Source organism: Collinsella aerofaciens (assembly GCF_015670745.1).
Classification (GTDB): Bacteria; Actinomycetota; Coriobacteriia; order Coriobacteriales; family Coriobacteriaceae; genus Collinsella; species Collinsella aerofaciens_T.
In genome coordinates this window covers 172,218-219,087 of the sequence record NZ_JADPCH010000001.1, presented here as the reverse complement: position 1 = coordinate 219,087, position 46,870 = coordinate 172,218, and the positions used below count along the sequence as shown (strand labels likewise).

General features: G+C 61.0%; 45 protein-coding genes and 1 pseudogene (1 of these 46 running past the window's edge). 40 read left to right on the top strand and 6 right to left on the bottom strand.

The genetic code is table 11. The annotated features are described in order from the left end of the window. Window positions 1-310: 310 nt before the first annotated feature. From rpsL to rpsJ, 4 genes are all read left to right on the top strand, one after another. Window positions 311-688: a 30S ribosomal protein S12 gene (gene rpsL, locus I4W07_RS00935; RefSeq protein WP_006235012.1), complete on the top strand. Its 378-nt coding sequence runs from the start codon at window positions 311-313 to the stop codon at window positions 686-688. A gap of 73 nt (window positions 689-761) precedes the next feature. Continuing rightward, a complete protein-coding gene (gene rpsG, locus I4W07_RS00930; protein WP_006235013.1) occupies window positions 762-1,235 on the top strand; it encodes a 30S ribosomal protein S7 in 474 nt (157 codons plus the stop codon). A gap of 19 nt (window positions 1,236-1,254) precedes the next feature. Then, window positions 1,255-3,354 (top strand): elongation factor G, encoded by a 2,100-nt coding sequence (gene fusA / locus I4W07_RS00925; RefSeq protein ID WP_022094183.1) that lies wholly within the window; start codon window positions 1,255-1,257, stop codon window positions 3,352-3,354. Between the two features lie 61 nt (window positions 3,355-3,415). Then, the gene (gene rpsJ / locus I4W07_RS00920) at window positions 3,416-3,724 is read left to right on the top strand and encodes a 30S ribosomal protein S10 (protein ID WP_022094184.1); all 309 of its coding nucleotides are present in this window, start codon (window positions 3,416-3,418) and stop codon (window positions 3,722-3,724) included. A 116-nt stretch (window positions 3,725-3,840) separates the two neighbouring features. Here the strand turns inward: rpsJ and I4W07_RS00915 are convergent, their stop codons facing one another. Then, window positions 3,841-4,617, bottom strand: a complete 777-nt coding sequence (locus I4W07_RS00915; protein ID WP_196025297.1) for a biotin--[acetyl-CoA-carboxylase] ligase — start codon at window positions 4,615-4,617, stop codon at window positions 3,841-3,843. A 176-nt stretch (window positions 4,618-4,793) separates the two neighbouring features. Here I4W07_RS00915 and I4W07_RS00910 point away from each other — a divergent pair, with 176 nt between their 5' ends. The 27 genes and pseudogenes from I4W07_RS00910 (at window position 4,794) to I4W07_RS00780 (ending at window position 25,783) form a co-directional block, all read left to right on the top strand. Then, window positions 4,794-5,753: a 3-oxoacyl-ACP synthase III family protein gene (locus I4W07_RS00910; protein ID WP_196025296.1), complete on the top strand. Its 960-nt coding sequence runs from the start codon at window positions 4,794-4,796 to the stop codon at window positions 5,751-5,753. Window positions 5,754-5,804: 51 nt separating this feature from the next. Beyond that, on the top strand, window positions 5,805-6,041 hold the full coding sequence (locus I4W07_RS00905) for an acyl carrier protein (protein ID WP_006235019.1): 237 nt from the start codon (window positions 5,805-5,807) through the stop codon (window positions 6,039-6,041). A gap of 2 nt (window positions 6,042-6,043) precedes the next feature. Next, window positions 6,044-6,988 carry an enoyl-[acyl-carrier-protein] reductase FabK gene (fabK, locus tag I4W07_RS00900; protein WP_195520903.1) on the top strand — a complete coding sequence of 315 codons (945 nt, stop codon included), beginning with the start codon at window positions 6,044-6,046 and terminating at the stop codon, window positions 6,986-6,988. Beyond that, on the top strand, window positions 6,976-7,902 hold the full coding sequence (locus I4W07_RS00895) for an ACP S-malonyltransferase (RefSeq protein WP_195520902.1): 927 nt from the start codon (window positions 6,976-6,978) through the stop codon (window positions 7,900-7,902). The genes fabK and I4W07_RS00895 overlap by 13 nt, the downstream gene beginning before the upstream one ends. 30 nt (window positions 7,903-7,932) lie before the next feature. Then, window positions 7,933-8,706, top strand: coding sequence for a 3-oxoacyl-[acyl-carrier-protein] reductase (gene fabG / locus I4W07_RS00890; RefSeq protein ID WP_196025295.1), 774 nt, complete (start codon window positions 7,933-7,935; stop codon window positions 8,704-8,706). Window positions 8,707-8,745: 39 nt separating this feature from the next. Then, window positions 8,746-9,993, top strand: a complete 1,248-nt coding sequence (gene fabF, locus I4W07_RS00885) for a beta-ketoacyl-ACP synthase II (RefSeq protein WP_196025294.1) — start codon at window positions 8,746-8,748, stop codon at window positions 9,991-9,993. Between the two features lie 3 nt (window positions 9,994-9,996). Continuing rightward, window positions 9,997-10,470 carry an acetyl-CoA carboxylase biotin carboxyl carrier protein gene (accB, locus tag I4W07_RS00880; protein WP_196025293.1) on the top strand — a complete coding sequence of 158 codons (474 nt, stop codon included), beginning with the start codon at window positions 9,997-9,999 and terminating at the stop codon, window positions 10,468-10,470. Between the two features lie 9 nt (window positions 10,471-10,479). Beyond that, window positions 10,480-10,902, top strand: a complete 423-nt coding sequence (gene fabZ / locus I4W07_RS00875) for a 3-hydroxyacyl-ACP dehydratase FabZ (RefSeq protein WP_099432064.1) — start codon at window positions 10,480-10,482, stop codon at window positions 10,900-10,902. Between the two features lie 10 nt (window positions 10,903-10,912). Beyond that, the gene (locus I4W07_RS00870) at window positions 10,913-12,256 is read left to right on the top strand and encodes an acetyl-CoA carboxylase biotin carboxylase subunit (RefSeq protein ID WP_196025292.1); all 1,344 of its coding nucleotides are present in this window, start codon (window positions 10,913-10,915) and stop codon (window positions 12,254-12,256) included. Continuing rightward, a complete protein-coding gene (accD, locus tag I4W07_RS00865; protein ID WP_196025291.1) occupies window positions 12,243-13,967 on the top strand; it encodes an acetyl-CoA carboxylase, carboxyltransferase subunit beta in 1,725 nt (574 codons plus the stop codon). Before I4W07_RS00870 ends, accD begins: the two co-directional genes overlap by 14 nt. Before the next feature lie 40 nt (window positions 13,968-14,007). Further along, a complete protein-coding gene (locus I4W07_RS00860) occupies window positions 14,008-15,222 on the top strand; it encodes a PTS transporter subunit EIIC (RefSeq protein WP_196025290.1) in 1,215 nt (404 codons plus the stop codon). A gap of 146 nt (window positions 15,223-15,368) precedes the next feature. Beyond that, window positions 15,369-16,529 (top strand): cation diffusion facilitator family transporter, encoded by a 1,161-nt coding sequence (locus tag I4W07_RS00855; protein ID WP_196025289.1) that lies wholly within the window; start codon window positions 15,369-15,371, stop codon window positions 16,527-16,529. Between the two features lie 39 nt (window positions 16,530-16,568). After that, window positions 16,569-17,195, top strand: a complete 627-nt coding sequence (locus I4W07_RS00850) for a histidine phosphatase family protein (protein WP_196025288.1) — start codon at window positions 16,569-16,571, stop codon at window positions 17,193-17,195. A 459-nt stretch (window positions 17,196-17,654) separates the two neighbouring features. Then, the gene (gene rplC / locus I4W07_RS00845) at window positions 17,655-18,275 is read left to right on the top strand and encodes a 50S ribosomal protein L3 (RefSeq protein WP_035137484.1); all 621 of its coding nucleotides are present in this window, start codon (window positions 17,655-17,657) and stop codon (window positions 18,273-18,275) included. Window positions 18,276-18,321: 46 nt separating this feature from the next. Continuing rightward, on the top strand, window positions 18,322-18,948 hold the full coding sequence (gene rplD, locus I4W07_RS00840) for a 50S ribosomal protein L4 (protein WP_006235032.1): 627 nt from the start codon (window positions 18,322-18,324) through the stop codon (window positions 18,946-18,948). Continuing rightward, window positions 18,949-19,236, top strand: coding sequence for a 50S ribosomal protein L23 (gene rplW / locus I4W07_RS00835; RefSeq protein WP_022094197.1), 288 nt, complete (start codon window positions 18,949-18,951; stop codon window positions 19,234-19,236). Between the two features lie 179 nt (window positions 19,237-19,415). Continuing rightward, window positions 19,416-20,246: a 50S ribosomal protein L2 gene (gene rplB, locus I4W07_RS00830; protein ID WP_022094198.1), complete on the top strand. Its 831-nt coding sequence runs from the start codon at window positions 19,416-19,418 to the stop codon at window positions 20,244-20,246. A 32-nt stretch (window positions 20,247-20,278) separates the two neighbouring features. Beyond that, window positions 20,279-20,539: a 30S ribosomal protein S19 gene (rpsS, locus tag I4W07_RS00825; RefSeq protein ID WP_006235035.1), complete on the top strand. Its 261-nt coding sequence runs from the start codon at window positions 20,279-20,281 to the stop codon at window positions 20,537-20,539. A 14-nt stretch (window positions 20,540-20,553) separates the two neighbouring features. Beyond that, on the top strand, window positions 20,554-20,925 hold the full coding sequence (gene rplV / locus I4W07_RS00820) for a 50S ribosomal protein L22 (protein WP_006235036.1): 372 nt from the start codon (window positions 20,554-20,556) through the stop codon (window positions 20,923-20,925). A 6-nt stretch (window positions 20,926-20,931) separates the two neighbouring features. After that, window positions 20,932-21,642, top strand: coding sequence for a 30S ribosomal protein S3 (gene rpsC, locus I4W07_RS00815; RefSeq protein WP_006235037.1), 711 nt, complete (start codon window positions 20,932-20,934; stop codon window positions 21,640-21,642). Next, window positions 21,642-22,058: pseudogene (gene rplP, locus I4W07_RS00810) on the top strand (50S ribosomal protein L16); the annotation flags it as partial. The gene rpsC and the pseudogene rplP, both read left to right, overlap by 1 nt. 86 nt (window positions 22,059-22,144) lie before the next feature. Next, complete coding sequence (rpmC, locus tag I4W07_RS00805; protein WP_006235039.1) at window positions 22,145-22,360, top strand: 50S ribosomal protein L29; 216 nt, start codon at window positions 22,145-22,147, stop codon at window positions 22,358-22,360. Window positions 22,361-22,376: 16 nt separating this feature from the next. Further along, the gene (gene rpsQ, locus I4W07_RS00800; RefSeq protein WP_006235040.1) at window positions 22,377-22,637 is read left to right on the top strand and encodes a 30S ribosomal protein S17; all 261 of its coding nucleotides are present in this window, start codon (window positions 22,377-22,379) and stop codon (window positions 22,635-22,637) included. Window positions 22,638-22,755: 118 nt separating this feature from the next. Then, window positions 22,756-23,124: a 50S ribosomal protein L14 gene (gene rplN, locus I4W07_RS00795; protein WP_006235041.1), complete on the top strand. Its 369-nt coding sequence runs from the start codon at window positions 22,756-22,758 to the stop codon at window positions 23,122-23,124. 13 nt (window positions 23,125-23,137) lie between these two features. After that, complete coding sequence (gene rplX / locus I4W07_RS00790) at window positions 23,138-23,443, top strand: 50S ribosomal protein L24 (RefSeq protein WP_099432059.1); 306 nt, start codon at window positions 23,138-23,140, stop codon at window positions 23,441-23,443. A gap of 510 nt (window positions 23,444-23,953) precedes the next feature. Next, window positions 23,954-25,033 carry a Gfo/Idh/MocA family protein gene (locus I4W07_RS00785; RefSeq protein ID WP_196025287.1) on the top strand — a complete coding sequence of 360 codons (1,080 nt, stop codon included), beginning with the start codon at window positions 23,954-23,956 and terminating at the stop codon, window positions 25,031-25,033. 3 nt (window positions 25,034-25,036) lie between these two features. Next, entirely contained in the window at window positions 25,037-25,783 is a 747-nt protein-coding gene (locus I4W07_RS00780; protein ID WP_196022160.1) for a DeoR/GlpR family DNA-binding transcription regulator, read from the top strand. Window positions 25,784-26,213: 430 nt separating this feature from the next. Here I4W07_RS00780 and I4W07_RS00775 read toward each other — a convergent pair whose 3' ends face one another. Beyond that, window positions 26,214-26,873: an RluA family pseudouridine synthase gene (locus tag I4W07_RS00775; protein WP_271739719.1), complete on the bottom strand. Its 660-nt coding sequence runs from the start codon at window positions 26,871-26,873 to the stop codon at window positions 26,214-26,216. A 15-nt stretch (window positions 26,874-26,888) separates the two neighbouring features. Then, window positions 26,889-29,381 (bottom strand): U32 family peptidase, encoded by a 2,493-nt coding sequence (locus tag I4W07_RS00770; protein WP_196025286.1) that lies wholly within the window; start codon window positions 29,379-29,381, stop codon window positions 26,889-26,891. Between the two features lie 300 nt (window positions 29,382-29,681). Here I4W07_RS00770 and I4W07_RS00765 point away from each other — a divergent pair, with 300 nt between their 5' ends. Continuing rightward, complete coding sequence (locus tag I4W07_RS00765) at window positions 29,682-30,059, top strand: Rid family detoxifying hydrolase (protein WP_196025285.1); 378 nt, start codon at window positions 29,682-29,684, stop codon at window positions 30,057-30,059. A gap of 112 nt (window positions 30,060-30,171) precedes the next feature. Here the strand turns inward: I4W07_RS00765 and I4W07_RS00760 are convergent, their stop codons facing one another. Next, window positions 30,172-30,828 (bottom strand): helix-turn-helix transcriptional regulator, encoded by a 657-nt coding sequence (locus I4W07_RS00760; RefSeq protein ID WP_233506175.1) that lies wholly within the window; start codon window positions 30,826-30,828, stop codon window positions 30,172-30,174. Window positions 30,829-31,180: 352 nt separating this feature from the next. On the opposite strand from I4W07_RS00760, the gene I4W07_RS00755 reads away from it, so the two are divergent. The 5 genes from I4W07_RS00755 (at window position 31,181) to xdh (ending at window position 40,556) form a co-directional block, all read left to right on the top strand. Further along, on the top strand, window positions 31,181-32,575 hold the full coding sequence (locus I4W07_RS00755; RefSeq protein ID WP_055285183.1) for a uracil-xanthine permease family protein: 1,395 nt from the start codon (window positions 31,181-31,183) through the stop codon (window positions 32,573-32,575). A gap of 195 nt (window positions 32,576-32,770) precedes the next feature. Further along, window positions 32,771-34,126 carry a putative aminohydrolase SsnA gene (gene ssnA / locus I4W07_RS00750; protein ID WP_196025284.1) on the top strand — a complete coding sequence of 452 codons (1,356 nt, stop codon included), beginning with the start codon at window positions 32,771-32,773 and terminating at the stop codon, window positions 34,124-34,126. A 149-nt stretch (window positions 34,127-34,275) separates the two neighbouring features. Continuing rightward, window positions 34,276-37,275, top strand: coding sequence for a putative selenate reductase subunit YgfK (gene ygfK / locus I4W07_RS00745; RefSeq protein WP_196025283.1), 3,000 nt, complete (start codon window positions 34,276-34,278; stop codon window positions 37,273-37,275). An 11-nt stretch (window positions 37,276-37,286) separates the two neighbouring features. Next, window positions 37,287-37,766 (top strand): 4Fe-4S binding protein, encoded by a 480-nt coding sequence (locus I4W07_RS00740; RefSeq protein ID WP_195364342.1) that lies wholly within the window; start codon window positions 37,287-37,289, stop codon window positions 37,764-37,766. A gap of 12 nt (window positions 37,767-37,778) precedes the next feature. After that, a complete protein-coding gene (xdh, locus tag I4W07_RS00735; RefSeq protein ID WP_196025282.1) occupies window positions 37,779-40,556 on the top strand; it encodes a selenium-dependent xanthine dehydrogenase in 2,778 nt (925 codons plus the stop codon). Window positions 40,557-41,043: 487 nt separating this feature from the next. On the opposite strand, the gene I4W07_RS00730 is transcribed toward xdh, so the two are convergent. Then, window positions 41,044-42,042: a hypothetical protein gene (locus tag I4W07_RS00730; RefSeq protein ID WP_196025281.1), complete on the bottom strand. Its 999-nt coding sequence runs from the start codon at window positions 42,040-42,042 to the stop codon at window positions 41,044-41,046. 530 nt (window positions 42,043-42,572) lie between these two features. On the opposite strand from I4W07_RS00730, the gene I4W07_RS00725 reads away from it, so the two are divergent. The 3 genes from I4W07_RS00725 (at window position 42,573) to I4W07_RS00715 (ending at window position 46,639) form a co-directional block, all read left to right on the top strand. Then, window positions 42,573-43,964: an ATP-binding protein gene (locus I4W07_RS00725; RefSeq protein ID WP_196025280.1), complete on the top strand. Its 1,392-nt coding sequence runs from the start codon at window positions 42,573-42,575 to the stop codon at window positions 43,962-43,964. A 275-nt stretch (window positions 43,965-44,239) separates the two neighbouring features. Continuing rightward, window positions 44,240-45,445 (top strand): ATP-binding protein, encoded by a 1,206-nt coding sequence (locus tag I4W07_RS00720; RefSeq protein WP_239057662.1) that lies wholly within the window; start codon window positions 44,240-44,242, stop codon window positions 45,443-45,445. 459 nt (window positions 45,446-45,904) lie between these two features. Beyond that, window positions 45,905-46,639 (top strand): 3'-5' exonuclease, encoded by a 735-nt coding sequence (locus I4W07_RS00715; RefSeq protein ID WP_196025279.1) that lies wholly within the window; start codon window positions 45,905-45,907, stop codon window positions 46,637-46,639. Between the two features lie 41 nt (window positions 46,640-46,680). On the opposite strand, the gene I4W07_RS00710 is transcribed toward I4W07_RS00715, so the two are convergent. After that, window positions 46,681-46,870: the end of a hypothetical protein gene (locus I4W07_RS00710; protein WP_196025278.1), read on the bottom strand. 1,046 nt of this gene lie beyond the right edge of the window; only the last 190 of its 1,236 coding nucleotides appear in the window; its start codon lies off the right edge, out of view; the stop codon is at window positions 46,681-46,683.

Below are 46,870 nucleotides of genomic sequence, written 5' to 3'. Positions count from 1 at the left end.
GTCGCGAGTTCCGCACGCAAAGGAAAGCACTTAATGTGCTTTCCGTCTTGCGCAGGACTGTAGAGCAGCAAACTTAAACAGCGGGCCGCCCGGACCGGGAATCCGCCCCCGCGCACAGAAGGGGATTCCTTTTGTGTAGGCTTTGCGGAAATATGCTCATTTTGGGATACGCCCGGCGGCGTGGTCTGTTGACGGCACAGCTAACGCCACGTATCCTATCGAACTGCGTGTTTCGTAGGGGGATGCTGACCCCTCGATTCAAGCCGTTGCACTTTACAGAAAGCTGGAATCATTCGAGAAGGAGTACGCTTTGCCTACTATTAACCAGCTGGTTCGCCAGGGCCGTCGTTCCGTGCCCAAGAAGTCCAAGAACGCTGCTCTGCAGCACAACTCCCAGAAGCGCGGCGTGTGCACCCGCGTCTTCACCACGAGCCCCAAGAAGCCGAACTCGGCTCTTCGTAAGGTTGCCCGTGTTCGCCTCGTCAACGGCATCGAAGTTACTGCTTACATCCCGGGTGAGGGCCACAACCTGCAGGAGCACTCCATCGTGCTCGTCCGCGGCGGTCGTGTCCGTGACCTCCCTGGTGTCCGTTATCACGTCATCCGTGGCGCCTACGACGCTGCTCCGGTCCAGAACCGTATGCAGGCCCGTTCCAAGTACGGTGCTAAGCGCCCCAAGGCTAAATAAGCCAGATAACGTTTTGATACTTTCGCCGTGTGCCGCCTAAGGGCCGCACGGTAGACACTTAAGGAGATTTCACATGCCGCGTCGTGCAGCAGCTAATCGTCGTGAGGTTCAGCCTGACGCCGTTTACAACAACCGCCTGGTGACTCAGCTCATCAACAAGGTCCTTCTTGACGGCAAGAAGGCCACCGCTGAGCGCATCGTTTATACCGCTTTCGAGATCGTTGCCGAGAAGTCCGAGGGTGGCGACGCTCTCGCTACCTTCAAGAAGGCTATGGACAACGTCAAGCCCACGCTCGAGGTTAAGCCCAAGCGTGTCGGTGGCGCTACCTATCAGGTCCCGATGGAGGTCAACTCCCGTCGTTCCACCGCTCTGGGCATCCGCTGGATCGTCAACTTCTCCCGCGCTCGCAAGGAGAAGACCATGGCCGAGCGTCTCGCCAACGAGATCCTCGACGCTTCCAACGGCCTGGGCGCTTCCGTCAAGAAGCGTGAGGACGTCTTCAAGATGGCCGAGGCCAACCGCGCGTTCTCTCACTATCGTTGGTAAGTTAAGGTAAGGAACTAACATGGCTAAGCCTAAGTACAAGCTTTCCGATACCCGTAACATCGGCATCATGGCTCACATCGATGCCGGTAAGACCACCACGACCGAGCGTATTCTTTACTACACCGGTAAGACCCACAAGATCGGTGAGGTCCATGAGGGCGCTGCCACCATGGACTGGATGGTTCAGGAGCAGGAGCGCGGCGTAACCATCACCTCCGCTGCTACCACCTGCTTCTGGAACAAGGACGGTAAGGACTACCGCATCCAGATCATCGACACCCCGGGCCACGTTGACTTCACCGCCGAGGTCGAGCGCTGCCTGCGCGTCCTCGATGGCGCTGTCGCCGTCTTCGACGCTGTTGCCGGCGTTCAGCCCCAGTCTGAGACCGTTTGGCGTCAGGCTTCTACCTTCAACGTCCCCCGCATCGCCTTCATCAACAAGTATGACCGCGTGGGCGCCGACTTCTTCAACGCTATCGAGACCATGAAGGATCGTCTCGACGCCAACGCCGTGGCCGCTCAGGTCCCGATGGGCGCCGAGGACAACTTCTGGGGCGTCATCGACCTGGTCACCATGACTGCATGGGACTTCAAGGCCGACGAGAAGGGTATGACCTACCCCGAGCCGATGGACGAGATCCCGGCTGAGTTTGCCGACATCGCTGCCACCAAGCGCGAGGAGCTCCTCGACGCTGCTGCCAGCTTTGACGACGAGCTCATGGAGAAGATCCTCATGGAGGAGGACTTCACCGTCGAGGAGCTCAAGGCTGCTCTGCGCAAGGGTGTTCTGGCCAACGAGCTCAACCTCGTCTTCGTGGGCTCCGCCTACAAGAACAAGGGCGTTCAGGAGCTGCTCGACGCTGTCGTCGACTACCTGCCCAGCCCGCTCGACGTCGAGGCCGTCACCGGTACCGATCCGGACACCGGCGAGGAGATTCAGCGTCATCCTTCCTTCGACGAGCCCTTCTCCGGCCTGGTCTTTAAGATCATGACCGACCCGTTCGTCGGTAAGCTCACCTATGTCCGCGTTTACTCCGGCCGCGCTGAGTCCGGCTCCTACGTGGTCAACGCTTCCAACGGTCAGCGCGAGCGTCTCGGCCGCATCCTCGAGATGAACGCCGCCGAGCGTATCGACCGTGACGACGCTGCCGCCGGCGACATCGTCGCTTGCGTCGGCTTCAAGAACTCCACCACCGGTGACACCCTGTGCGCCGAGGGCAAGGAGATCGTCCTCGAGAAGATCGAGTTCGCTAAGCCCGTTATCGACGTTGCCATCGAGCCCAAGACCAAGGCCGAGCAGGACAAGATGTCCCTGGCTCTGACCAAGCTCGCCGAGGAGGACCCGACCTTCCAGGTGTCCACCAACCACGAGACCGGCCAGACCATCATCGCCGGCATGGGCGAGCTGCACCTCGAGATCATCGTCGACCGTCTGCTCCGCGAGTTCAAGGTTGACGCTAACGTTGGTAAGCCCCAGGTTGCCTACCGCGAGACCGCTGGTCACGACGTCGAGAAGGCTGAGGGCAAGTTCGTCCGCCAGTCCGGCGGTCGCGGTCAGTACGGCCACGCCGTCATCAAGCTCGAGAAGATGGAGGAGGGCTTCGGCTACGAGTTCGTCAACGCTATCGTCGGCGGCGTCGTGCCCAAGGAGTACATCCCGTCCATCGACAAGGGCATCCAGGAGGCCCTGAACACCGGTGTTATCGCCGGCTTCCCGGTCCTCGACGTTAAGGTCACCCTGTTCGACGGTTCTTACCACGAGGTCGACTCCTCCGAGGCCGCCTTCAAGATCGCCGGTTCCATGGCTATCAAGGACGCCCTCAAGAAGTCCGATCCGCAGCTGCTCGAGCCGATCATGGCTGTCGAGGTCGAGACCCCCGAGCAGTACATGGGCGACGTTATGGGCAACCTCTCCGGTCGCCGCGGCAAGATCGAGGGTATGGAGGATCGCAAGAACAGCAAGCTCATCCGTGCCAAGGTGCCGCTGGGCGAGATGTTCGGTTACGCTACCGACCTTCGCTCCCAGACCCAGGGCCGTGCATCCTACACGATGCAGTTCGACTCTTATGAGCCCGCGCCCAAGTCCATCGTGGACGAGGTCATGAGCAAGAACGCCTAAGTTCGAGCTCCCTGTTACGTAATCCTGCGAGAACATCTCTCGCACTCTTTGGAGGTTTAAGTTGGCTACCCAGAAGATCCGCATTCGCCTCAAGGGCTATGATCACGAGGTCGTCGATCAGTCCGCGAAGCTCATCGTCGAGACCGCTCAGAAGACCGGCGCTCGCGTTTCCGGTCCTGTCCCCCTGCCCACCGAGCGCAACCTGTACACGGTTATCCGCTCGCCGCACGTGAACAAGGACTCCCGTGAGCAGTTCGAGATGCGCACCCACAAGCGCCTCATCGACATCCTCGACCCCACCTCGGGCACCGTTGATTCGCTCATGCGTCTCGACCTCCCCGCTGGCGTCGACATCGACATCAAGCTCTAAGCGATATCGCTCATAGCTTAAAGGGCCCCGCTGCCGTTACGGTAGCGGGGCCCTTTTGTTTTGAGTTTAGATTTTGGGATAGCGAATTCGTCTGCCGAGCCGGCGGCTGCGGCGCCCTATTCGCTCAGGGGGCGCAAGGATGCTTCTTCGAAGTGGAAGACGCACAAGCCGCTCTCGGTCTCAATGCATGCGCGGCCGCAATCGTCGACCGTTCTAAATATGCCTCGTGCCAGCTCGTCTCCAGCGGGGGAGCGGGCGATAACGTGCTCCCCGATCCAATTGAGGTGAGCGACATATTCGCCGTGGACGGGCGCGAGCGGTCCGGTGTTTTCTTCCATGGAGTTGAGGCGTTCTGTCCAGGCATCTACAGCGTCTATAACGGCGTGATAGACCTCATCGAGGAGCATGTCGACGGCAGGAACGTTTTCGTTAAGGTCCGAGAGACCGATTGCTGGCAGGCCGCCATCGGGAACCTCCGCGGGCACATAGTTCACGTTAACGCCGATGCCACAGACCGCAAAAGGGTTGCCTTCGTTATCGCGTGCGGCCTCGACCAGAATGCCGCCGAGTTTGCGTCCACGCGCGACCAGGTCGTTGGGCCATTTGAGGCCAATCTCGTTTGCAAGACCCTGTTTTTCGAGTGCCTCGAGCACCGCTAGGCCGCTGACGGCGGCAAGACCAGAGAACTTTGCAGGATTAACGCATGGGCGCAGGACAATCGAAAGCAATAGGTTGCCGGCGGTTGAATCCCACTTGTGGCCGCGCCGGCCGCGTCCTGCCGTCTGAGCCCGGGCGGCAAGTCCTGTGCCGTGCGGCGCACCCTGTTTTCCTGCCTCGAGCAGGTCATCGTTGGTCGATCCGGTTACGTCGGCAATCGTTAATTGGGCATCCATAGCGGCTGCTACCTCCTTATTGAATAAGTGAATGATGCAATGGTGTCGAGAGATAGACACAATGTGAAGCCTTTGTCGCATTTGGACAATATAATGTTAACACGTCAACAAAGACTGAAATGCGTTATCCTCTCTTGGTCGATGTAAACACGTCAACAACTCAAAGGAGGTTAGTGATGGGTTTCACGATTCTGGGAACAGGCTCGGCGCTTCCTAAGCGCAGTGTTTCCAATGACGAACTGTCTGAGTTCCTCGATACCTCGGATGAGTGGATTTTTACCCGCACAGGCATCAAGAGCCGCCGCGTCTGCACCACCGAGTCACTCGACGACCTTGCCGTAGCGGCGAGCGAGCAGGCACTCCAGGTGTCCGGAATCGACGCGAGCAAGCTGGATCTAATCGTCTGCTCGACGACAACGGGTGACCATCTTGTTCCCGCCGAGGCGTGTGCCGTAGCCGAGCGTCTGGGCGCGACGTGTCCTGCCTTCGATGTCTCGGCGGCCTGCGCCGGCTTCGTATTTGCGCTCGATGTCGCCGAGGGCTATATCGCCCGAGGACGAGCCGAGCATGCGCTTGTCGTTGCGGCCGAGCAGATGACGCGCGCGCTTGACTGGACAGACCGCGCCACCTGCGTGCTCTTTGGCGATGGGGCAGGCGCCGCTGTGATAGAGGCTGGGGGAGACAACCCCCTTGCCGTTGAGCTTTCGACGGCGCCCGACGTCGTGACGTTGCGCGTTCCCGGTCTGGTCGGTACGTCGCCGTTTAAGGCCTCCGCAGATAGCGCGAGTGTGCTGTCCATGAATGGCCGCCGCGTGTTCAAGTTCGGCGTCAACGCCATCTGCGACACGGTCCATAAGCTTGCGATCGATGCGGGCATTTCGGTCGAAGACATCGATCATTTTGTATTCCATCAGGCTAACGAACGAATCCTGAGCCAGGCGGTCAAGCGCCTGGGCGTGCCGGACGAGCGCGTGGTTCGCACGTTGCGCGAGACCGGCAACATTTCGAGCGCATGCATTCCGCTTGCCCTCGACCGGCTGGCAAACGCCGGTGCACTTCACACAGGCGACACCATCGCCTTGGTTGGATTTGGCGCCGGTCTGGATATAGGTGGCTATCTGCTTCGTTGGAAGTAGTCGCACATAGGAAATAAAAACGCCCTAGGGCACAACCAAAGGAGAACTACCATGGCAGATCAGAAGACCTTCGAGCGCGTTTGCGACGTTATCCGCGAGACCGCTGGTCTTGACGACGTTGAGATGAAGCCCGAGTCCACGCTCGAGGAGATTGGTCTCGACAGCCTGGGCACCGTCGAGATCCTCGTCGCCGTCGAGGACGAGTTTGGCATCCAGCTCGATACCGAGGAGAACCCCAAGACGGTCGGCGAGTTCGCCGATACGGTCGAGGCGGCATTGGAGAAGTAGAGATGCTCAAGACTCCTCTCTGCGATCTGCTCGGCATCGAAAAGCCCGTGTTCCAGGGCGGTATGGCCTGGATTGCCGATGCCTCGCTGGCGTCCGCAGTATCCGAGGCGGGTGGCTTAGGCATCATTGCGGCCATGAACGCCGACGCCAACTGGCTGCGCGACCAGATTCACGAGCTGCGCGCCAGGACGGATAAGCCCTTTGGCGTCAACGTCATGCTCATGAGCCCGTTCGCCGACGAGGTTGCACAGGTTGTGATTGACGAGCGAGTGCCGGTCGTCGTGACGGGCGCCGGCAATCCCGCCAAGTACATGAAGGCGTGGAACGAGGCGGGCATCAAGGTCATCCCGGTCGTTGCCTCGGTGGCGCTGGCGCGCCTCGTGGCACGTCGTGGAGCCACGGCGGTTGTTGCCGAGGGTACCGAATCGGGCGGCCATATTGGCGAGACCTCGACGATGGCACTGGTGCCGCAGGTCGTCGATGCGGTTGACATTCCCGTCGTGGCCGCCGGCGGTATTGCCGACGGCCGCGGCGTGGCGGCCGCCTTTATGCTGGGCGCCGAAGGCGTGCAAGTGGGTACGCGCTTTCTGGTCGCAGACGAGTGCACCGTCTCGGAGCAGTACAAAGAGATGGTCCTGAAGGCCAACGACACTTCAACGCGTGCGACCGGTCGCTCGACGGGACATCCAGTGCGCGCCCTCAAGAGCCCCTTCACCAACGCCTATGCCAAGAGCGAGGGTTCCGGCGCGAGTGCCGAGGAGCTCGGTGCTATGGGAACCGGTGCGCTGCGTAAGGCCGCCAAGGACGGCAACTACGAAGAGGGTTCGTTTTTGTGTGGACAGATTGCCGGCATGGTTAGCGAGCGCCAGAGCGCACGCGAAATCGTTGACGATCTGGTCGATGGCGCCGAGCGCGTCCTGAAGGGTGCGTCCGCATGGGTAGCGTAGCGTTTCTGTTTGCCGGCCAGGGTGCCCAACACCCCGCGATGGGCGTCGACCTGATCGAGACATCGCCGGCGGCCGCCGAGGTGTTCACCATTGCCGACGAGGTGCGCCCGGGGACGAGCGAGCAGTGCCGGAGCGCCTCCAAGGAGGAGCTCTCGCAGACCGAGAACACGCAGCCTTGCGTGTTCGTGCACGACTTGGCTGTCGCCGTCGCCCTGCGCGAGCGCGGCGTGGTGCCTGCCGCCTGTGCGGGATTCTCGCTGGGCGAGGTCGCTGCACTCAGCTTTGCGGGGGCATTCGATACGCGAGCGGGTTTTGAGCTCGTGTGTGAGCGCGCGGCATTGATGGCCACGGCGGCCGAGCGTCACCCTGGCGGCATGCGCGCCGTCATCAAACTTGATGCTGCGCAAGTCGAGAACCTGGCTGCGCAGGCCGGCGAGGACTGCTGGCCGGTCAACTACAACAGTCCCCAGCAGACGGTTGTGGCCGGAGCGCCCGATGCGCTGCAGACCCTCGACGTCCTAGTAAAAGAGGCTGGCGGCCGCGCCATGAAGGTCGCGGTGTCGGGTGCATTTCATAGCCCCTATATGGCCGAGGCGACCTGTGGCCTTGCCGCATATATTGAGGCCGGTCACGCGCCGTCCCCGTTGCTCATTCCTGTTTTGGCAAATATGACAGCGGCGCCCTATCCGGCGGACCCCCAGACGGCATCGGATGTCTTGGCCAATCAGGTGAGCAATGCCGTGCGCTGGGTCGATACGCTGCATGCTCTGCAGGATCAAGGCATCGACACATTTATTGAGGTCGGCCCCGGCAAAACGCTGTCTGGCCTGATCAAGCGTACGTTGAGCGACGTTCGTGTGTATTCGTGCGAGACGGCCGAGCAGGTCGCAGCTATTGCCGACGAGCTCGCATAGTCCACAGGGCTGTAACCCGAAAGGAATGACATGGGCAACTTGAACAATGGCGCGCTCGAGCGCAACGACTCACGTCGCGTGGCACTGGTCACGGGCGGCTCGCGGGGTATCGGCCGCGCCTGCGCTATCGGTCTGGCGGAGGATGGCTACGATATCGCCGTCGTCTATGCCGGCAGCGTCGATGCGGCGCGCGAGACGTGCGACGCCTGCGAGGCGGCTGGCGCCACGGCGCGCTCATATCAATGTGACGTGGCCGACCCCGCTGCCGTCAACGCGTGCGTGGAAGCGGTCCTCAACGACTTTGGCTCCATTTGGGCACTCGTCAACAACGCTGGCATCACCCGCGATGGCCTGCTCATGCGCATGGGCGATGACGCCTTCGATCGCGTGCTCGATGTCAATCTTAAAGGAACGTTTAACACGACGCGTGCGCTCACCAAGACCTTTATGCGCCAGCGCGGCGGCTGCGTCGTCAACATGAGCTCGGTTGTGGGCCTGATGGGCAATGCCGGGCAGGCCAACTACGCTGCCTCCAAGGCGGGCGTGATCGGCCTGACCAAGGCGGTGGCGCGCGAGCTTGCGCCCCGCGGTGTACGAGTGAACGCGGTCGCCCCCGGGTTTGTCGAGACAGATATGACGGCAAAGCTCTCGGAGAAGGTGTGTACGGTAACCGAGGAGCAGATTCCCCTTAAGCGTATGGCGCGCCCCGAGGAAGTGGCCGGCGTGGTGCGCTTTTTGGCGAGCGATGCGGCTGCCTACATTACGGGCGAGGTCGTGCGCGTCGACGGCGGAATGGCGATGTAGAAACCAGGGCCGAAGAACGGCTTGGATGAGGAGACCATGATGGAACAGAGAGTTGCAATCACCGGCATAGGTGCCGTATCGCCGCTCGGCAACACCGCGCTTGCCACCTGGGCGGCAATGTGCGCTGGCACGTGCGGCATCGGCCCGATTACGCACTTCGATACCGATGCGTTTGCCGTCAAGGTAGCGGCCGAGGTCAAGGGCTTTGACGGCAACGAGTACTTTGGCAAGCGTGATGCAAAGCATCTGGACCCCTGCGTTCAGTTTGCGATGGCGGCTTCGGACGAGGCCATGCGCGATGCGGGCTTTGATGTCGAAGGCGCCATCGATCGAGAGCGCCTGGGCGTCTACGTGGGCTCGGGCGTGGGCGGCATGACGACGCTCGTCGACAACGTCCATACGATTGCCGAACGTGGGCCCCGCCGCGCATCGCCCTATATGATCGCGATGATGATCCCCAACATGGCATCGGGCAATATCGCAATCCGCCACAAGGCAAAGGGCCCGACCCTGCCCGTGGTGACCGCGTGCGCAACCTCGGCCCATGCGGTGGGCGAGGCGTTCCGCGCCATCAAGCACGGCTATGCCGACGCGATCCTCGCGGGCGGCGCCGAGGCTGCAATTATCCCCGATGCCGTTGCGGGCTTTACGTCCTGCCGTGCATTGACCACCAACCCCGATCCCGCGACGGCCTGCCGTCCGTTCGATGCAGACCGCGACGGCTTTGTGATGGGCGAGGGCGCCTGCGTGCTCGTGCTCGAGAGCATGGAACATGCGCAGGCGCGCGGTGCGCACATTTATGCCGAGGTCGTGGGCTACGGCAACACCGATGATGCCTATCACATCACGAGTCCTGATCCCGAGGCTGCCGGCATTGCCCGCGCGATATCGCTGGCGGTGACCGAGGGCGACGTCAGGCCTTCCGAGGGTCTCTACATCAATGCTCACGGCACATCGACCAAGCTCAACGATTCGTCCGAGACGGCGGGCATTAAGCGTGCGCTCGGCGAGGACGCGGCGCGCGCCGCGCACGTCTCGTCGACTAAGTCGATGACCGGCCACATGATCGGTGCCACGGGCGCCATCGAGGTCATGGCCTGCGCCATGGCGCTCGAGCAGGGCGTGGTGCCGCCGACCATTAACTACCGCACGCCCGATCCCGCCTGCGATCTTGACTACACGCCCAATCGCGCAGTTCGCGCCGACCTTACCTGGGCGCTTTCGACCAACCTAGGCTTTGGCGGGCACAACGCCGCCATCGCGCTGCGTAGATATACGAGGAGCTAGAGCATGGATTCCAAAAGACTTGCCGAGATAGCCGATGTTATGGAGGACCGCGGCCTCACGCGCGTGCGCGTTGAGGAGCCCGATGGCACCGCGGTCGAACTCGAGCGCGCGAGCGCCGCACGGCCGGTTGCCGTGCCCATGCCCATGCCGAGCGCTATGGCCGCTCCAGTTGCAGCTCCCACAGTCGCGCCTGCCGCACCGGAGCCCGCCGCGCAGACACCTGCCGCCGCACCGGAGCCCAAGGGCACCGAGGTGACCGCTCCCATGGTCGGCGTTTTCTATGCTGCCCCGGCGCCGGGCGACGAGCCGTTTGTGCACGTGGGCTCTAAGGTCAAGGCCGGCGAGACCCTCTGCATTATCGAGGCCATGAAGGTTCTCAACGAGGTGACGGCCGAGGCAGACGGCGAGGTGCTCGAGATCTGCGTGGCCGACGGCGACCTCGTGGAGTTTGGCAGCTGCCTCATGAGGATCGGATAGGTGATATCCATGAACAAAGAAGAGCTCAAGAAGCTGTTACCGCATCGCGAGCCGATGCTTTTGCTCGACGAAGCCGAGCTGGTGGGCGACGAGGCCCACGGCAAGATCACGATTACGGGCGACGAATACTTTTTGCAGGGGCATTTTCCGGGAAACCCGGTGGTCCCCGGCGTGATCCAGTGCGAGATGCTCGCCCAAAACTGCTGCGTGTTGCTGATGGGCGATGAGGAGGCGCGCGGCGCGACGCCGTTCTACACGAGTCTGGACAAGGTGCGCTTTAAGCGTCCGGTGCGCCCGGGCGATACGGTGGATCTGGTGTGCTCCATCACGCGTGCGCGCGGGCCGTTCCGCTTTGCGACGGGTACTGCAAGCGTCAACGGTGAGGTCTGTTGCCGCGCCGACATGTCTTTTGCACTCATGCACGAAAGTTAAGGAAGGCTTCATGTTCGACAAAGTGCTCATCGCCAACCGCGGCGAAGTCGCGGTCCGTGTTATCCGCGCGTGCCGCGATATGGGCATCAAGACCGTCGCCGTTTATTCCACGGCCGATGCGGACGCGCTGCACGTGCAGCTTGCCGACGAGGCGTATTGCATCGGCGGTCCGCGTCTTGCCGAGAGCTACCTCAACGACGATGCTGTGCTCACCTGTGCCGTAAAGTCGGGAGCTAAGGCAATTCATCCCGGCTATGGCTTCTTTTCCGAGAAGGCGAGCTTTGTACGCGACTGCGACAAGTATGGCCTGGCTTTTGTCGGTCCTTCGGCCGAGGTGATCGACAGCATGGGCGACAAGGACGCCGCACGCCGAACGGCTGCCGCGGCGGGCGTGCCCATTGTGCCGGGCTGCGATTTGCTCAAAAGTCCCGAGGAGGCGACGGCCGAGGCCGAGCGCATTGGCTGTCCCGTGCTCATTAAGGCGCGCGCGGGCGGTGGCGGTCGCGGCATTCGCAAGGTCGAGCGCGTGGAAGATGCGGCAAAGGCGTTCATCGAGGCGCGTGCCGAGGGCGAGGCCGTTTTTGGCGACGGCGAGTGCTACATGGAGAAGTTCGTCGCGCCGGCGCACCACGTTGAGGTGCAGATTATGGCCGATAAGCAGGGCCATGTATTTTCGCTCGGCGAGCGCGAGTGCTCGGTGCAGCGTCGCAACCAAAAGCTGATCGAAGAGAGTCCCGCGCCGTGCCTCGACGGACACAACGACATTCGTGCTCGCATGCACAAGGCAGCGCGTGACCTGGCTCGTGCCGTCGGCTACGAAGGAGCCGGTACCATCGAGTTTCTGTATTCGGACGACGGCAATTTCTACTTTATGGAAATGAACACGCGCTTGCAGGTGGAGCATCCGGTTACAGAGTTTGTGACCGATACCGACTTGGTCAAGTGGCAGCTGCGCGTGGCAGCCGGCCAGCCTCTGCCCTTTGAGCAGGAGGACATGCCGGTCCGCAACCACGCCATGGAGTGCCGCATCAATGCCGAAACGCCGGACTTTCTGCCGTCATGCGGAACGGTCACCGCGTTGCGTGTGCCGGGTGGTCCGCGCGTGCGCTGGGATTCCGCCATGTTTACCGGTGCGAAAGTTCCGCCGTACTACGACTCCATGCTCGGCAAGCTCATCGTGTGTGCGCCCACGCGTGACGGCGCCATTCGTAAGATGCGCTCGGCCCTGGGCGAGCTCGTGATTGAGGGCGTGAGCGAAAACAGCGAGCTTCAGCTCGACGTGCTGGCAAACGACGAGTTCTTGTCGGGCATGTACCACACCGATCTGACGGGGCATCTCTATGCTGATGAATAGAAAAGCAAAGACGGTCAACGTCCTCGAGGGGCCGATGACCGAGTCGTGCGCCGAGTTTCCCGCGCGCCACGTGTTTATCAAGTGCCCGGAGTGTCGCCGCGTGATCGATGAAGCACGCCTGCACGACAACCTCGAGGTCTGCCCTCGTTGCGGCAAACACTTTCGCGTGAGCGGTCGCGCGCGCATGCGCATGACGGTCGACGAGGGCACGTTTGAGGAATGGGATGCCAATCTGGCGTCGGAGGACTTCCTCTCGTTTCCCGGCTATGCCGACAAGCTTAAGAGCGTGTGCGAGCGTTCGGGCGAGCGCGACGCCGTTGTGTGCGGCAGGGGCAAAATCTGCGGTTGCGATACCGCGCTCTTCTTTATGGACGCCAACTTTATGATGGGCTCGATGGGTTCCGTGGTGGGCGAGAAGATCTGTCGCACATTTGAGCGAGCGACCGAACTTGGATTGCCAGTTGTCGGCTTTACCGTTTCGGGCGGCGCGCGCATGCAAGAGGGCGTGACGTCGCTTATGCAGATGGCCAAGATTTCTGCGGCGGTTAGGCGCCACAGCGAGGCGGGCGGTCTGTATATCACGGTGCTCACCGACCCCACGACCGGAGGCGTAACCGCGAGCTTTGCCATGGAGGGCGATATTATCCTGGCCGAGCCCGATGCCCTGACGGCATTTGCCGGCCCGCGCGTGATCGAGCAGAACATGCACAAGCGCCTGCCCAAGGGATTCCAGCGCTCCGAGTTTTTGCTGGAGCACGGCTTTTGCGATGCCGTTGTTCCGCGTGGCGAGATTGCGCTCACGGTAGGCGAGCTGCTGGCACTGCACGAAGGGCACGCGCCCGGCCTGGGGGCACCGCATGAGATCGTGCATACGGGTCGTCGCGGCAAAAAGCTGGGACACTTGTTCAAGCGCTCGACCGCACCAAAAACCGCGCTCGAGATTGTCAAGCAGACCCGCTCGGCAGATCGCGCCACGGCGGGCGAGATGATCTCGCTGGGCCTGGATGGATTTGTGGAGCTGCATGGCGACCGTTACTTTGGCGACGACGCCGCCGTGGTGGCTGGCATTGGCTGGAAAGACGGGCGACCCGTGACGGTTATCGCCGTCGAGCGCGGTACCACGACCAAAGAGCGCATGCGTCGCAACTTTGGTATGGCACATCCCGAGGGCTACCGCAAAGCGCGTCGCCTTATACGCCAGGCCGAAAAGTTTGGTCGACCGGTTCTGTGTCTGGTCGATACTTCGGGCGCGTTTTGCGGCATCGGTGCCGAGGAGCGCGGCCAGGGCGAGGCGATTGCCCAGAATCTCATGGAGATGAGCGGCCTCAAGACGCCGATTGTCTCGGTGGTGACAGGCGAGGGCGGCTCTGGTGGCGCGCTGGCGCTGTCCGTGGCCGACCGCATCCTGATGCTCTCGAGCTCGGCCTATTCGGTCGTGAGCCCCGAGGCCTGTGCGTCGATCCTGTGGAAGGATACCGAGCGCGCGAATGAGGCCGCCGAGGCGCTTAAGCTCACGGCCCCCGATCTGTTGGCGCTCGGCATCATCGACGGCATTGTTGACGATAGGGGCCTGTCGCATGAGGAGATCGCCGGTGCCGTCATGTCCTCGGCATTTGATGTCTTCGATACGCTTGGGCAGCTCGACGACGCGACCCTCACAAACCTCCGCTACGAAAAGTACCGCGCAATCGGTCAGTACCGCACGATGTGACAAAGGGGCAGCCCGCATGTCATATTGGGAAAGGCGTTCCATGCTACAAGTTTCTAACACCTCGTTTACAACGACGGTTTCATCAAACGCCATGGCCGTGGTGGACTATCTGTCCAAAAGCATGATGTCGGCGCTGCCGTTTATTGTCTGCGCGGCGTTGTTCCGCACCGTTGCCGTCATTATGGGCGAAGGTATGCTGGGCCTGTGGTCTGCCGATTCCGAAATCTATCGCCTGTTCTACAGTTGGCTCTATAACGCCGGCTACTACTTTTTGCCCATTTATCTTGGTTGGGCGGCCGCCCGCCAGCTCGGTTGCTCGGAGCAGCTAGGCATGATGCTGGGCGGCGTATTGATTGCGCCCGATCTGCTTAAGCTCGTCGATGCCGCATCGACGACGGGGGCATCGATGACTTCCGTGTATGGTCTGCTTCCCGCGCCGGTCAACGATTACACGACGACTGTTATTCCGGTTCTCATCTCGGTGCCCGTGCTATGGCGAGTGGAGTGTTTCTTTCAGCGCGTTATCCCTAAGGCCGTGGCGTTTTCGTTCGTTCCGTTTGCGACCATGCTTGTCATGGTTCCGGTTTCGCTGTGTATTACGGCGCCGGCGGGCAGCTATCTGGGCATGCTGTTGGGCCAGCTTATGTTTATGCTTGGCAATTCCGGTGGCATCGTGTCGCTGCTCACGCTCATGGGGCTTGCCGCGGGTTGGGAGTTTCTTAAGATTGCAGGCGTCAGCAACGTTGTCCTATCGCTTGCCTATGCGCAGTTTATGAGTGTGGGAACGGATTCGTGCATCCTGATCGCCGCGACGATGGCAACGTTCGCCGTTTGGGGCATGCCCTTTGGCGCGTCGCTCCGCGTTGCGGATAAGGACGAGAAGGCGCTCATGCTGGGCTACTCAATCTCGGGTGTTCTTGGCGGCGTAAGCGAGCCGGCGCTGTACGGTTGCGGCTTTAAATATGGCAGGTGCCTGACGTGCATGGCCATTGGCGGCGCCGTCGGAGGCCTTGTTGCAGCCGTGGGCCACGTTACGGCCTATACCATCGGCATGACGAATGTCCTCATGGTCATTGGCTTTGCCACGGGCGGCATCTCGAACCTGCTGTGGTGCTGCGCTGCCGGCGGTGTGGCATTTGCGGTGTCTGCGGCGCTGAGCTACTGCTTTGGCGTGGTGCCGGCGAAGGGACAGACGATGGGGGACGGAGCCGATTCACCCGAAACCTCGAAGAGCGTGGCCGAAGTAAGCGCGTAAACCTGTGCGACACAAGGACGATTCCTTTGCCATGCTCCAAGGCCGTGGCCCGTGTGGGTCGCGGCCTTTTTGTATCTGAAGGACAAAGTGGCTACACTACAATCCGTTTGAGCAATAGATATATATAGGCAGTACCGTGGGGGCTGATGAAGATGGTCGAGTGGATCGTTCGTCGTGCGCAGGGCGACCGTGCGCGCGTGGGCACGTTGACGGGCATGGTGTGTATTCTCGCTAATGTTGCGCTTTGTGCTGCGAAGGGCGCAATTGGTGTGCTGTCGGGATCGGTTTCGATTGTGGCGGATGCCATGAACAACCTGTCCGATGCCAGCTCGAATATCGTGAGCGTGCTGGGCTTTAAGCTGGCGAGCAAGCCGGCGGACCCCGAGCATCCTTACGGACATGGCCGCTACGAGTATCTCTCGGGTCTGGTCGTGGCGGCGCTCGTGCTGCTGATCGGCGTTGAGCTGGTGAAGTCCTCGGTTGAGCGCATCATCCACCCCGAACCTGTCGAGTTCTCGCTTGCCCTGGTGGCAGTTCTAGTGCTTTCGATGGTCGTAAAGCTGTGGATGGCGGCCCTCAACCAAAAGCTCGGCGATCGCATTGAGTCCGAGACGCTGCATGCGACCGCGCAGGATTCCAAGAACGATGTCCTTGCCACAGGCGCCGTGCTGGCATGTGCGATTGTTTCGCAGGTGACGCACATCAATCTTGACGCATGGGTTGGCCTTGCCGTTGGCGCCTATATTGGCTGGAGCGGCCTTGAACTTATTCAAGATACGGTGAGCCCGCTTTTGGGTCAGTCGCCCGATCCTAAGCTGGTCAAGCACATTCGAGACAAGATCATGAGCTATCCCGGCGTTTTGGGCGTTCACGATTTGATGGTTCACGACTACGGTCCGGGCAGGAAGTTTGCAAGTGCGCATGCCGAGATGGCGGCCGAGGCCAGCCCGCTGGAAAGTCACGACACGCTCGATAACATCGAGCAGTCGTTTAGGAACGAAGACGGCATGATTGTCACACTTCACTACGACCCCATCGTGACCGACGATCCCAAGGTGGCAAGCATGCGTTTGCGCATTAACGCCATGGCTCAACAAATCGATAGCCGCCTTTCGATTCACGATTTGCGTTGCGTGCCGGGCCCTACGCACACCAACGTGATCTTCGACTGCGTGCGACCCTCGGATCTGCAGATGAGTGCCGAAGACTTAAAGCACGCGCTGGCACAACGGGTCGAATCGGAATATCCCAAGTCGATTGCCAAGATTACGATCGACGAAGACTACGTAGGGCATACCCACGAGTAAGGCCACGCCGATAAAGCAACTGATGCAGAAGGGGAGAGCATGAAGCGCCTATACCTACTCCGCCACGGCCAGACGGAATTCAACGTCAAAAAGCTCGTCCAAGGTCGCTGCGATTCACCGTTGACCGATCTGGGCCGCAAACAAGCGGGAATGGCAGCCGCATGGCTCAAGGCCCACGGCGTCGTCCCCGACAAAGTGGCCTCTTCGCCCTTAGGCCGAGCCATGGACACTGCTCAGCTCGTCGCTACCGAACTCCTCGGCCCGGACGCAGCAGTCGAGCCCTGCGAAGGCATCATCGAGCGCTGCTACGGCACCTTCGAAGAGGGCCCACACGACGCGCTACCCACCGACGTCTGGGATCCGGGCGAGGATCTGGTCCCCTTCGGAGGAGAAGGAAGCCAGGCGCTGCAAGAACGTATGGTGGATGCGCTTACCAATATCATGGGCTCCGAGGGCATCGAAACCCTTCTAGCAGTAAGCCACGGCAGTGCCAGCCGCCAATTTATCAAGGCCGCAGCCCCAGAGGGCTTCGAGCTCCCAACAAAACTCCCCAACTGCGCCATCATGATCTTCGATTTTGACGAGGAAGAGTCGGGAGAAGAGGGCGACACGTCTCAATCCAAGTTCACCTTGCGGCAAATTATCGATCCCCAACAAAGTAATTAGCTGAGCGAGCAAGGTTTAGTAGACGTCAACGTGGCGTTCCCAGTGTGCGGCGGAGGGGGGCGGGCCTGAGACATATTAAGGTTGTCGCGAGTTCCGCACGAACAGGAGAGCACTTAATGTGCTCTCCGTCGTGAGCAGGACTGTAGAGCAGCAACCTTAATATTTCTCAGGCCCGCCCCCTCCGCCGCACACTGGGAACGTGCCACGCACTTTACCTGCGTAAACAATGTGAGTGAAATATGAATCTCGATGGATACGCCCGCAGCCGTGTATACTAAACAGCTGTGTGAAACCAGGGGAGTATTCTGGCTGGACAAAATGCCTGCTTAATAGGGTTGTCAGGTAGTCCGGGCGAAATACAAGGCTGGGGAGCACGTCGTGTAAGTAGTGGTCCTCTAGGGGCGTACGCTCGGTGGTGTACGCATTGTCCCAAGACCACGCGAGAGTTGGGATCATATCTTGATCAGCATGATTCTCGGCCGCAAGATTGGCATGACCCAGGTTTGGGACGAGGACGACAACGTCGTTCCCGTCACGGTCATCCAGGCTGGCCCCTGCGCTGTCTCGCAGGTTAAAACTCAGGCAACCGACGGCTATGACGCCGTCCAGATCGGTTTCGGCGACATCAAGGCCAAGAACGTGAACAAGCCCATGGCTGGTCACTTCGCCAAGGCTGGCGTCGAGCCTGTCCGTTTCCTTCGTGAGGTCCGCGTCGAGAACGGCGAGGAGCACAAGGTCGGCGAGGTCGTCACCGTCGCTGATTTCGCTGATGTCGAGAAGGTCGACGTCATCGGTACCTCCAAGGGTAAGGGCTTCCAGGGTCGCATCAAGCGCTGGGGTCAGCGCCGCGGTCCTATGACGCATGGTTCTCACTTCCAGCGTCACCCCGGTTCTATCGGTCAGTGCGCCTATCCTGCGCGCGTCCTCAAGGGCGTCAAGATGGCCGGTCACATGGGTAACGAGCGCGTTACCGTCAAGAACCTTTCCGTTGTCCGCATCGATGCCGAGCAGAACCTCATCTTGGTCAAGGGCGCTGTCCCGGGTGCCAAGAATGGTCTCGTCGCCATCCGTATGGCCTAAGGGCCCAGCCCATTTAGCCCAGCGTCATACCAAGGAGAACACTTAAATGGCAAAGTTTGAAGTAAAGAACAGCGAGGGCAAGAAGGTCGCCGAGGCCGAGCTCGCCGCTGAGGTGTACGGCATCGAGCCGAACATCCACGTTATGCACCACATCGTCAAGTGCCAGATGGCCTCTTGGCGTCAGGGCACCCAGTCTGCTAAGGGTCGCTCTGAGGTTTCCGGTGGCGGCAAGAAGCCTTGGCGTCAGAAGGGCACCGGCCGTGCCCGCCAGGGTTCCATCCGTGCTGCCCAGTGGCGTCACGGTGGCGTTGTCTTCGCCCCCAAGCCCCGTTCCTACGCTAAGCGTATGAACAACAAGGAGGTCAAGCTGGCTATGCGCTCCGCGCTGTCCGCCAAGCTGGCCGATGGCGAGCTCGTGCTCGTCGACGACTACGGCTTCGAGAAGCCTTCCACCAAGGCTGCCGTCGCCATGCTCAAGGCTCTCGGTCTTGAGGGCAAGCGTCTGACCATCATCGTTCGCGATGAGGACGTCAACGCCTACCTGTCGTTCCGCAACATTCCCAAGACGTTCATCATCACCGCTGACGAGGCCAACACCTACGATCTCGTCAACAACAACGCTGTGCTGATGCCCGCCGACATCGCCGCTCACTTCGGGGAGGTGCTTGCATAAATGACCGCCCACGAGATCATCATCCGTCCGATCGTGTCCGAGCGTTCCTTCTCCGGCATGGAGCTGAACAAGTACACGTTCGAGGTCGCCAAGGATGCTAACAAGTATCAGATCAAGGACGCTGTCGAGGAGATCTTCGGCGTCAAGGTCGTTCGCGTGAACACCCTGACGGTCAAGCCCAAGACCAAGCGCGTGCGCTATGTCGCCGGCAAGACCCGTTCTTGGAAGAAGGCCATCGTCACGCTGGCCGAGGGCGACACCATCGAGGTCTTTGGCAACCAGGCCTAAGACTCGCTGCTGTTGAGTGAGCTCATGCCTCCCAAATAGGGGAGGCGGGAGCTCAAGGTTTTGGGCGTATTAAATGGACACGCCCGGAACCGTGTATACGTCCGGTGTCATCGCACCCGAGGCAGAACCTCGAATCCCTGTCTGCGATGGCTAACGGATTCCTATTGAAAGGGATTGTAATGGCTGTAAAGCACCTTAAGCCGACCTCCGCTGGTAGGCGTTGGCAGACGATCTCCGACTTCTCCGAGATCACCTGCACTAAGCCCGAGAAGTCTCTTCTCGAGCCCCTGCCCAAGAAGGCCGGTCGTAACAACAACGGCCGCATCACCACCCGCCACCAGGGCGGCGGCGTGAAGCGTCGTTACCGCGTGATCGACTTCAAGCGCAACAAGGACGGCGTGCCCGCCAAGGTTGCCACGATCGAGTACGATCCGAACCGTTCCGCTCGCATCGCTCTGCTGCACTACGCTGACGGTGAGAAGCGCTACATTCTGGCCCCCAAGGGCCTCGAGGTCGGTCAGACCATCATGTCCGGTTCTGACGCCGACATCAAGCCGGGCAACGCTCTGCCCCTCGCCGACATCCCCGTCGGTACGCTCATCCACGCCGTCGAGTTCCAGCCGGGCAAGGGCGCTGCTATCGCCCGTTCCGCCGGTAACTCCTGCCAGCTGATGGGTAAGGAGGGCAAGTACGCTATCGTCCGTATGCCTTCCTCCGAGATGCGCCGCATCCTCGTTACCTGCCGCGCCACCGTCGGTGAGGTCGGCAACGCCGATCACTCCAACATCGTCATCGGCAAGGCCGGCCGTAAGCGTCACATGAACGTGCGCCCGACCGTCCGCGGTACCGTCATGAACCCTGTCGACCACCCGCACGGCGGTGGCGAGGGCAAGAACCACACCTCTGGTCGTCCCTCTGTTACCCCCTGGGGTAAGCCGACGAAGGGCCTTCGTACGCGCAAGAAGAAGAAGGTCTCGAACCAGCACATCATTCGTCGCCGTAAGAAGTAATTTCGGATACCGAGTTTTAGGAGAAAGCACTTATGAGCAGAAGTCTCAAAAAGGGCCCGTTCGTGGAGACTCGCCTTCTCTCGCGTATCACCGCGATGAACGAGGCTGGCAAGAAGGACGTCGTGAAGACCTGGTCCCGCGCGTCCACCATCTTCCCCGAGATGGTTGGTCACACCATCGCCGTCCACGACGGCCGCAAGCATGTGCCCGTGTATGTTACCGAGTCCATGGTTGGTCACAAGCTCGGCGAGTTCGCGCCGACTCGTACGTTCCGTGGCCACAAGGCCAAATAGGGGGTTAACCGTAAATGGCAACTAAGTCTATTGAAACTGAGGCCACCGAGGTTCGCGCCGTCGCTAAGTACGTGCGTGTTTCCCCCAGCAAGGCCCGCCTGGTGGTCGATCTGATCCGCCGCAAGCCTGTCGCTCAGGCCTTCGACATCCTCCACTTCTGCGACCGCGCCGTTGCCGTGGATGTCGAGAAGGTTCTCCGTTCCGCCGTTGCGAACGCCGAGAACAACAACGGTCTGCGTGCCGACAACCTGGTTGTCGCCGCTGCCTATGTTGACGAGGGTCCGACGCTTAAGCGCATCCGTCCCCGCGCCAAGGGCTCCGCTTCTCGCATTCTGAAGCGTACTTCCCACATCACCGTCGTCGTTGCTCCTCGAAAGGAGGCGTAAAGCTGTATGGGTCAGAAAGTCTACCCCACCGGCTTCCGTCTTGGCATCACCGAGAACTGGCGCTCCCGCTGGTTCGCAGAGAAGGATTACGCTAAGACCCTCGGTAACGATCTCGAGATCCGCAAGTACCTCGAGAAGCGTCTTTCCCGCGCAGCTGTCTCCCGTGTCGAGATCGAGCGCGCTGGCGACAAGGTGAAGGTCATCATCCTCACCGCTCGCCCCGGCGTTGTCATCGGTAAGAAGGGTGCCGAGATCGATACCCTCCGCACCGAGCTCGAGAAGGTCGCTGGCGTCTCCAAGGGCCAGCTCTCCGTCGACGTTGTCGAGATCAAGCGCCCCGAGCTCGACGCCAACCTCGTTGCTCAGTCTATCGCCGAGCAGCTCGAGGGCCGCGTTGCCTTCCGTCGCGCTATGCGTAAGGCTGTCCAGTCCGCCCGCAAGGCCGGCGCTAAGGGCATCCGTATCCAGTGCTCCGGTCGTCTCGGCGGTGCCGAGATGGGCCGTCGTGAGTGGTACCGTGAGGGTCGCGTGCCTCTGCACACCCTCCGTGCCAAGATTGACTACGGCACGGCTGTCGCCAGCACCACCATGGGCGCTTGCGGCGTGAAGGTCTGGATCTACCTGGGCGAGAAGCTCCCGGGCCAGCCTGTTCCCAACCCTGCACTCGAGGGCTCTTCCCGTCCTCGTCGTCGTAACTCCGAGAGGAGGGGTCAGTAGTGCTTGCCCCTAAGCGTATTCTTCACCGCAAGGTGCAGCGTGGCTCCATGAAGGGCCAGGCCAAGGGTAATACCGAGCTGCATTTCGGCGAGTTTGGTATCCAGGCTCTCGAGGCCCATTGGATCACCAACCGTCAGATCGAGGCCGCTCGTATTGCCATGACCCGCTACATGAAGCGTGGCGGTCGTGTCTACATCACGATCTTCCCCGATAAGCCCATCACCAAGAAGCCTGCTGAGACTCGCATGGGTTCTGGTAAGGGTAACCCCGAGGAGTGGGTGGCCGTCGTCAAGCCCGGCCGCATCATGTTCGAGGTCAAGGGCGTGCCCGAGGAGGTCGCTCGCGAGGCTCTGCGTCTTGCACAGCACAAGCTTCCCATCAAGACCAAGATTGTTGCTGCCAAGAACGCTGAGCAGCGCATCGAGAAGGAGATGGCTGAGGAGGCCGCTCTCGAGGCCAAGTGGGCTGCTGAGGACGCCGCCGCCGCCAAGGAGGAGAACTAATGAAGCCCGCAGAGATTCGTGAGCTCTCGGACGCTCAGCTCGTTGAGAAGCTGAAGGAAATGCGCGCCGAGCTCTTTAACCTTCGTTTCCAGATGGCCACCAGCCAGCTGGACAACACCGCTCGCGTCAACACCGTGAAGAAGGACATCGCTCGCGTCCTCACGGAGCAGCGCGCCCGCGAGATCGCAGCGGAGAAGTCCGCTGTCGCCGAGTAGGACCTAAGGAGAGAACATGACTGATTCGCGTAACTCGCGTAAGGTCCGTACGGGTGTCGTTACCTCCGTCTCCGGTGCCAAGACCATTGTTGTCACCATCACCGAGCGCAAGCGTCACCCCAAGTACGGCAAGATGATGACCAGCTCCAAGAAGCTGCACGCTCACGACGAGGAGTGCACGGCTGGCGTGGGCGATACCGTCCGCGTTATGGAGACCCGTCCTATGTCCAAGATGAAGCGTTGGCGCCTCATCGAGGTCGTCGAGCGCGCTAAATAAGCAGTCGCTCTTACGACTTGTACGTTTCCGAAGATGTGCGTATGCCTGGCTTGCATACCACGGGCCGTATAAAGGCTGCGCACCTCTCTTCGGTTCTTAGTTCGGAGGAACATCTACCATGATTCAGATGCAAACCATGCTGAACGTCGCCGACAACTCCGGCGCTCGCAAGATTCGCTGCATCAAGGTGCTTGGCGGTTCCAAGCGTCGTTATGCAGGCATCGGCGATGTGTTCATCGGTGCTGTCCAGGAGGCTACTCCTGGCGCCAACGTCAAGAAGAAGGACGTTGTCCGTTGCGTCGTCGTTCGCACCGTTAAGGAGATCCGCCGCAAGGATGGCTCCTACATTCGCTTTGATGAGAACGCCTGCGTTGTCATCAACAACGATGGTTCGCCCGTCGGCACCCGTATCTTCGGGCCCGTCGCTCGCGAGCTTCGTGACAAGAAGTACATGAAGATCGTCTCGCTCGCTCCCGAGACCCTGTAGTTAGGGGAGATATATGTATATCAAGAAGGGCGATAAGGTCCAGGTTCTCTCTGGTAAGGATCGCGGCAAGCAGGGCGTTATCCTGCGTGCTCTCCCCGCCGAGAACAAGGTCGTTGTCGAGGGCGTTTCGGTCGTCAAGAAGGCCGTCAAGCCCAACGCTGCCAACCAGCAGGGCGGCATCGTTTCGCAGGAGGCTCCCATCGACGCCTCCAACGTCAATCTCGTCTGCCCCGAGTGCGGTAAGGTTACCCGCGTCGGTCACGAGAAGGACGGCAAGAACAAGCTGCGCGTCTGCAAGAAGTGCGGCCACAAGTTCTAAGCTGCCCGCAACATCAAGTTGCTAGCAAAGGCCCGGATGCCCCACGGCACCCGGGCCTTTTTCTATCCCTACTCATTGGGGACAGACTTAAATGAGTGGCCGTTGAAATGCCGGCACCTGGGGGCGTTCATTTTCTGTCGGCAGCTGGGGACGACCATTCATTGGGGACAGACTTAAATGACCAGTCGTTGGGGGGACAGTCTCTATGTGCCGGCAGTTTGGGACGATCCTTTGATGTCTGATGCCCCCAGAGGGGTGAAGTAATACAGCTGGGTCTGTCTTTTAGGGCTTTGGTGTTCCGCCCCTTTATGTTTCACAAGGATCGTCGCATGCGCATTTACGCGCATAGCCTTGCGCGACAATGCGCATAGCCGCGCAAACATCTGCCAACTATGGCTAAATAATGACCGATAAGCAAATAAATACGCAAACACGAGCAGATACGCGCGCAATTGTGCGACTATAGGTTTGTTAGAAATGAAGGACTTCCGATGACTCAGGAGGCACATCATGGCAGATTCCAAACAGGCTCCGCTCGACGCCGAGGCAGCCGCAAAGGCGGCGTTTGCCTCGGTCCAGAATCAGCCGTTCCCAAACGACATCTTTACGGCTCCCGAGCTTCGTTGGGCTGTAATTGGGTGTGGCGTTATCGCCAACCAGATGGCTCAGTCTCTCGCCCTTGCCGGCCGAAAGCTCGCGGGCGTTGCCAACCGCACGCTGTCCAAGGCTCAGGCTTTTGCAGAGCAGTATGGCGTTGAGAAGGTCTATGGCACGGTCGAGGATCTCTACGCCGATCCGGACATTGACGCAGTCTATATCACCACGCCGCACAACACGCATATCACCTATCTGCGAGCCGCTCTGGCAGCTGGCAAGCACGTGCTCTGCGAGAAGGCCATTACCCTCAATTCCGCCGAGCTTGACGAGGCCCGCGCCATTGCCGACGAGCACAACGTGGTCCTTATGGACGCCACCACGGTGCTTCACATGCCCTTGTATCAGGAGCTGCGTCGTCGCATGGATGTCGGCGAGTTCGGCCGCATGAATCTCGCTCAGCTCAACTTTGGCAGCTATAAGGAGTACGGCGACCTGACCAACCGCTTCTACAACCGTAGCCTTGCCGGTGGCGCCATGCTCGACATTGGCGTGTATGCGCTCTCCGTTATGCGCCTCTTTATGGCGAGCCAGCCCGCTGAGGTTGTCTCGCTGGGCAACACCTGTGAGACCGGTGTCGACGTTGCGGGCGGCATTGTCTGCCGTAACGCCGAGCAGCAGCTGGGTGTTGTGAGCCTTACGCTCCACTCCAAGCAGCCCAAGCGCTCGGTCATCAGCTTCGACAAGTGCTATATCGAGGTCAACGAGTATCCGCGCGCCGATCACGCGACCATCGTGTGGACTGTGGACGGCCACCGCGAGGAGGTTCACGCCGGCACCGAAGCTTACGCCCTTTGCTATGAGATGGCCGATCTTGAGAAGGCCGTTGCCGGCGACGACTCCAAGCGCGAGCTGCTGGAATATGCTTCTGATGTTATGGAGCTTATGACCAAGCTCCGCGCCGATTGGGGAGTCGTGTACCCCGAGGAGGAGTAAGCGATGCTTGCGGAAGATAGGCTCAATGCGATCGTGTCGATGGTGCAGCAGGCCGGCTCGGTTACCGTGCCGGAACTTGCCGAGGCCCTGGGCGTGACACCGTCCACCATTCGCCGTGACTTGCAAACGCTCGACCGCGCGCACCGTATCGCCAAGGTGCACGGAGGTGCGACGAGTCTGGAGCGCGCGCACGTGACGCGCGACTTGACGATCAGCGAACGCAGTGATCTCCATAACGATGACAAGGAGCGCATCTGTGCTCGTGCCGCGGCCCTGGTGGAGCCCGATAGCTTTGTGTATATCGATTCGGGCTCAACGACCCTCAAGCTCATCGAGCATCTTCCGCGTCTCGACGGCGTCACCTATGTGACCGATTCCGTGCTCCATGCTCAGCACCTTGCTTTGCGCGGCATGCGTACCGTGGTGCTGGGCGGCGAGCTCAAACCCGAGACCGAGGCGCTCGTTGGCCCCGATGCCTTGGCAACCCTGGACCGCTATAACTTCAACTGCGGCTTTTGGGGATCCAACGGCATCGCGGCCGAGCAAGGTCTCACCACACCGGATATCGAGGAAGCACAGGTCAAGCGTATCTCGATGCGCCATACCGCCAAACGCTTCGTAATCTCGGACGCCAGTAAATTTGGCATGGTGGCGCCCGTCAAGTTCGCGGACTTCCGCGACGCAACGATTATTACCGCAGGCGAGGTCCCCGCCAAGTACCGGGCAATGGACAACGTCATCACGGTCTAGCAGCAGGGGACGGGCTAAGGCCAAAACCACCACAAAGGGGCCTGTCCCCATTGTGGTGGTTAGCAACGGAAACCGAGTAGTTTTCTCAATAGAAAAGCGGCAACGTCCATCACGGGCGTTGCCGCTTTCGTTGTCTACCGGTTTGTCTACGTCTGTAACAACTGGACCGTTAAAAGTGGGTTAGATGTTACAGAGTGAGATACTTCCGAACCGCACCGTCCCTTTGTCTCAATCTGTAACATCTGGGACCGATTTTGCCGAGTTATTGTTACAGATTGAGATTTTCCCTTGAGGGGGATTCGAATGTCTCGATCTGTAACAGACCGACCGGAAAATGGTCTCTAACTGTTACAGATCGAGACGTTTTGGGACCGCGGCTGAGCCATTGCGGCAAAACCACCACAAAGGTGCCTGTCCCGATTGTGGTGGTTTAGGGCTCCCAGGGGCAGGGGGCTTCGATGTGGATGTGCTCGCCGGTTACGGGATGCGTGAAGGACACGCTGTGGGCGTGGAGCATCAGGCCGCAGGGACGCGGCGTTCCGTACAGGTCGTCGCCTACCAGGGGATGACGCTCGCTCGCCAGATGCACACGGATTTGGTGCTTGCGGCCGGTGAGCAGCTCGACATCGATATACGAGCGCGTGGGCAGGCCACGACGGCTCTTAAGACGCTTGAGCACCTTCACGCGCGTCTGAGACGGCTTGCCGCTGGCGCCGACGCGCATCTTGCGGCTGTCGTGACGGTCGCGGGCGATGGGCTTGTCGATGAGCTTTTCGTTCCAGTCGATCTTGCCCTCGGCGAGCGCCAGGTAGTGCTTTTCGAAAGCGTGGTCGATGACCATCTGGTCAAAGGTGGGCTGCGTCTGCTTGTCGAGCGAGAACAGCACCACGCCGGTGGTGTCGCGGTCTAGGCGGTTGAGCGGCTGCATATCGGTCGCGGCAAAGCCGTCGCCCATCGCCAGCAGCAGGTCGCTGGCGTAGTCGGTGAGTGTGCGCTCGCCGGTGCCGTCGCCGTGGACGATCATGCCGGCGGGCTTGTCGATGGCCATGAGCCAGGCGTCGCAGTAGAGGACTTGAGGTTCTTCGTTCACGTGTAAGCCTTTCGGTTAGCTGATTCCCACAAACATGCAGCCCGAGGTCGCCCCGCGTAGGCGGGCGGCGGGCTTGCGGCCGGCCTGCGCGGCTTCGACGGCACGACGGACGCGGGCGACGGCACGGCCCACCTCATCTGCCTCGAGCAGCGTTCCGTCCACCATGAGACGACGCACGCCGGCATCGAGCAGCTGAGGAACCTGCGGCGTGAGGTCGATGGGGTAGGCATCGTACAGGCGAGAGCGGCCGTGGATGTCGGTGCGGACGGGCATGACCTTTCCGTCGATATTCTTGAGCGAGAGCTTGCGGGCACGCAGACGGCAGTTGACACAATCGTGGATGCAGCCGTTGGCAACCTGCAGAATGCAATGCTCGCTTGTCATGACGCGCGGGCGGCCAAAGACGGTGATGCCCAAAGCCGCGGGCGCGGCGGCACCGAGCGAGACAATCTCGTCGAGCGTGATTTCGGGCGAGAGCCAAAACGCACCGGCTCCGCGCTCGGCAAGCGCCTCCATGCAGGGCGTGTTGTGCACCGGCAGGCAAGAGCGAATTTCGGCCGTGGCGCCGGCCCGCGCGGCTACGGCGAGCTCGGAGATATTACCGACGGCGACGGTAGCTCCGGCATTGATCCAGGGATCGACGCGCTCGTGGTCGACGGCGCGGCAGACCTCGTCGAGTACGGGTACGATGCCCTGCTCAAATGCATCGGCGGGGGAGAGCTCGGCCGCATCGAGTGCGTCGGTGGTCATGTAGATGCGCGTTACACCCTCGGCGCGAGCGGCCTCGGCGGCCTCGAGCGAGGTGACGGTGGCGCAGATCTGCGGCTCGTCGCGGTAGTGCTCGGGCATGGGCCGCGTACATTTGTCGAGCACCGGCAGCTCGAGCGTGCGGGCACGCTCGTCATACGGTGCCAGAATGGCCTCCTCCAGCGCCTTGCAGGCGGCGGCGCGCACCTTGTGCACAGCGGAGAAGCCCATGCCGCAGCCCTTATCGAGCGCCACATCAAAGCTCGCTGCCTCGAAGGGCGAGGAGCCCATGCGGCCCACATGCTCAACCAGGTCTGCCGCCTCGACGGCACGGGTCTTGGCGGCCTCGACGGTGAAGCCTGTGCCCGTGGCCGTAAGCGATGGGTCGTCGCAGCAAGTAAGCGTGACGGCAAACGGTTCACCCAAACGTGCCACGACGGTTACATCCACGGCGCGACGGCGCAGCACATCGCGCTTGAGCGCGGCGCCGGCGGCGTCAATGGCACGCTGACTGCGAATCACGCGGACGCGGCAGCCCTCAGGCATGCTGCGGGGAACGCGACATTCGATGATGTCGCCCGCGGCGGCATCATCGGCGGCGATGGTGGTCAGGAATTGGTCGAACTCATCGTCGTGGCGAAGCTCCAGCAGGTCGCCCTTGCCCACGGGCTCAAACAGCTCAATGCGGGCGATGGCGGCGCGGCGACGGCGGTCGTCGGGCTTAAGGCCGCGCACATCGCGGTTGGCCGGGCGGCTGCCCAGCACCGTGCCCACGATCTGGCCGCGGTTGTTGGAACGCTCATAGCTCATCATCTCATCGCCCGAGGTGCCGTCCTGATAGGCGTGCGTAAAGTCGCGGTTAAAGCAGCGCTTGAGCTGTCGCTGGCGGGCCGCATCCTCATCCTTAGAGGTCGAAACATCGGCCAGCATGTCATCAATCTGATGACGATACACGTCGACGATGGAATACACGTAATCGGGGGCCTTCATGCGGCCCTCGAGCTTGAGCGATGCGGCGCCGGCGTCATACAGACGGCGAACAAGCTGCGAAGTGTTGGTGTCGCGCGGGCACAGCGCGCGCTCGCGACCGGCAGGGGAGAGCGAGCGGCCGTTCTCGTCAATTAGCTCGTAGGGTAGGCGGCAGGGCTGGGCGCACATGCCGCGGTTGGCCGAGCGGCCAGCCATGGCAAAGCTCGACAGCAGGCACAGACCCGAGTAGCAAAAGCAGATGGCACCGTGGCTAAAGACCTCAAGGTCCACATCGGGCGCGGCGTTGTGAATGGCGGCGATCTCGTCGATGGAGAGCTCGCGCGAGAGAGTCACGCGGTCGGCGCCCTGCTCACGGCACCAAAGGGTTCCGCGGTCGTCGTGGATGTTCGCCTGGGTCGAGATATGTGTCTCGATGCCGGGCATGGTGCGCTTGGCCTCAAAGAACAGACCCCAGTCCTGGATAATGAAGGCATCGGCGCCCAGCGTGGAGCAGCGATGAATGAGCTGCAGTGCATCGCCCATCTCGGACTGCTTGATGACGATGTTGACCGTGACGTAGACGCGCGACCCGGCTAGATGCGCGGCGCGGCAGGCTTGCTCAAAGGCCTCGTCGGTAAAGTTGGTTGCCTTGCGGCGGGCGTTGAAGCTGCCCATGCCGCAGTAGATGGCGTCTGCCCCGGCGGCGAGCGCGGCGGCAAAGGGCTCCGGGCCTCCGGCGGGGGCCAAAAGCTCGGGCCTGCGGTTAGTGGTTCGGCTGGCGGTTGCGGTCATATCCTGCCTTTCAAAATGCTCAGATATTCAAAAGTATAGTGGCGTCGCTGCGGTGGGCGACGCCCGCAGCCTAAGCAGGACAAAGTCTTCAGCAGCTTGGACTGGCTGCTCCACATGAGAACCGTTCAGCGGTTCGGGGAAACCGTTGGGCGATAAAATATTCTCGCAAGCTGATAATATTCTTGCATCAAACAGAAACCTTGAGTACTATCCCAATCAAGCGCGGTGTTCAGACCGAACTGTGCCTCCCGGTGTGAACACCGCGCTCACGCTCTCTCAATTGATCGTAAGGAGAAAAACATGAGCAAGACCGTCGTGTCTTCCGATAACGCACCCGCAGCCATCGGCCCGTATTCCCCCGGTATCCAGGCCGGCAACATGGTGTTCCTGTCCGGCCAGCTGGGCATCGATCTCGCGACCGGCAAGATGCCCGAGGGCGTCGAGGCCCAGGCCAAGCAGTCCCTCGCCAACGTCGAGGCCCTGCTGACCGCTGCCGGCGCTACCTTTGCCGATGTCGTCAAGACCACGGTCTACCTGGCCGACATCGCCGACTTCGCCGCCGTGAACGAGATCTACGCCTCCAAGTTTGAGGCCCCGTTCCCCGCGCGCAGCGCCTTCCAGGTTGCCGCCCTTCCGGCTGGCGGTCTGGTCGAGATCGAGGTCGTTGCCGCTCTCTAAGGCGTTGGCCACAACTAAACATGACATGCAAAAAGACCCTGCAGCGCGTGCGAGCTGCAGGGTCTTTTATCAAGTGACGGATCGCTTGTGGAGCCGCACTCCATTTTGCTCGTTAGCCTTCCTTGCGGACTTTTTGCAGGTAGCGGTAGACGCTGGGCTCAGAGATGCCCAGCGCGGCGGCGGCGCAGGCCACGGCGCCCTTGAGCATGAACACCCCGTTACCGTTGAGGTGGCGAATGACGTCCACGCGGTCGCTCTGACCAAGCGACGCTACATCCAGCCCGCGCGCGCTCAGCAACTCGGCAATGCTGCGGTCGATGAGCTCCTGTGTAGACTCCGAAAGGCTTTCGACCTCGATAGGGGCGGGCTCCGTGCGCGTCGGCGCCGCGTCGAAGCACGCCATGAGCTGCTGCGCCATGGCGTTGATGGAGCGCACGGTCGAGAGGTCGGTGTTGACGCAGAGCATACCGACGATCTCATCATTCTCGCGGATAAAGTACGTCGCTGACTCCAACGTCTTGCCGCCGGCACCGCGCCCCTCGTAGCCCGTAATAAACGGCAGGTCGCGATACTTGGCGTCGTGCATGATCTTGAGTGCCAGATCGGTGGCGGGACCGCCGACCTTGCGGCCGCTCACGATGCCGTTGCGAATATCGACGATGGCGTGGTCGGGATCCGAGAAATCGTGCAGCACGATTTCGCTGTTTTTGCCGAGTATCTGCTCCAGAAAATCGACCATCGGCAAAAAGCGACGTACGGTCTCGTTCACGGGCAACTCCTTTGGGTGAAATCGGAAATGTTCATAACAATTTTTTCTCATGGTAACACGCTGCCCATCATCTCGTATATCCGCAGGTACATTGCGTAATGCAGACGAACGGTAGGAATTTAGCGGTAAACGGTTGACCAAAAGAAATGTTAGATGTTATTTTGACCAGACACTTTCCTGAACTGCGGAAATGCGTAATTTCAGCTGAAGAATAGTCTGATAACAAAAAATTATTATTGAGAATGAGAATCATCTTTAATACGATATGCAATGAAGGCACAACCTCAACCCCGCACTGCGTCACAATAGAGCGTCAGATGCGAAAACAACTACTTCGAGGATTGGTGGTCAAATGACCCAGGAGACGGTTACGAACGGCACTGAAGCCCTGTTCACTCGCGAAGGCATGCCTCCCGTTAAGGAAATGATCCCGTGTGCCCTTCAGCACGTACTGGCATCGTTTGCCGGCATCATTACCCCGGCGGTCATCATGGCCGGCGTCTACGGCTTTAATAGCCAGCAGAGTACCGACATCATCCAGGTCGCGCTCATTCTTTCGGCGATCGACACGGCCCTTCAGGCCTTCGCTCCCTTCCGTCGCATCGGCGGCGGCCTGCCCATCGTCATGGGCGTTTCGTTCGCGTTCCTGCCGGCCCTGCAGGCCATGGGTGCCTCGGGCTTTAGCTTTGGTGCGCTGCTGGGTGGCGAGATCGTCGGCGGCGCCGTCGCGGTCCTCTTTGGTCTGGCCTACAGCAAGATCAAGTGGCTGTTCCCGCCCGTCGTGACCGGTACGGTCATCTTCTCCATCGGCGTTTCGCTGTATCCCACGGCCGTCAAGTATATGGCCGGCGGTATGGGTACGCCGCTGTGGGGCACCCCGCAGGCCTGGTGCGTCGCTCTTATCACCTTCGCCGTGGTCTTTGCGCTCGCCAACTTTGGCAAGGGCACGCTCAAGCTGGGATCCGTGTTCTTTGGCATGATCGTTGGCATGATCGTCTCCATCCCCTTTGGCATGATCGACTTCTCCAGCGTCGCCACCGCTCAGGTCTTCGCTCTTCCCAAGCTCATGCCCTACGCGCTCGAGTTTGATCCCGAGGTCTGCATTACCCTCGCCGTCGTGTTCCCCATGGTTGCCATCCAGGTTATCGGTGACGTCTCCGCCGCCTGCCTGGGCTCCATCGACCGTATGCCCACCGAGCGCGAGCTCTCCGGCGCTATCGTGTCCCAGGGCCTCACCTCTATGGTCGGCGGTCTGCTGGGCGGTCTTCCCACCAGCGCCCTTGGCCAGAACGTGGGCATCATCTGCTCCAACAAGGTCGTCAACAAGTGGGTCTTTGTGATCATTGCGGCCGTCTTTGCCATCGCCGGTCTGTTCCCGCAGCTCTCTGCCGTCCTTTCCGCTATCCCGCAGCCCGTCATCGGCGGCGCGACCGTCGGCGTCTTTGGCACCATCACCATGAACGGCGTGCGCATGTTCACCCGCGAGGGCCTCACGCAGCGCACTACCACCATCGTCGGCACCTCCGTCGTCTTTGGCCTGGGTATCTGGATGGCCAGCGGTTGCCTTGCCGGCGAGGGTATGCCCGCCTGGGTGTCCACCGTCATCGGCTCCAATGCCGTAACCCCCACCGCCATCATGGCCATTGTCCTTAACCTGATCCTTCCGCAGACGCCGGTCGTGGCTCAGCACATCGATGCTGCCAAGGACGCTGCCGTGGATCTGGTCTTGCCCGAGAGCAAGAAGTAACCAATTCGGTGCTATTCGTCGGCGGACGCATCGCCTCGTCCGCCGACGCCATGCGGCACCAAGCCGCACTTCAAAGGGTTTGTCCCTTTGGTGAAGCGTTGACGGGAGAGGGCCCGTTTCCGGTGTAGGCCGGCGCTTCGCACTCCGCCATGTCAGAGGTGTCAAACCCCGCCTCTGATGTTGAAGGGAGCATCCATGCTTCTGGTCGCTAACGGTTCCGTCTTTACCCGCAACGCTCAGACCCCGTTTATTCCAAACGGTGCGGTCGCCATTGACGGAGATACGATCGTCGAAGTGGGCCCCGAGCGCGAGCTCAAGGCCAAGTACCCGGATGCCGAGTACGTCGATGCCCAGGGCAACCTCATCATGCCCGGACTCATCAACTGCCACACCCACATCTACTCGGGTCTGGCCCGCGGCCTTGCCATTAAGGGCTGCAACCCCACCAACTTCTTGGAGAATCTCGAGCAGCAGTGGTGGAAGATCGACGACAACCTGACGCTCGACGGCACCAAGGCCAGCGCCTATGCTACGATTTTGGACTCCATCCGCGATGGCGTCACCACGATCTTCGATCACCATGCGAGCTTCTGCGAGATTCCGGGAAGCCTCTTTACCATTAAGGATGCAGCTCAGGAGCTGGGCATGCGTTCGTGCCTGTGCTACGAGGTCTCCGATCGCCGCGGCCAGGAAAAGTGCGACCAGGCCATTGCCGAGAACGCCGAATTTGCCCAGTGGGCCGCCAAGGAGCGTCGCGATAACGACAACCACATGATCGCCGCCATGTTTGGCGGACATGCTACCTTTACGCTTTCGGACGAGACCATGGATAAGATGGCCGAGGCCAACAACGGCCTGACCGGCTTCCACATCCATGTGTGCGAGGGCATGAACGACGTGTGGGACTCCCGCCTCAACCGCGGTGGCATCAGCCCCGTCGAGCGCCTGCTGCAGCACAACCTGCTGGGTCCCGACACCATGCTGGGCCACTGCATCCACGTGACGCCTGCCGAGATGGACATCGTCAAGGAGTCCGGCACTTGGCTGGTCAACAACCCCGAATCCAATATGGGCAACGCCGTGGGCTGCGCCCCCGTGCTCGAGTTCTTCCGCCGCGGCATCCCCGTGTGCATGGGCACCGACGCCTACACCCACGATATGCTCGAGAGCCTTAAGGTCTTCCTGATTATTCAGCGCCACAACGCCGCCATGCCCAACGTGGGCTGGTGCGAGGCCATGACGATGCTGTTCGAGAACAACGCCAAGATGGCGAGCAAGTACTTCGATCGCAAGCTCGGTGTGCTAGAGGCCGGCGCTGCCGCCGACGTTATCGTTATGGACTACAAGCCCTTTACGCCGCTGAGCGAGGAGAATATCGACGGCCACATGCTCTTTGGCATGATGGGCAAAAACTGCCGCACCACCATCATCAACGGCCGCGTCCTGTACAAGGATCGCGAGTTCGTTGGCATTGATGAGGACAAGATCAACGCGTGGACCACGGCCGAGTCCAAGAAGCTCTGGAGCACGCTCAACGATCGCACCTACTAATTCACAAGTAGATTCGCGCGCGTCGGATGTTTCGCCACATCCGGCGCGCGCATAGGCGGCCTCCGCGGGGTCGCCGGCGCTGTGCTAGCGCTACACCGTATTTGCGCCCGCCGCGCGGTCTCGCCGGGCGTTACAGAGAGGAGCTCACCATGAGCGACATCATGAGGCCGATCCCGTTTTCGCAGCTGATGAACTGGATCATCGAGGAGCACAAGACTCAGGGCGCCGTCTTTGGCGTGCGCAAGATGGTCACGACCAACCAGGAGGGCGCGCTTCCCATTTTTGACGAGCGCATCGAGACTCCGTTTGGCCCGGCCGCCGGTCCCAACACGCAGCTTGCCCAGAACATCGTGGCCTCTTATGTGGCCGGTTCCCGCTTCTTTGAGCTTAAGACCGTTCAGGTTATGGACGGCGAGGAGCTCTCCAAGTGTGTGAACAAGCCCTGCATCGTGGCGCAGGACGAGTGCTACAACTGCGAGTGGTCGACCGAGCTCGAGGTTCCGCAGGCCTTTGCCGAGTACGTGAAGGCATGGTTTGCCTGCCACCTGATCGCTCGCGAGTACGGCCTGGGCAGTCCGGACGGCTTTGTCTTCAACATGTCCGTGGGTTATGACCTCGAGGGCATCAAGAGCCCCAAGGTCGATGCGTACATTGAGGGCATGAAGGACGCCAGCGGCTCCGAGGTTTGGAACGAGTGCCGCACGTGGGCGCTCGCTAACCTGGACAAGTTTGAGCATGTCGATGCCGCGTTTGTCGAGTCCATCCCGGCGCGCGTCTCCAACTCCATTACCGAGTCTACCCTGCATGGCTGCCCGCCGGCGGAGATCGAGCGCATCGCGACCTATCTGATTACCGAGAAGGGTCTCAACACCTACATCAAGTGCAACCCCACGCTGCTGGGCTATGAGTTTGCTCGCCAGCGCCTCAACGAGCTGGGCTTTGACTACATCGTCTTCGATGACACGCACTTCCGCGAGGACCTGCAGTGGGCCGATGCCGTGCCTATGTTCGAGCGCCTGATTGCCCTGTGCGCCGAGCGCGGCCTGGAGTTTGGCGTCAAGCTGACCAACACGTTCCCCGTCGACGTGACGAGGAACGAGCTACCCTCCACCGAGATGTACATGTCCGGCCGTTCGCTGTTCTCGCTGACCATCGAGGCTGCCCGCCGCATTACCGAGCAGTTTGATGGCAAACTGCGCATCAGCTACTCCGGCGGTGCCACGGTCTACAACATCCGCGCCCTGTACGATGCCGGCATTTGGCCCGTCACCCTGGCGACCGACGTGCTCAAGCCTGGTGGCTACGAGCGCTTTAGCCAGATGGCCGGCGAGTTTACCGACCTGGACGGCAAGCCGTTCGCGGGCGTCTCTCTCGAGGCCGTGACTGCGATCCAGACCGACTCGCTCGCCAATCCGCTCTACAAGAAGCCGCTGCGCCCGCTGCCCGACCGCAAGGTCGCCGGCAAGAGCCCGCTTTCCGATTGCTTTACCACGCCGTGCCGCACGAGCTGCCCCATCCAGCAGGATATTCCCGCCTATCTGGCGGCTGTTGACGAGGGCCGCTACGAGGACGCGCTCAACATCATCATCGAGCGCAACGCTCTGCCGTTCATTACCGGCACCATCTGCCCGCATCCCTGCGGCTGTGCCTGCGAGCGTGCGTTCTACGAGCCCGAGGGCGCCCAGATTCGCGCCAGTAAGCTCAAGGCCGCCCGCGAGGCCATGACCGCCGTGCTGCCCAAGCTGCGTGCCCAGGCCATCGCAAACGACGGCGAGCGCAACGTTGCCGTTATCGGCGGCGGCCCGGCCGGCCTGGCGACGGCGTTCTTCCTGACGCGTGCCGGCGTGCCCGTCACCATCTTTGAGGCCCGCGATTCGCTCGGTGGCGTGGTCCGTCACGTGATTCCCGAGTTCCGCATCGCGAGCGACGATATCTCCCACGATGCCGAGCTCTGCCTAGCCTTTGGCGCCAAGGTGCAGCTCAACGCTCGCGTGGATTCCATCGACGAACTCAAGGCTCAAGGCTTTACCGACGTGGTCGTGGCCACCGGTGCCTGGATGCCCGGCTCTGCGGGCCTGGGCGAGGGCGCCGAGCTCGATGTGCTGGAGTTCCTCGAGGCCGCCAAGAAGGGCGAGAAGCTCGAGCTGGGCGAGGACGTCGTGGTCATTGGCGCCGGCAACACCGCCATGGACGCGGCCCGCGTGGCCAAGCGCCTGGCCGGCGTGAAGAACGTGCGCCTGGTGTATCGCCGCACCAAGAAGCAGATGCCCGCCGACGAGGAAGAGCTCGATCTTGCTCTTGCCGACGGCGTTGAGTTCTGCGAGCTGCTGGCACCTAAGGCGCTCAACGGCGCCGTGCTGACCTGCGACGTTATGGAGCTTGGCGAGCCGGATGCAAGCGGCCGTCGCAGCCCCGCCGCCACGGGCGAGACCATCGAGCTTCCCGCCACCACGGTGATCTGCGCCGTGGGCGAGGGCATCGATGCCAGCCTGTACGATGCCGCGGGCGTCGAGCACGACCGTCGCGGCCGCCTTGCCGCCACCTCCACCGGCGTCGAGGGCGTCTGGGCTGCGGGCGACTGCCGCCGCGGTCCTGCCACCGTGGTCGAGGCCATCGCCGATGCCGCCGAGGTCGCTCGTGCCATCGCCGGCGTGGACTTTAACAAGTACGCCGACTGTAACGAGCAGGCCGGCCGCGAGGACACCTGCTACGAGCGCAAGGGGTCGCTGTGCCGCGACAAGCGCAACTGCACCAAGACCCGCTGCCTGGGCTGCGGCTCGGTGTGCGAGGTCTGCTGCGACGTGTGCCCCAACCGCGCCAACGTTGCCATTAAGGTGCCGGGCCTGGCCAAGCATCAGGTCGTCCATGTCGACGGCATGTGCAACGAGTGCGGCAACTGCGCCGTGTTCTGTCCCTACCAGGAGGGTCGTCCCTGCAAGGACAAGCTCACCCTGTTCTGGAGCGAGCAGGACATGGAGAACTCCGAGAACGAGGGCTTCCTGGCGGTGGACGAGGACCACTTTAAGGTCCGCGTGGCCGGCACGGTCCGCACCGTCTCGGTCGATGCCGTCAACACCGGTCTTCCCGAGGCCGTCCGCCTGACCATCAGGGCTGTGCGCGACAACTATTCGTACCTTCTTAAGAAATAGGCGAGTCTCTTATGGCCAAATCCATTCAACATAACGTGGCCTACGTTGCCTGCGGAAGCGGTTGCGCCTCCGCAGGCGGCGACGCCCGCTGCAGCGAAGGCTGCATTGGCTGTGGCGCTTGCGTCGCGGCCTGCCCCCACGGCGCCATTGCGCTGGTCGATGGCATCGCCCGCGTGGATCGCTCCAAGTGCACGGGCTGTGGCCTGTGCGGCATGGCGTGCCCGCAGCGCGTGATTGCCTTCGTTCCCGGCTACCAGAACATTCTGGTGCGCTGCAACAACACCGATAAGGGCGCCATTGCGCGCAAGATCTGCGACACGAGCTGCATCGGTTGCGGTATGTGCGCCAAAAAGTGCCCTGCCGGCGCTATCCGCATCGAGGACAACTGCGCCCATATCGACGGCGTGGACTGCCTGTCGTGCGGCATGTGCGCCGTCGTCTGCCCTCATGGCGCCATCCACGACCGCACCGGCATCGCCGCCGGCGTGTAGAAGGGAATCACCATGGCACAGGAATTCACTTTTACCGTTAACGGTGTCGAGCACACGACGACGGAGAATAAACCACTGCTGCGCTATCTGCGCGACGACCTGCACATTCACTCCGCCAAGGACGGCTGCTCCGAGGGCGCCTGCGGCACCTGCACCATCCATGTGGACGGTGCGGCCGTCAAGGCGTGCGTACTGACCACCGCGCTTGCCGCCGGCCGCAACATCGTGACCGTCGAGGGCCTGCCCGAGGACGTGCGCGAGGCCTTCGTGTACGCCTTTGGCGCCGTGGGCGCCGTGCAGTGCGGCTTTTGCATCCCCGGCATGGTCATGGCGGGTGCAGCGCTCATCGCCGAGGACCCCGAGCCCACCGAGGAGCAGATCAAGTACGCCATCCGCGGCAATGTCTGCCGTTGCACCGGCTACAAGAAGATTATCGAGGGCATCTCGCTGGCAGCTGCGGTGCTCCGTGGCGAAAAGCAGATCGACGAGGATCTGGAGCGCGGCGATGACTACGGCGTGGGCAAGCGCGCCTTCCGTATCGACGTGCGCAGGAAGGTGCTCGGCGAGGGCAAGTATCCCGACGACATCGACGAGCTCGATCAGCCGGGCCTGACCTATGCCAGCGCCGTTCGCTCCAAGTATCCGCGCGCCCGCGTGCTCTCCATCGACACCTCCAAGGCCGAGGCCCTGCCCGGTGTGGTGGGCATCCTGCGAGCCGAGGACGTGCCGGTCAACCAGGTCGGCCACCTTATCCAGGACTGGGACGTCATGATCGCCCAGGGCGATATCACCCGCTGCGTGGGCGACGCCATCGTTTTGGTAGTCGCCGAGGACGAGGCGACGCTCGAGAAGGCCAAGAAGCTCGTAAAGATCGATTACGAGCCTCTGGAGCCCGTGCGCAACATCGCCGAGGCCAAGGCCGCCGACGCGCCGCGCCTGCATGACAGTTTCTTTGCCTTTGGCAACACGGTGGAGCTCAAGGACAACGTGTGCCAGAGCCGTCACGTGACGCGCGGCGACGCCGCCAAGGCGCTGGCAGAGAGCGCGTTTACCGTGACGCAGCGCTTTACCACGCCCTTTACCGAGCATGCCTTCTTGGAGCCCGAGTGCGCCGTTGCCTTCCCGTACAAGAACGGCGTCAAGGTGCAGTCGACCGACCAGGGTGCCTACGATACGCGCAAAGAGTGTGCCCACATGTTTGGCTGGGACAACGAGCCCGAGCGCGTGGTCGTCGAGACCATGCTCGTGGGTGGCGGCTTTGGCGGCAAGGAGGATGTGTCCATCCAACACCTGGCCGCGCTCGCCGCATATAAGTTCCAGCGTCCTGTGAAGTGCAAGCTCACGCGCGCCGAGTCGCTCGCGTTTCATCCCAAGCGCCACGCCATGGACGGCACCTTTACACTGGGCTGCGACGCCGAGGGCAACTTTACCGGCCTGGACTGCGAGATCAACTTTGATACCGGCGCCTACGCGTCGCTGTGCGGCCCGGTGCTCGAGCGCGCTTGCACGCATGCTGTCGGCCCCTACAAGTACCAGAACACCGACATTCGCGGTTATGGCTACTACACCAACAACCCGCCCGCCGGCGCGTACCGTGGCTTTGGCGTCTGCCAGTCCGAGTTTGCGCTCGAGAGCCTAATCGACCTGCTGGCCGAGAAGGTCGGCCTGGATCCGTGGGAGATTCGCTACCGCAACGCCATCGAGCCGGGCGAGGTTTTGCCCAACGGTCAGATTGCCGACTGCTCCACGGCGCTGAAGGAGACACTGCTCGAGGTCAAGGATGCCTACTATGCGCATCCCGGACACGCCGGCATTGCCTGCGCCATGAAGAACGCCGGCGTGGGCGTGGGCCTGCCCGATGCCGGCCGCTGCAAGATTCGCATCGAGAACGGCGCGGCCGTGGTCTATGCCGCCACGTCCGACATTGGCCAGGGCTGTAACACCGTCTTTTTGCAAGACGTTGCCGAGGCATGCGGCCTGCCGCTTCGCTGCATCGCCAACGGCGAGTGCTCCACCGAGAACGCTCCCGACTCCGGCACCACGTCTGGTTCGCGTCAGACGGTCGTGACCGGCGAGGCCGTGCGCGGTGCCGCCTTCCTGCTGCGCGATGCCATGCTTGATATCGAGGCCGGCAAGTCTGCGCCCGCCGCTCCCGTGAATGCGCATGGCGACGGCGTCAAGATCGAGTACGACGACGGTCGCGCCTATCAGCTGCACACGCAGGAGCTCGTCGCCGGCCAGGGTATGCATCCTCAGGATCCCGCGGCCGCCATCAAGGCGCTCGAGGGATGCGAGTTTGGCTACGTGTACCTGGAGCCGACCGACAAGCTGGGCGCCGACGTTCCCAATCCCAAGAGCCACATCTGCTACGGCTTTGCCACACATGTGGTCATTTTGGATGATGACGGTCGCGTGAGCGAGGTTTATGCCGCGCACGATTCCGGCAAGGTGGTCAACCCCATCTCCATCCAAGGTCAGATCGAAGGTGGCGTGCTCATGGGTATGGGCTATGCGCTTACCGAGGACTGGCCGCTCAAGGACTGCGTACCCCAGGCAAGGTACGGTACGCTCGGGCTGTTCCGTGCGCCCGAGATTCCGGATATCCACGCCATTTACGTGGAGAAGGACGAGCTGCTGCCCGTGGCATATGGCGGCAAGGGCATTGGCGAGATCGCAACGATCCCCACGGCGCCCGCCGTGCAGAACGCCTATCGCGCATTCGACGGCAAGCTGCGTCCGGATCTGCCCATGGTGGATACGCCGTACAGCCGCGCCCGTCGCCGCGGGTAGGGTAGAGCGTGGACGGCCATTGTTGACGGGCCGTTCGCGCTCAACATCAACTACATACGCTGCGCCTTTGGCCCCGGCTCCATCGCGAGCCGAGGCCTTTTGTTTGGAGCGCCTTCGCATGCGGAAGCTGCGTCCCAGATTTCGGCTCCAGAATGGGACGTACTTTCCAGACGGGGCTTCAAACGGAAACTGTATCCCGGATTCGACGCTCAGAATGGGATTCGTTTTCCGCTGGCCGGCCGTTTGGAAAGTGCATCCCAGTTTGAGCGTTTATTCCGGGATGCGGTTTCCGCTGAAGGACTCAACCGGAAAGCACGACCCGTTCCGAGACCTGATTCCGGGACACGCTTTCCGCTAGGCCCGCCATCCGGAAAGTGCATCCCGTTTTGAGCGTCCAGGCTAGGACGCGCTTTCCGTTGGCGTGGTCGTTGGGAAAACGCGGCCCAGATAGGGGGATGCGATCTGGCGATGCGTGGCTTAGCAGCTCCTACAGGTCTACCTCGTTGAGCCATGTCGGCAGCGCGGTCTGCCGGATGCCTGCCGTCTGCAGCTTTTTGGCGAGCATTCCTGTCGAGCGGACCTCGTTCATGGTAAAGCGCAGCAGAGGGTGACCGTAGAGCGATAGGTGCGCCTCGCGCTGTCGTTCGGCAACGAGCGCCTCGGCGGTGGTGCGTCCGGCCAGCATGGTCTGGTCGGTATATTTGATGAGCCCGTCGAGCTCGCCCAGCGTGAGTTCCCGCGCCTGGCGCTCCCAGGCAAAGTCCGTTCGTATGGGCTTGGCCGAATCGAAGGGGTCCGTCAGCTCGTATTGAAGCCAGTCGGGTGCAAAGCCCGTCTCGATCATGACGGCTCGGGCGACCGATTCCCCGCCGCTCTCGGCGCGGGCGTCGGCATATCGAAGCGTTGTGAGGGCGGTGCGAATCGCGCGATCATTGCGGGCGGTCACTCGTTGCTCGACGGCCTCCATCAGCTGTTCCGGCGCAACGTCGAGCTTTGAGATCGCCGAATCGGCAATGGGCATGCCGTCGGCAAAACCAGTTTGCAGCAGGCAATCTGTGGCCGTTTGGATGGGCGACGTTACCGATATGCCGGCCCTGCGTATTGCTCCGGCCGGCTCAATCTGGTGTCGCTGAATATGTGCGCCCGGACGAGCCGACGGCTTTGTCGAGCTGCAAACATGCACGACGTTCAGGTGTCGCCACGAGACCTCGAGCCCCAGCAGGCAAGCTGCCGAAAACGAGCAGAACGTCCAATCGGGATGGATGATCGCAAGGGCGCGGATAATCTCGCAATGGCGTTGCGCTCGGTTGAGTTCATCCCAGCGTGTTTTTCGCGCAAACAACCCCGGCATGGGCGAGACAACCGTGCCGCCGGTGCGCCGAAGGAGCGCTTTTCGGATCGCCGTGCTCGGGGGAATCAGACAGCGCCCCTCTTGTTCGGCTTGAGTGAGCAGTTGGTCGATGAGCTGGTCATTACAATGGGTCATGAGCTACCGCCTCCTTTTGGGTAGCAAAAACGTATCAGCTGGAACTTGCCGCTCAGCTGACCAAAAGCTGACCAAAATCTAACCATGCAGGTAGATGACCTGCTTTTGGCGACATATTTCTTGTTTGAATCGGTGGGCGGTAATCGGCGACCGTGAACGGTAGCTGGATATGAAGTCTTGGTAAGTTTCGGGACGTGTACTTTTTGAAAAAGAGCATTCTATCTGCTGTTTTGTGTTTCTGGATCGCATATTTGAAGGCATGTGATAAGGGCTGCGGATCGTCGTCTTGTACCTGAGGAAACCGTGACCCGGAATTGCCGCTCGGAACGGGACGCGCTTTCCGGATGGCATGTTTGGCGGAAACTACGGCCCAGTTTTTGGCTCCAGAACGGGATACATTTTCCGGAACGGTCCACGTGCGGTGGTGTACCGACCCTTTTGCGTGCGCCGCTTGTCGAATTACGTTATAGCTAGCTATATTATAGGAAGGTATAATATAGCTAGCTATAACGTAAAGGAAGGATGGCCCTATGTTTATCGGAAGAACGGCGGAAATGTCCGAGCTCAATCGACTGTATGGCACGGACTCCTTTGAGATGCCTGTGATTTACGGCCGTCGTCGTGTGGGCAAAACGCGCCTTATCACAGAGTTCATCCAAGGCAAGAAGGCTATTTACTTTCAAGCTCGTCGTACCAATGCGGAGGCAAACCTGCACGGCTTTAGCCAGGCGATACTTGCGGGTTCGGTTGGTGCTGCAGGTGTGTCGTTTCGTAGTTTTGACGAGGCGTTCGATGCATTGGCCACCATGGCTCGCACGGAACGTTTGATTGTCGTGATTGACGAGTATCCCTATCTCGCCCAATCGAATCCCGAGATCAGCTCGTTGCTGCAAGACAAGATCGATCACTTGTACAAAGAGACCAAGCTCATGCTTATCCTGTGCGGGTCGTCGCTTTCGTTCATGGAAGAGCAGGTGCTGGGCTACGAGAGCCCACTATACGGTAGGCGAACGGCCCAGTTTAAGATCATGCCGCTCGATTTTACGACGACCCTCGGCCTGTGGCAGAGCATGGGTCGCGAAGACGCTGCGGTTTGCTATGGCATGACGGGCGGCATTCCTGCATATATCGAGAAAGTCGATCCTGCTGCGCCGCTCAAGGACAACGTCAAACGTCTTTTTCTTACTCCTACGGGCTATCTCTTTGAGGAGCCGAGTAACCTGCTGTTGCAAGAGTGCCGCAATCCCGAGCAATATGATGCGATCGTGCAAGCAATTGCCCAGGGGCGCTCGAAGATCTCGGAGATTGCGAGCTCTACGGGGATCCCTGCGAGCAACGTAAAGAGCTATGTGGATAAGCTGGCGTCGCTTGGGATTGTCGAGCGCGAGCTGCCCCTAAACGAGACGAGCAATAAGCGAGCCGTGTATCTGCTGAGCGACCAGATGTTTAGGTTCTGGTACAAGTTTGTGCCGCAGAACATCGGGCTGATTCAAAACGATATGGCCGAGATGGCATATAAGCGCATTGAGCCGCACGTATCGGATTACATGGGTACGGTCTTTGAGCTTATATGCAGACAATACGTGTACGAACTCGCGCGCGCGGGCCAGCTCGATGTGGTTCCGGCGAGCGTCGGGCGCTGGTGGGGGACGGATAATCGCACGCATACGCAGGAAGAAATCGACTTGATTGTTGACGATGGCGAGGGCACTGCGCTGTTTGCGGAGTGCAAATGGCGCAATGAGCCGGTGGGCGAAGACGTGCTGCGAAAGCTCGTGCACCGAAGCGAGCTCTTTAGACGGCAGCATAAAAGCTACGTGATCTTCTCGAAGCGCGGCTTTACGCAAGGATGTCAGGAAGCTGCGGCGAACAGGGGGGATACCAAGCTGATTTCGTTTGCCGAGATGTGCGAGCGGAGATAACCAAGCGCGCTCTGATGTGATGCTCGGAATGGGTCGCGCTAAGGATGCCAAGCGTGAAACCTTCAATGAAAATGGCGTAAAAACTACATCTGTCATGGCGTAAAAACTACATTGAAAGTAGCGTAAAATCAGCATTGAGAATGGCGTAATTTCGCATATCGCGTGATAGAGAGGGACGGCCGTCTATGGATGCACCAAAGAGATTGACCCAAAAGGGATATAGGCCCCGGCTCATAGAGGAGCGCCTCGACACCCTTATGCGGGCGTTTGGCTGTGTGGAGATCAACGGCCCCAAATGGTGCGGCAAGACCTGGACGGCGCTCTCTCGCTCGGCGAGCGTCTCCAGGCTCGATGAGCCTGCGCAGCGTGCGGCGGCAGAGGTCGACCCAAGCCTGGCGCTCATCGGCGATGCGCCACACCTGGTCGATGAATGGCAGGAGGTGCCCGAGGTTTGGGATGCCGCCCGGCGTTTCGTGGACGCGAGCGGCAACGAACGGGGGACACTTTTGCTCACGGGCTCGACCGCGCTCAAAAGCGAGGAGCGCAGCCATGTTCGTCATTCCGGCACGGGTAGGATCGCCCGTCTGTCAATGCGCCCCATGGCCCTGTGTGAGTCGGGCGACGGCGAGCCGCTCGTGTCACTGGCAAGCCTCTTTAAGGGCGAGGATTTTGCCCCTCAGCGTCGCGAGAGCACGGTGGATGACGTCGCCCGCTGGTGCTGCAGGGGCGGTTGGCCTGCAAATCTTGGGCTTTCGGAAGATCTTGCGCGAGAGACGGCAAGCCAGTACGTGCACTCGGTGCTCGACGTCAACGTGCTGGACGAGGGCATGTCGCCCGAGCTTGCACACGGCCTTTTGCGAGCTCTTGCCATGAACGAGAGCCAGGCTGTCACGTACAAGACGCTCGTAAAGGACGCCTCGTACGGTGAGGCGGGCCCCGACGAGAGGACCATCGCTGCGTACTTGGACCTCTTCAACAGGCTCAAGCTGACCGAGGACCTGTGCGGATGGGAGCCGCCCATGCGCTCGAAGGCCCGCGTTCGCGTGCGCCCCAAGCGCTACTTCTGTGACCCGTCACTTGCGGCGGCGTTGCTGGGGGCTACCCCTGAGCGGCTGCTTGGCGATATGCAAACGCTGGGGATGCTCTTTGAGAATCTCGTCCTGCGCGACGTGCGCGTGTTCCTTTCCACCTACGGCGGTGTCGACAACAGTGTCCATTATTTCCGAGATGAGAAGGGCCTTGAGGTCGATCTGATCGTTGAGCACGACGGGCGCTGGGGAGCCATCGAGGTCAAGCTGAGTGATGCGAAAGCAGACGATGGAGCGAGAAATCTCAAGGCGCTGGAGAGGAAAGTGCTCTCCAATCCTGCCGCCCAGAATGCCGCGCCGGCGTTTTTGGCGGTCGTGGTTGGAAAGGGGAGCATTGCCTACACACGCGACGACGGCGTGGCGGTGATCCCCATGGCGGCACTTGGGGCGTAGTGGTTTTGCGGACGTGCCGTGCTTCCTTTACCGAAAATCCATTTGGTAAACCAGATGCTCGCGGATAGAATAAAGTTGGCGGCAGCCCAAGTTCTGGAGAGCTGGGCAGCGCCGTTGCTTGGTCAAGAGGTCAGTGCCTTAATGGCAGCGACTTGTTATGCTTCGAATGCTGCTTGAGTGCCTCGGAAAGTTCGATAAGCGCCGTGAAGAGCGAGATCAAAGCAACCAAGAGCTCTACGAGCTCTGATGGGCCCGGGATGACCGCTGATTCAAGTCACCGGGCCTCAATCTTTTTCATCCATTTGAATAGAGTGGGCGGCGCTCTTGGGGTCGACTGCATGGCGTGTGCCTGGCGCGCGTGGCATTGCGCCCCGCTTTCATGTCCGCACGGGCGCCTATCCTTACGGCAATGTAGCCGCCTATGTAGCGAGCGGCAGGCAACGGAGAAAGGCCCTAACCGTGTCAGCTGAAAAGACGCCGTGTATCTCGGCTATCGATACGACGAACTTTGCGCGCCAGATTGTGCTGGACTTTGAGTTTGCGCCGGTGCCAAAGCAGCGCCAACGCCGTGGACTGCGCAACGAGATTATTGAGGTAGGCGCCGTCAAGCTCGATTACCACGGCAACGTTATGGGCGAGTTCTCGCAGTTTGTGCAGACGGAATTTACCGAAGGCGTTGCGTATCCCGTCCGCGAGCTCACGGGGATATCGGCCGTGGACACCGCGATGGCCGATCCGCTCTACATGGTGATTAAAAGGCTAAGCGATTGGATCGGTCGCTACTCCGCCCAGGTGGTTTGCTGGAGCGGGGCGGACCGGCGACAGCTTTTGACCGAGTGCCAGGCAAAGCACATCGACCTCTCCGCTTTTCCTACGGACTGGGCCGACCTGCAGGCGTTTTACACCTCGATCATGGACGTGGGCAGCCACGGGTGCGTCTCTTTGAGTGACGCGGCGACGTGGTTTGGCATCGAGTTCGACGAGTCGACGGGCCACGCCCATAGTGCCCTGGCCGATGCGCGCGTGACCGCCAAGCTGTTCAAGCAGATGATGGACGGGGAATACCGCGTGAGCCCGCGCGCCCAGGAAGTCCGCCAGCGGTGGGGGATGGGCGAGCGAGTCCAGACGCGCCTTTCCAGCAAGTGCCCCGAGCTGGGTGACCTGCTGCTGAAGCTGAAGGCGGCGGGAAGGTAGGGGCGTTAGCTGTCTGCATGGCGCGTGCCTGTCGCGTATCGTTACTCTTCCTGCTGCTTGGCAGGCAAGATGTAGACGTTCTCGGCGTCCACGGCGATCTGCGCGGGGCGGTTGTAGAGGGTGTCGATCTCCTTTACGCTCTGCTTGAACGGCGTGACGTCGGGCGTCTTTGCCTGATGGAGCTTTTCGAGGAGTTTCTCGGATTGCTTGTCGTTGAACTTTCCGATGCTC

What these genes read in the sequence shown, in the direction of transcription:
- rpsG (WP_006235013.1), top strand. Translation starts at nt 762, where the DNA reads ATGCCGCGTCGTGCAGCAGCTAATCGTCGTGAGGTTCAGCCTGACGCC.
- fusA (WP_022094183.1), top strand. Translation starts at nt 1,255, where the DNA reads ATGGCTAAGCCTAAGTACAAGCTTTCCGATACCCGTAACATCGGCATC.
- I4W07_RS00915 (WP_196025297.1), bottom strand. Translation starts at nt 4,617, where the DNA reads ATGGATGCCCAATTAACGATTGCCGACGTAACCGGATCGACCAACGAT.
- I4W07_RS00910 (WP_196025296.1), top strand. Translation starts at nt 4,794, where the DNA reads ATGGGTTTCACGATTCTGGGAACAGGCTCGGCGCTTCCTAAGCGCAGT.
- I4W07_RS00905 (WP_006235019.1), top strand. Translation starts at nt 5,805, where the DNA reads ATGGCAGATCAGAAGACCTTCGAGCGCGTTTGCGACGTTATCCGCGAG.
- fabK (WP_195520903.1), top strand. Translation starts at nt 6,044, where the DNA reads ATGCTCAAGACTCCTCTCTGCGATCTGCTCGGCATCGAAAAGCCCGTG.
- I4W07_RS00895 (WP_195520902.1), top strand. Translation starts at nt 6,976, where the DNA reads ATGGGTAGCGTAGCGTTTCTGTTTGCCGGCCAGGGTGCCCAACACCCC.
- fabG (WP_196025295.1), top strand. Translation starts at nt 7,933, where the DNA reads ATGGGCAACTTGAACAATGGCGCGCTCGAGCGCAACGACTCACGTCGC.
- fabF (WP_196025294.1), top strand. Translation starts at nt 8,746, where the DNA reads ATGGAACAGAGAGTTGCAATCACCGGCATAGGTGCCGTATCGCCGCTC.
- accB (WP_196025293.1), top strand. Translation starts at nt 9,997, where the DNA reads ATGGATTCCAAAAGACTTGCCGAGATAGCCGATGTTATGGAGGACCGC.
- fabZ (WP_099432064.1), top strand. Translation starts at nt 10,480, where the DNA reads ATGAACAAAGAAGAGCTCAAGAAGCTGTTACCGCATCGCGAGCCGATG.
- I4W07_RS00870 (WP_196025292.1), top strand. Translation starts at nt 10,913, where the DNA reads ATGTTCGACAAAGTGCTCATCGCCAACCGCGGCGAAGTCGCGGTCCGT.
- accD (WP_196025291.1), top strand. Translation starts at nt 12,243, where the DNA reads ATGCTGATGAATAGAAAAGCAAAGACGGTCAACGTCCTCGAGGGGCCG.
- I4W07_RS00860 (WP_196025290.1), top strand. Translation starts at nt 14,008, where the DNA reads ATGCTACAAGTTTCTAACACCTCGTTTACAACGACGGTTTCATCAAAC.
- I4W07_RS00855 (WP_196025289.1), top strand. Translation starts at nt 15,369, where the DNA reads ATGAAGATGGTCGAGTGGATCGTTCGTCGTGCGCAGGGCGACCGTGCG.
- I4W07_RS00850 (WP_196025288.1), top strand. Translation starts at nt 16,569, where the DNA reads ATGAAGCGCCTATACCTACTCCGCCACGGCCAGACGGAATTCAACGTC.
- rplD (WP_006235032.1), top strand. Translation starts at nt 18,322, where the DNA reads ATGGCAAAGTTTGAAGTAAAGAACAGCGAGGGCAAGAAGGTCGCCGAG.
- rplW (WP_022094197.1), top strand. Translation starts at nt 18,949, where the DNA reads ATGACCGCCCACGAGATCATCATCCGTCCGATCGTGTCCGAGCGTTCC.
- rplB (WP_022094198.1), top strand. Translation starts at nt 19,416, where the DNA reads ATGGCTGTAAAGCACCTTAAGCCGACCTCCGCTGGTAGGCGTTGGCAG.
- rpsS (WP_006235035.1), top strand. Translation starts at nt 20,279, where the DNA reads ATGAGCAGAAGTCTCAAAAAGGGCCCGTTCGTGGAGACTCGCCTTCTC.
- rplV (WP_006235036.1), top strand. Translation starts at nt 20,554, where the DNA reads ATGGCAACTAAGTCTATTGAAACTGAGGCCACCGAGGTTCGCGCCGTC.
- rpsC (WP_006235037.1), top strand. Translation starts at nt 20,932, where the DNA reads ATGGGTCAGAAAGTCTACCCCACCGGCTTCCGTCTTGGCATCACCGAG.
- rpmC (WP_006235039.1), top strand. Translation starts at nt 22,145, where the DNA reads ATGAAGCCCGCAGAGATTCGTGAGCTCTCGGACGCTCAGCTCGTTGAG.
- rpsQ (WP_006235040.1), top strand. Translation starts at nt 22,377, where the DNA reads ATGACTGATTCGCGTAACTCGCGTAAGGTCCGTACGGGTGTCGTTACC.
- rplN (WP_006235041.1), top strand. Translation starts at nt 22,756, where the DNA reads ATGATTCAGATGCAAACCATGCTGAACGTCGCCGACAACTCCGGCGCT.
- rplX (WP_099432059.1), top strand. Translation starts at nt 23,138, where the DNA reads ATGTATATCAAGAAGGGCGATAAGGTCCAGGTTCTCTCTGGTAAGGAT.
- I4W07_RS00785 (WP_196025287.1), top strand. Translation starts at nt 23,954, where the DNA reads ATGGCAGATTCCAAACAGGCTCCGCTCGACGCCGAGGCAGCCGCAAAG.
- I4W07_RS00780 (WP_196022160.1), top strand. Translation starts at nt 25,037, where the DNA reads ATGCTTGCGGAAGATAGGCTCAATGCGATCGTGTCGATGGTGCAGCAG.
- I4W07_RS00770 (WP_196025286.1), bottom strand. Translation starts at nt 29,381, where the DNA reads ATGACCGCAACCGCCAGCCGAACCACTAACCGCAGGCCCGAGCTTTTG.
- I4W07_RS00765 (WP_196025285.1), top strand. Translation starts at nt 29,682, where the DNA reads ATGAGCAAGACCGTCGTGTCTTCCGATAACGCACCCGCAGCCATCGGC.
- I4W07_RS00755 (WP_055285183.1), top strand. Translation starts at nt 31,181, where the DNA reads ATGACCCAGGAGACGGTTACGAACGGCACTGAAGCCCTGTTCACTCGC.
- ssnA (WP_196025284.1), top strand. Translation starts at nt 32,771, where the DNA reads ATGCTTCTGGTCGCTAACGGTTCCGTCTTTACCCGCAACGCTCAGACC.
- ygfK (WP_196025283.1), top strand. Translation starts at nt 34,276, where the DNA reads ATGAGCGACATCATGAGGCCGATCCCGTTTTCGCAGCTGATGAACTGG.
- I4W07_RS00740 (WP_195364342.1), top strand. Translation starts at nt 37,287, where the DNA reads ATGGCCAAATCCATTCAACATAACGTGGCCTACGTTGCCTGCGGAAGC.
- xdh (WP_196025282.1), top strand. Translation starts at nt 37,779, where the DNA reads ATGGCACAGGAATTCACTTTTACCGTTAACGGTGTCGAGCACACGACG.
- I4W07_RS00730 (WP_196025281.1), bottom strand. Translation starts at nt 42,042, where the DNA reads ATGACCCATTGTAATGACCAGCTCATCGACCAACTGCTCACTCAAGCC.
- I4W07_RS00725 (WP_196025280.1), top strand. Translation starts at nt 42,573, where the DNA reads ATGTTTATCGGAAGAACGGCGGAAATGTCCGAGCTCAATCGACTGTAT.